Origin of the sequence: Oceanimonas aquatica (assembly GCF_030732065.1) — a bacterium.
GTDB lineage: Bacteria > Pseudomonadota > Gammaproteobacteria > Enterobacterales > Aeromonadaceae > Oceanimonas.
The window spans coordinates 1-52,940 of record NZ_JAVBHX010000015.1 but is presented as its reverse complement, the minus strand read 5'-3'; the positions used below and the strand labels follow the sequence as shown (position 1 = coordinate 52,940).

Here is a 52,940-nt window from a genome sequence, read left to right as displayed (position 1 = left end):
ATATTTACAACCTGGAGCGGCCTCATCACGCATTGAAATACAGAACGCCGGATGCGGTGCATCGGGCGTTCTGAGTGGCGAAAAGCTAGCTGAAAATGTGTAAACCTATTTCAGGACTAGACACCGCTATTCGCCGGATCGCACCATAGCATGGTCGCTCAGTAATGCGGCGGCGGGGTTTCTTCCGCCTGGCTGGCGACCTGGCCGGGCTGTATTTCCTTGAACTTCTTGCTTAACAGGCTGAGCTGCTGTTTGAGGCGAGCGATTTCACCGCCCTGGGCGGCGATCTCCTGGTTGAGCTGCTCTATGGTGTCGTCCTGAAAGGCCAGCCGGGTTTCCATCTGCTCCAGCCGGTGCAGCAGTTCATCATTCATCATGTTCGTCTCTGTTGGTAAGCGCCCAGGTCTCGCCCAGGCCGGCGGAGCTGGTGCTGTAAAGCCGGTGCGCGCCGTCAAAAGCGACACTATACACCATGGCGCTGGCCGGCCTCAGCTGTGTGTGCAGGCCCACTTGCCAGTGGTGAAGGTGAGTGCCGTCGCTGAGTCGCCATAAATCCAGCCGGCGGGCGGTGCCGCCGGTGGCAAGCAGATCCTGATCCACATTCAGCCGGGCGCTGATAAAGGTCTGGCCCCGGGCGGGCACCTCCAGCCGGGCCTGCACCTCGCCATCGGGCAGGCGGTGAACTTCCCCGTTGCCCTGAGCATCGGCGCTGAAGGCATAGCGGCCGCCCTGATCCAGCCGCACCAGGCTCACACTGTGTTCGTGGCGCCAGCGTGCCACTATGGCAGCATCGTCGGTTTGCCAGAGCATTACCTCGCCGTCGTGGCTGGCGCTCAGGGCATAGCGGCCGTTGGCGGAGATATCCAGGCTGTTGATGCGGTCCTGATGGCCGAGAAACTGCAGCCGGCGGCCGCTGGCAAGGTTCACGTATTCCACTTCACCATTCTGGTAGCCCAGCAGCAGCGCCCGGCCGTTGCTGGCCAGCGCCAGGGCACGCAGCGGTTGCTCCACACGGTAAAAGCCCAGATTTTGACCGCTTTCCAGTGACCAGAGTGCCACTGTCCGCTCGGTGGCGGTGGCGGCGGCCTTGCCGTCGGGGCCGCTGGCCAGCAGCACCACGGGATCGGTTTCCTGCCCCTGATACCACTGATACAGGGGAGCGGCGTCGCCAGCCATCCATACCTGTACCGGGCCCTTGCCGCTGGACACCAGGGTAAAGCGACCGTCGTCGGTGGACGCTGCCGCCAGTATGCTGCCCTCGGCCAGGACCTGCCGGGCGAGGGGAGGCTCGCTTTGATCACAGCCGGCCAGCAGCAGGCCAAGGGCCAGTAGCGGGCCGGCAAGAAGGCGGGAAAACGGGGAGGGGCGTGCTGTCATGAAGGCAAGTTGGCCGAATGTGAAATGGTGGTGCCTAGCTTCGCATGTTTCAGCGGGATTTTCCTCCGTCGCGTGGCCGTGTGAGACCCGGAAGGCGGGCCGGTGCGCACTATACTTCAAGGCGGGGGAGCGCATTATCCATTCCTCAACCGGAGGTTGGTTCTATGAAAACATCAATGTTGATCTTTACCCTGGCGCTCTGCGGCCTGGGCGGTCAGGCGCTGGCCGCGCCCACCGACGAGCAGAAACAGGCCATGCTGGTCGATGCCCTCAATGCGGCGCCCCCCACCCTGCGTGACAGCGTGACCGTGGTGGACTGGGAGCAGAACGTGCTGCAGCAGGGCAGCGGTGACTACACCTGTTTTCCCACTCCGCCCCAGCTGGAGGGCACGGCACCCATGTGCATGGACGGTCCCTGGATGGAATGGGCCCAGGCCTGGATGGAGAAAAAACCGTTTCAGGCCAAGGCCATGGGGATCTCCTACATGCTCGCCGGTGACGGCGGTGCCAGTAATATCGACCCTTACGCCGAAGGCCCCACGGATGATAACCAGTGGATTGTGGAAGGGCCGCACCTGATGATCATAGTGCCCGACAACAGTCTGCTTGACTCCCTGCCGACCGACCCCAGCCTGGGCGGGCCCTATGTGATGTGGAAAGACACCCCTTATGCTCACATCATGATTCCAGTTGGAGCCAGAGAATAGCCCTGGTGGTAACGAAGCCCGCCGGGCTTCGCTACCCCGGCTGACGAGCCGAGCCCCATACCAGGAACGACAGCGCAAGACGCGCCGGCACGGGATAATTTTTTTTGGCAAGTTGCAACCTGCCTGCAAATCCTCGAGTATAAACCTCTCATTTTTCAAGGTGTCTGTGCACCCGACTCGGAGTTGATAATGAAAAAACTGTTACAGGTCAGCTTGCTGGCTACCGCCGTGATGGCGGGGTTGAGTGGTTGTAACGATGAGCAGGCGGCTGAAAAGGCAAGCGCTCCGGCTGCGGAAACTAGCGCGGCTCCGTCAGCCGACGGCGCGGCGGAATTCAACAGTTTCGAGGACAAGTCCGCGTACGCCATCGGTCTGTCCATGGGCCGTTACATCGGCTCCACTCTGGAAAAGCAACAGGAGCTGGGCGTCAGCCTGAGCAATGAGGTGATCCTGCAGGGGGTGAAGGACGGCTTCACCACCGATGGTAAAATGACCGACGAGGAAGTGCAGCAGGCGCTGATGGCCTATGACACGCACATTAACGAGTTGATCGAAGCCAAGACCAAGGAAGAAGCCGCTGCCACCCTGAAGGAAGGCGAGGATTTTCTGAAGGAAAACGCCCAGCGTGAGGGCGTGCAGGTGACCGAGTCCGGCTTGCAGTACGAAGTGCTGAGCGCCGGTGAGGGCGACAAGCCGGCAGCGGAAGACGTGGTGACCGTGCATTACACCGGTACTCTGGTGGACGGCACCCAGTTCGACAGCTCGGTTGAGCGCGGCGAGCCGGCGAGCTTCCCTCTCAATCAGGTGATTCCGGGCTGGACCGAAGGGGTTCAGCTGATGCCGATGGGCGCCAAGTACAAGTTCTACATTCCGTCCAGCCTGGCCTACGGCGAGACCGGCGCCGGCTCCATTCCCGGCAATGCCGTGCTGATCTTTGAAGTGGAACTGCTGGACATTGAAAAGGCCGCCGATGCCGAAGAGGCCGTGGCCGCCGCAGTGGAAGAGGACGCTCAGCAGTAACACCTCGTCAGTCAGTCATAACCAGAGGCCCGGCATTTGCCGGGTCTTCGTTTTTCAGGAGCCATTGCCGCCAGCTTTCGGGCCGGCTCAGCAATTGCTCCTTTTGCTTTCTGGGCAGCCGTTTCAGCCGGTATTCCAGTTTCAGCGCCGTGGACTTGTCGCCCACCGCCTGCTGCCACACCAGAACGGCGGGGCGGCGCGACCAGACGTAACGGGAAGCGCGCGCTTTTAACTCGTTGTGCTCGCGACAGCGGCGCTCGGGCTCGAGGGTAATGCCGCCGTACAGGCTGTCATCCCGGCAGCGCAGCAGATAGAGATGCCACTGGCTCATGGCAACACCAGTTCAACCCGCTGGGGCGGGTAGCACAGGCCGGTGGTGCAGCCCTGGTAGTCCAGCATGACCCGAGCGTCGGGGCCGGCATGGCGCAGCGGCAGCCGAAGTTCCACCTGGTTGCGGTATACCTGGCTTTTGCCGAAATACTCGTCTTCGTGAGCTTCGCCCTCGGGAGGCTGCCAGGCGTTCAGCTCGACGTGATGGCCCTCGGCAGCGAGTTTGTGCCGGTAGAGGTAGGCTTCGGGGGCAATAGTGATATTAACCGTCAGGATATCGCCGTCGCGCCTGTGGTCGATCACAAATGCCTGCTCCACCGGCAGTACCCGGTTGCCAGGTGGTGACGATGAGCCAAACTGTTCCAGTACAAGGGGGGTAAGCATCAGCAGCAGGCCGGCCAGAGCCGCTGTCAGCAAGGCGGGTTTCATTCTTCTCTCCCTGGACACGGTGCGCACATCGGCATTTGAAAATGCCGGCGGGCGTCCCCATTTCATCAATTTGACCCCATTGTAAGCCGTTAACGGCAAAAAGAGGTGATTGTGGGCAGGATCCTGTTGTTTTTCATTGGTGCCGGTTTGCTGGAGATCTTTGTGTTCATCGAGGTGGGCTCGGCCATCGGCGCCTGGAGCACCATAGCGCTGATCATGCTGACCGCCATTATCGGCATCAGTCTGGTGCGTATTCAGGGCCTGCAGACCCTGATGGACGCCCAGGAAAAAATAAACCGGGGCGAAACCCCGGCCCGGGAAATGGTCTCGGGCATGATGCTGGCGCTGAGCGGCGTGCTGCTGCTGCTGCCGGGCTTTGTCACCGACTTTGCCGGCGTGTTGCTGCTGTTGCCGCCGGTGCGCACCGCTCTGGCCGAGCGCTTTCTCAGCCGGGCCCATGTGCGCGGCGACAAGGGCCATACCTTTACCGCCGAGTACTACTATCACAGCGAAACCCGGGTGAACGACGAGAATGACAAAAAGGGCGTTACCTTTGAGGGCGAAGCCGAGCGCAAGGATGATAAGTAAGCGCTTTAGGAAGCCGAAAACGCTACAACCCTGTTCGTCATGCCGGCCTTGAGCCGGCATCTTTTTCAGGGCGCTCCAGCATACCGCGATGGACTCCGGCTCAAGGCCGGAGTGACAATTCTTTCAGTCCCTGTTCCCATCAGCTCAGCGGGTGGCGAATTCGCCACGGAAAGCGCCGCCAGGCATACAGGCAGGCGATCAGCCCGGCCAGCAGGTTGGCCAGCAAAATACCGGTAAAAATCCCTTCGGCGCCGGCCAGACCGGCGCCCAGCCAGGCCAGTGGCAGCAAGAGTCCAAACAGCCGAAGGCCATTCAGCAGCAGTGAAATCACCGACACCCGCAGGCCGTTCAGGGCCGCGCCCAGCAACATGAAACAGCCTTGCAGCCCATAGCTCAGTGGCACCAGCTGCAGATATTGTTGCAGCAGCCGCCTCACCTCGGCACTGTCGGTAAACAGCCCCGCCAGCCAGGGCGCCAGCCACCACAGCAATATAAACACGCCCAGCTGAAACAGCAGCGCAAAGCGCATGGCCAGCAACAGGCCGTGACGGCTGCGCTCATGCAGGCCGGCGCCGGTATTCTGGGAAATAAAGGGCGCCAGCACCGAGCTCAGCGCCATCATCACGATCAGCACCAGTGCCTCAATGCGTGAAGCCGCGCCGTAAGCCGCCACGGTTTCGGTGCCGAAATCGGCCAGCAGCAGCATCAGCAGGGCGGTGGCCACCGGGTTGAGCACACTGGTAAAGGACGCCGGAATGGCCACGTGCAGCAGCTGGCGCCAGTGGCGCAGCAAGGGGGCCAGGGCCGGCGGGTGCCAGCTCAGCAGGCGTTCTCTGTGCTGCAGCAGGGTCAGCGCCACTCCCATGGCCATCAGCCATGAGCAGGCGCTGGCAATGGCGGCGCCGCGAATACCGAGTGCCGGAAAGGGACCCAGGCCAAAGATCAGCAGTGGGTCGAGTACGCCGTTGACCAGCCCGGCCACCAGCATCACCAGCCCGGGGGTGCGGGTATCACCGGTGGCGCGAATGGCGGCATTACACACCATGGGGATCACCAGCATGGGAGAAGCCGCGTACCAGATGATCATGTAGTCGTGGATCAGCGGCATCAGCGCCGTTTCGGCCCCCAGCAGGGAAAACAGCGAATCCAGGCTGGCCAGCCCCAGTCCTGCCAGCACCAGTACCAGCACCAGTGACAGCAACAGGCTGTCGCTGGTAAAGCGGGCCGCCTGCTCATGGCAGCCGGCACCCAGGGCCTGGCCCAGACAGGCCGACAGCCCGGCACCCAGCCCCATGGCCAGGGAGGTGACCACAAAGGTCACCGGAAAGGTAAAGGTCACCGCCGCCAGTGGTGCCGTGCCCAGCAGCCCGATAAAAAAGGTATCCACCAGGTTGAACGCCAGGATCGCCACTATACCCAGTGCCATGGGGCCGGTCATGCGCGCCAGTTGCGGGCCGATGGGGGCGGTGAGCAGTGAATTGGAGTGGGGCACGAAAAAACCTTGATGTTGCGGGCGTGAGCGTAATACGGCGGTCATGATAACGCCGGTGAGCCCGTGATTTTAAAAAATTTTTGCACTCGGCTCTTGAAGGCCGCAAATGCGTTCCCATATAGGAAGGCAACGGAACAAGTTTGCGGCCGATGGCCGTTTATCTAACAAGGTAACAACACTCAGCAGGAGAGTTATCGATGAACATTCGTCCATTGCACGATCGCGTCATTATCAAGCGTATTGAAGCCGAGGCCAAGTCGGCCGGTGGCATCGTTCTGACCGGCTCCGCCGCCGAGAAATCCACTCGCGGCGAAGTGCTGGCAGTGGGTAATGGCCGCACACTGGACAACGGTGAAGTTAAGCCTCTGTCCGTGAAGGTCGGTGACAAGGTGATCTTCAACGAAGGTTTTGGCGTCAAAACCGAGAAGCTGGACGGTCAGGAAGTGCTGATCCTGTCCGAGGGCGATATTCTCGCCATCGTCGAAGAATAATCCGGTTCATCCACTTTTAAGGAAGATAAACAATGGCAGCTAAAGACGTAAAATTTGGTAACGATGCCCGCGTAAAAATGCTCAAGGGTGTCAACATTCTGGCCGACGCCGTTAAGGTGACCCTGGGCCCGAAAGGCCGCAACGTGGTACTGGACAAGTCCTTTGGTGCTCCCAACATCACCAAGGATGGCGTGTCCGTGGCCAAGGAAATCGAACTGGAAGACAAGTTCGAGAACATGGGTGCCCAGATGGTGAAGGAAGTAGCGTCCAAGGCCAACGACGAAGCCGGTGACGGCACCACCACCGCCACCGTACTGGCTCAGTCCATCGTTAACGAAGGCCTGAAGGCCGTGGCCGCCGGCATGAACCCCATGGATCTGAAGCGCGGCATCGACAAGGCCGTGGCTCAGGCCGTTGCCGAGCTTAAAGAGCTGTCTGTGCCCTGCAAGGACACCAAGGCCATCGCTCAGGTAGGTACCATCTCTGCCAACTCCGATGAGAAGGTCGGCACCCTGATCGCCGAAGCCATGGAAAAAGTAGGCACCGACGGTGTCATCACCGTGGAAGAAGGCCAGGGCCTGTATGACGAGCTGGACGTGGTAGAAGGCATGCAGTTCGACCGTGGCTACCTGTCTCCCTACTTCATCAACAAGCAGGAAACCGGCACCGTTGAGCTGGAAGACCCCTTCATTCTGCTGGTTGACAAGAAAGTCTCCAACATTCGCGAGCTGCTGCCGGTACTGGAAGGCGTGGCCAAGCAGAACAAGCCGCTGCTGCTGGTAGCGGAAGACGTGGAAGGCGAAGCCCTGGCCACCCTGGTGGTGAACAACATGCGCGGCATCGTGAAAGTGGCCGGCGTCAAGGCCCCGGGCTTTGGTGACCGTCGCAAGGCCATGCTGCAGGACATCGCCATTCTGACCGGCGGTACCGTGATCTCCGAAGAAGTGGGTCTGGAGCTGGAAAAAGCCACCCTGGAAGATCTGGGCCGTGCCAAGCGCGTGGTGATCAGCAAGGACAACACCACCATCATCGATGGTGTGGGCGAGGCCGATGCCATCAACGCCCGTGTGGCACAGATTCGCCAGCAGATCGAAGAATCTTCTTCCGATTACGATCGCGAGAAGCTGCAGGAACGTGTGGCCAAGCTGGCCGGCGGTGTGGCCGTGATCAAGGTGGGTGCTGCCACCGAAGTGGAAATGAAAGAGAAGAAGGCCCGTGTCGACGACGCCCTGCACGCGACCCGAGCTGCCGTGGAAGAAGGCGTGGTACCCGGTGGCGGTGTGGCCCTGGTACGTGCCGCGTCCAAGCTGGTTGAGCTGACCGGCGACAACGAAGATCAGAACGTGGGTATCAAGGTTGCCCTGCGCGCCATGGAAGCCCCGCTGCGTCAGATCGTTACCAACGCTGGCGAAGAAGCCTCGGTAGTGGTATCCAAGGTCAAGGCCAGCGAAGGCAACCAGGGTTACAATGCCGGCAACGACACCTACGGCGACATGCTGGAAATGGGTATCCTGGATCCGACCAAGGTCACCCGCTCTGCCCTGCAGTTCGCCGCTTCCGTGGCCGGTCTGATGATCACCACCGAAGCCATGGTGACCGACCTGCCGAAGGACGAAGCCCCGGCCATGCCTGACATGGGCGGCATGGGCGGCATGGGCGGCATGGGCGGCATGATGTGATCTGAATCACATTATATTCTGCCGGGAGCCACTCCCTGCTCAGTAAAAACCGGACCGAAAGGTCCGGTTTTTTTTTGAAAACTGCTCACCGGCGCCCTGAACGCCTAAATTACACTTCAGTTGCATCAAATGTTTTCGGTATGATGGCAGCCCTGTCTTGATGGAACTTTTGAGTCCATGTTGTTTTCAGACTGCTGCTCCAAAGGCCGGGCCCAGGCCTCCCTTGCGAGTTGAGGAGAAGAAAAATGAAGCTGCTCGGCGCTATCATGCTGTGGCTGGTGTCATGGGGCACCCTGGCCGGGGAGCCGGTGATCCTCACCATCTCCGGCAATATCGAGCTGCAAGGCCGCTCCCATGAACAGGTGGACTATACCCTGACTCAGTTACAGGCATTGCCTCAGGGGGAGATCACCACGGCTCATCCGTGGTCGGAACAGCCCCGCACCTACCGCGGCCTGGATCTGCGCGTGCTGCTTGAAGACCTGTTTGGCCACGCCCGCATCCAGACCATTTATCTGGAGGCGTTAAACGGCTTCAGCGTGGCGGTGGACTGGCAGGAAGTGGCCCCCTACGATCCGCTGCTGGCGTGGAGTGAAAACGGCCGCCTGATGAGCCGGCGCGACAAGGGCCCGCTGTGGCTGATATTGCCCTACGACAAGGCCCCCGAGCTGCAGCAGGCGGAATTTTTGCATTACATGGCCTGGCAACTCAGGCACATAAAGGTACGAACGGAACCCCAGTGAGGCGATTGTTTATTCCCCTTCCCGGCACCGAACATCAGGGTGCCGGGCACGTTTTCAAGCGGGCCGGCATTTTGTTGCTGTTGTTGTGCATGCTGTTGTTTGGCATCGGCGCCGCCCACTCCCTGCTGAATATTCGCCAGCACAATACCCTGCTGGAGCAGCGTAACTATGAAGTGCCCTGGTCGATGATGCAGCTCAAACTGGAAATGAGCCGTTTTCTCGATGCAGTGCGGCTGTTGCACGCCGGCGCCATCGATCACGACGAGCTGATGCTGCGCTACGACATTTTGTGGAGCCGCACGCCGGTGCTGCTCAGCAATCAGCTCAAGGACACCCTCAGCGACCGCCCCGATCTGTGGCAGCTGATCCAGCAGATTGAAAACCGGGTCAGGGCCATGGAGCCCATGGTCAAGGCCATTCGTCCCGGCTCGCCCGACTATCAGCTGTTGCTGGCCGAGCTCAGCCCCTATACCGAGCCGCTGGCCCGCACCATGACCGCCACCATGCACAGCAATGTGCTGTTTTATGCGGAATATGACCAGGCCTACCGGGAGCTGGGGCGGGAGCTGTATATCAGCATACTGGGGCTGGCCCTCAGTGGTGTGCTGCTGTTGCTGTTGCTGGGAAGCGAGCTGCTCGGTTACCGCCGCCGGCTGTTGCGGGATCCCCTGACCGGGCTGCCCAACCGTTTTGCCCTGCAACACCGGCTGCAGCAGCAGGTAAACCGCCAGCAGCCATTCAGCCTGACCCTGCTGGCGCTGAAGGATTACTCCCGGTGCTACCAGCAGTTTGGTTTTGAAGTGGCGGACGCGCTGCAGCAGGCTTTTGCCCGGCGTCTTGAAGCCTGTTTGCTGCCCGAGGAAGGCATTGCCCTGCTGGGCCGGGAAAGCCTGGCGGTGGTAGCCAACGGTGTGCTGGAGCTGTCCGATGTGCGGGTGCAGTTGTCGCGCATTCGTCAGGCTCTGAGCGCGCCGGAGTCCATTGCCCAGCACGACTTTCATCTGACGCCGGAGATAGGCGTGGTGTTGTATCCGGCAGATGCCGACAATGTGGTGGATTTGCTGGCCCGGGGCGAGCTGGCGCTTGAGCTGTGCCGGCATGAGCAGTTGCCCTATGTCATCTTTGAGCCGTCCATGCTCAAGGAAATTGAGCGCCGCCAGCAACTGGCCGCCGATCTGCCGGCGGCGCTTGAAAGCGACAGCCTGACCCTGCGTTTCTATCCGCTGGCCACCCCATCCGGTCAGTGCGCCGGGTTGCGCTTGTCGCTGCAATGGCGGCATCCCCGCTATGGTGATATCGGCGACAGCGAGCTGGTGCGGGTAACCGAGCAGTACCAGTTGTCGGAGCGACTATTGCTGTGGACACTGAGCCGGGTGGGTGAGCTGCTGCCCGGCTGGCGCCGGGTTCAGCCGACGCTGTTCGTCAGCCTGGCGCTGTCGCCCTCGGTGTTTCGCTTTTCCCTGGGTGGTCAGCTGGAAACCCTGTTGGCCGGCTATGGCCTTGAAGGCAACGCCCTGACGCTGGAGGTGGGTGAGCCCACGGTGATGGAGGCGCCCCATCAGGCCCAGAGCATACTGGCCGAGCTGCGCCGGCCGGGTGTGCGCATCATGCTGGCGGAATTTGGCACCGGCTGCTCCCGCTGGGGGCCGCTGGCGCGGTTACCCCTGGACTGGCTGCAGCTGGATGCGTCCTGCTGCAGCGGCATCGAGCAGAGCGAGGAGGCGAGAAGTCAGCTCGCCACCCTGTTTGGTCTGGCCCGGCTTCTGGGGGTGCCGCCGGTGTGTTGTGGTGTGAGCAGTGCCGCCGAGCGCGGAGTGATCGTGGCGCTCGGTGGCGAGCCCCTGCTGCAGGGGCCCTTTGTCAGCCCGTCGCTGGCCGCCATGGAGGTCAAAACCTGGCTGGAAAGCCTGGCGCCGGCGCGGCTGACCGACTTCGACGTCAGTCAAGGCGCATGAACTGCCCCAGAGTGGTGGCCAGCAGCTGAATTTTGTGCACCATGCGCGCCAGCAGTGCCTGATATTCGTCTTCCGAGCTGGATGACAGCATTTCCAGCTCGTCCGCCAGCTCCGCCACGTAGGGCATAAAGTGGTCGGCGCGGGTGATGAACTGGCTGTCTTCGCGCAGTACCGCATTGAACTTGGCCTGGCCCTTGGCGCGCAGGGCGGCCAGTTTCTTGTCGGCGTCAATGGCCTGATGGTAGAGCTCTTTCAGGGTGTCGTTCAGCCTGTCGATTACCGAATCATGCATGGTGTGTCCTTAACGGGTTCCAGGTTTAAATCGAGTGGGGTTTTGCTGACCTCGCCGCCGATCTCGCGCACCAGCCGGGGTACCAGAAACCCCGGCAGCCGTTCCAGCAGCCGGGCCATCAGGGCCCGGGCGTGATCATCGCTGACGGCAAAGTGGGCGGCACCGGCAACCTTGTCGAGCTGGTGCACGTAATAGGGCAGTACGCCGGCTTCAAACAACCGCTCCGACAGCGCTTCCAGGGCGTCGGCATCGTCGTTGACGCCGGCCAGCAGCACGCTCTGGTTTAGCAGGGTAATGCCGGCGCGCTGCCATTGTTGCAGCCTGCCCGCCAGATCCTGATCTATCTCGTTGGCGTGATTCACATGCACTACCAGCACCGGGCGCAGCCGGCTTTGGCTCAGGCGCTCTCGCAGGGTGCCGGTGAGGCGGGTGGGAATGACCACCGGCAGGCGGCTGTGAATGCGCAGCCGCTTAAGGTGCGGAATGCATTCGAGCTCGCTCAGCAGCGCGGCAATATGCTCGTCCTTGGCCATCAGCGGATCGCCGCCGGAGAGGATCACCTCGTTGATTTCGGCGTGCGCGGCAATATAGTCCACCGCCGGCTGCCAGCCGCCTTGCCCCGGGCTGTTGTCGGCATAGGGAAAATGGCGGCGAAAGCAGTAGCGGCAGTTCACCGCACAACCGCCGCGCAGCACCAGCAATACCCGCGAGCGATACTTGTGCAGCAGGCCGGGCAGGGCGCTGTCGTGTTCGTCTAGGGGATCGGTGACAAAGCCCGGCACCTCGGTAAATTCTCCGGCCAGGGGCAATACCTGGCGCAGCAGGGGGTCTGCCGGGTCACCGGGGTGCATTTTGTCGGCAAAGGGCTTGGGCACCCGCATCGGGAACAGCCGGCGGGCGGCAAAGCCTTCCAGCCAGGGCCCGTGATCGAGCCCCAGATAGTCCAGCAGCTGCTCGGGAGTGGTAAAGGCGCGGGCAAGCTCTTTTTGCCAGGGAATATGTAAATCGCCCCCGTTTAGGGGTATCATTGCCGGCATTTTCTGCAACTCTGTCAATCTACGAGGGTAAAATGGCCTCTTATAGTACCAATGAATTCAAATCTGGTCTCAAGATTATGCTGGACGGCGAGCCTTGTGCCATTATCGAAAACGAATTCGTTAAGCCCGGCAAAGGTCAGGCCTTCAACCGTGTAAAAATTCGCCGTCTGCTCAATGGCAAGGTGCTGGAAAAGACCTTCAAGTCCGGCGACAGCGTGGAAGCGGCCGACGTGATGGACGTGGAGCTGGCCTATCTGTACAACGATGGCGAGTTCTACCACTTCATGAACAACGACACCTTTGAACAGATCGCCGCCGACGAGAAAGCGGTAGGCGACACCAAGCTGTGGCTGAAGGAACAGGACGTGTGCGTGCTGACCCTGTGGAACGGCGCCGCCATCTCCGTGACCCCGCCCAACTTCGTTGAGCTGGAAGTGGTTGAGACCGATCCGGGCCTGAAGGGTGACACTGCCGGTACCGGCGGCAAGCCTGCCACCCTGAGCACCGGCGCCGTGGTTCGCGTGCCGCTGTTTATTCAGATTGGCGAAGTACTGCGCGTTGACACCCGCTCCGGCGAATACGTGTCCCGCGTAAAATAAGCGATTTACGAATACAAAAACGGCGCCTTTCGGCGCCGTTTTTTTTCGTCTTACTCTTTACCGTAGACGTTGTTTTCCTGCTCGCGGACACGAATGAAGGTGGTGCGCTTGGTCAGCTCCTTCAGACGCTGGGCACCCACATAGGTACAGGTGGAGCGTACGCCGCCGAGCACGTCCTGCACGGTGTTTTCCACCGGACCACGGAAGGCCAGCTCAACGGTCTTGCCTTCGGCCGCCCGGTACTTGGCCACGCCGCCGGCGTGTTTGCCCATGGCGCTGGCGGAGCTCATGCCGTAGAACTTCATGAACTGCTTGCCGTCACGCTCGATCAGCTCGCCACCACATTCTTCGTGGGCCGCCAGCATGCCGCCCAGCATTACGAAGTCGGCGCCGCCGCCAAAGGCCTTGGACACGTCACCGGGGCAGGTGCAGCCGCCGTCGCCGATGATCTGACCACCCAGGCCGTGGGCCGCATCGGCACACTCGATAATGGCGGACAGCTGGGGGTAACCAACGCCGGTCTTGACGCGAGTGGTACATACGGAGCCCGGGCCTATGCCCACCTTGACGATGTCGGCACCGCACAGGATCAGCTCTTCCACCATTTCACCGGTGACCACGTTGCCGGCAATGATGGTGTGGGTGGGGCACTGCTCGCGCACACGAGACACGAAAGAGGCGAAGTGCTCGCTGTAGCCGTTGGCCACGTCGATGCAGATAAAGCCCAGCTCGTCAGACAGGGCCAGGATCTGCTGCAGTTTTTCAAAGTCACGCTCGGAGGTGCCGGTGGACACGATCACGTGCTTGAGCACATCGCTGCCGGCATCGGTGACAAATGCCTGCCATTGGTCAACCGAGTAGTGTTTGTGAACCGCGGTCAGCATCTCGTGACGAGCCAGCGCACGGGCCATTTCAAAGGTGGCAACAGTGTCCATGTTGGCGGCGATGACCGGTACCCCGGACCAGCGGCGACCCGAATGCTTAAAGGTGAACTCACGGTTCAGTTCGACCTGAGCGCGGCTGTTGAGGGTGGAGCGCTTGGGGCGAAACAGCACATCCCTAAAGCCCAGTTTCAAGTCTTCTTCGATACGCATTGGTATTACCTCAGTAAATGACAGGCATAAAAAAACCGGGGGTTTTTTAGGCCCCCGGTTTTCAGCATTCTAGCCACGGCGAACTTTTTTGCAACCATTCCTGACTACAAGTTCAGAAATATTATTCATGGTGGTCACGCGGGCGTCAGCAGGCGGTTTGCGGCGTTGCTGACGATCTGCTCGCTTCGGCCGGCAGCGGCTTTTATTTTGCTCAAAATTGCGCCATTATTGGCTCAACCAAGGGGCGAGGGGCGATGTCATGTTCAGGGTGATGGGACTGGATCATCTGGTGCTGCGGGTGCGCAACCCCCAGCGAATGCTGGACTTTTACTGCAAGGTGCTGGGCTGTTGCCTGGAGCGCGAGAAAGCCGAGATTGGGCTGTATCAGTTGCGCGCCGGGGATCAGCTGATCGATTTGGTGGATATTCGCGGCCCGCTGGGCGGTGACGGCGAGGCCGCCGATCAGTGCAAGGCCAACATGGATCATTTTTGTCTTCGGATCGATCCGTTTGATCCCGATGCGCTGCTCAATTATCTCAGCCTGTCGGGAGTGGTCTGCGAGCCACCGGTCATGCGCTACGGGGCTCAAGGGGAAGGGCCGTCGATCTACCTGTTTGATCCGGAAGGCAATCAGATCGAGCTGAAAGGCCATATCGACACTGCCAGTCGCGATTGATTCCAAGTACACTCGGCGCTTTTTGCAGAGTGCCTTTTCATGACGACTTCAACCTGGTCTCCCACCGCTGATGTTACCCGGCTGCGCCGGCGGGCCGAACTGCTGGCCCGCATTCGTGGCTTTTTTGCCGAGCGTGGCGTGCTGGAGGTCGACACACCCACCCTGGCGGCGGCCGGGGTCACCGATCTGCATCTGGAAAACTTTGTTACCCGCTTTACCGGCCCCGGCATGGCCGGTGGCCAGGATCTTTATCTGCAGACGTCCCCGGAATTTCACATGAAGCGGCTGTTGGCGGCCGGCAGCGGCCCCATCTATCAGATCTGCAAATCCTACCGCAACGAGGAGTCGGGCCGGCTGCACAACCCCGAGTTCACCATGCTGGAATGGTACCGCCCGGGCTTTGACCATCACCGGCTGATGGACGAAATGGCCGAGCTGCTGCAATGGGTGCTGGATTGCGGCGAGCCCGAGCGCATGAGTTATGCTGCCGCCTTTGAACGCACACTGGGAATTTGCCCGCTGACCGCATCCCTTGATGCGCTGCGAAGCGCTGGACGGGGCCTCGGTGCCGACGATCTGCTGGCCCGGGAAGATGACAGGGACACCCTGCTGCAACTGTTGTTTGCCCTGGGGGGGGAGCCTGTGATCGGCCAGCAAGTACCCTGTTTCGTGTATGACTTTCCCGCCAGCCAGGCGGCCCTGGCACGCATCAGCCGGGCCGACGCCCGTGTGGCCGAGCGCTTTGAGGTGTATTACCAGGGCATTGAGCTTGCCAACGGTTTTCACGAACTGAGCGACGCCACCGAGCAGCGCGCCCGTTTTGAGCAGGACAACAAACAGCGCCGGGCGCGGGGGCTGGCGGCCAAGCCGGTGGATGAATACCTGCTGGCGGCGCTGGCGGCGGGCTTGCCCGACTGCGCCGGCGTGGCGCTGGGTATCGACCGGTTGATCATGCTGGCCCTCGGTGCCGAGCGGCTGGAGCAGGTGATTGCCTTTCCCGTCACTCGGGCGTGAAAGCCGCCTGTCACTTGGGGGCAAGGTGAAGCACCAGCAGGGTTGCCTCCTTCGACACGCTTCAAGCCCTTCCGTGGGACGCTCGGCAAATGCCTTCCTTGGCATTTGACGGTCGAATCCGGCAATCCCTGCTGTTGCTTCGAGTAACATCAGCGCTGCCTGTTAGTGGTCAGTCAGCTCCGAGTGTTCATAGGAGGGCAAAGGGTTTCTGCTTCGCCGTGCCCTTCGCGTCAGGGATGGCGCGATGGAGCCTACAGGGAAGTATTCACGGCGTGCCGGCGAAGTAGTGCCCTGTGACCGACGGTGTGCGCCGGATCTGCAGGAATCAGGGCTTTGGCGGGTAATTTTCCAGCAGCTCTTCTACCTGCTGGCTGATCTTGTTGCTGCGGGCGGCACCGCGCACCCGTTCGCCGGGAAAGGCGTTGGGATGGCGGCTTTTCCACAGCACTCGCCCAGAGCCGGGCTGCTCCAGCCACAGTACCAGGTGCTGTTCACGGCGGGCGCCGTATACCCGCTCTTCATCCCAAAAGCCACTGCGGCCGAACATGCTGGGCATGGTGGTCAGCAACCTTACGTTTTCATCGAGCCGGTAGTTCAGCCACAGCGAAGCCTGCTTCGGTCCGGTGAGGGTAAGACCTCGAGTGGGCAGCAGGGTACGCACGGCATCGGCGATGCGGGCGCCGTCCAGTGAGCTGGTATCCATCTCTGGCGCCAGCGCCACCGTATCAAAGCGGCGAAAGTCGGTGTCTTCCGCGTAATCGTAGGGAGCGGTACAGCCGCTCAGCAGCAGAACAAGGGCAAGGATCCGTAACATGACCGCCTCCCGGTAGCTTGGGGCCAACAACCAAGTGTGGGCCGGCCGGTTGACCTGTGCAAGTCAGCCCGGCGTTACCCCTGGGGTTCTGCCGGGTTCAGAGACAGGCCCTGTTCGCCCACCAGCCGAATGTCCACCTGCTGGTGAGGAATGCGAATATCGTGGCGGCGCAGCCGCTCCAGCAACAGGTTGTGCAGCTCGTGAGTCATGGGCATGCGGTGGCCCATATCGTTCACATACACCCGCACCTCGTACACCAGAGCCGAGTCGGTCAGCTCCACCAGAAACGCCTCGGGCACCGGGTTGTCGAGGATCAGGCCGCACTCATTAATGGCTTCCTGCAGCAGTCGCTGCACCAGATCCACGTCGGCATCCAGCCGCACCCGCACATAAAGTTTGACCCGGGTTATGGCGTCCGACAGCGACCAGTTGACGAACTGCTCGGTGATAAAGGCCTTGTTGGGCACGATGATCTCGCGCCGGTCCCAGTCCACTATGGTGGTGGCCCGGGTCTTGATCTTGGAAATGGTGCCGGTGAGATCCCGAATGGTGACGGTATCGCCGATGCGAATGGGTTTTTCAAACAAAATGATCAGGCCCGACACAAAGTTGGCGAAGATTTCCTGCAGGCCAAAGCCCAGGCCGACCGACAGCGCCGCCACCAGCCATTGCAGTTTGGACCAGTCGATGCCCAGCATGGCAAAGGTGGCAAAGGCCCCGAACAGCAGTACCAGATACTTGGAAATGGTGGTGATGGCAAAGCCGGTACCGGGCGACAGATCCAGGTGCTGCAGCAGACTCAGTTCCATCAGCCCCGGCAGGTTGCGGGCGGTGATCAGCGTCAATACCACCAGGAACACGGCGATCACCAGATCCTTGAGCGAGATGGGCACCAGGGTGTCTTCGCCGGCGAGGGAGCTGGACACATGCCACACCTCAATGCTGTCGAGAAAACTGAAGGCGGTATTGATCTCCGACCACAGCAGCATCAGGGTCAGAATATAGCCCAGCATCAACACCGAGCGCAGCAACCCCAGCGACTGGGCGCTGATGGTTTCCAGATCCACTTCGGCCACGGCGGCGGCTTCGGCTTCCGGGCTGGGCGGTGTTTCGTGGGGCTCGTCCCGTTCCTTTTCCTTGCGCTGGGCCAGGATCTCGGCGCGCCGGGCCTTGGCTCGCTCAAAGGCCAGCCGCCGGCGTTGCAGCAGCATCCAGCGGCGTACCGAAAAGTACGCCATGACAAACCCCAGGCCTGCCAGTACCGAGATTTCCAGCTGGCGCAGCAGGGTGTGGGCGGTAAACAGGTAGCCCATCATGGCGGCGGCCAGGGCCAGCAAGGGGGCCGTGATCAGCAGGCCCCACAGCAGGTGGTTGGCCAGGGTCAGGTGCTCCTGGCGCGGCGTGGATACCAGCAGTGGCATGTCCTGGCGGTACAACCGCCAGGAAAACAGGCTCATTAGCACACAGGTATAGATAAACGCCAGCCGGCCCAGGGTGTCGTAGAGCGAAAACTCCTTGAACTCCCGGGAGGTGTAGAGCAACAGCAGCATGGGCAGCAGGCTCAGCATCAGGGTACGGAACTGGCGCCAGACCCGGCGCACCTGCTCGGCGGACAGGTTAAAGTGCATCACCAACAGCCCCTTGGGCAGGGTCAGGTTGCCCACCAGCAGCAGAATGAACACCGGCAGCATCAGCTCCCGCAGGCCTGCCGACAGCGATACTACTATGGGTGAGGCCAGGGGCGAGTCGATGGCATGGGACAGCAGGGACAGCAGCGCCGGCAGCGGCAGGGCAGTGAGCAGGCTGAGCAGCAAAGTATTGAAGGTGTAACCGTACTTGTCCTGGGTGACGTTGCCGATGCGGGGGCTGATGCGCGTCAGATAATCCCGCAGGCTGCGCCGGCTCAGCAGCCAGAGATAGAGCACCACCAGGGTGCTGATGCCATACAGGGTCAGGCTGGCGCCGCCCTGCTGCTGCAGTGCTCTGGGCAGGGCGGTCCAGGTGGCGGGCAGGGTCAGCCAGTCCAGGGTTTCCAGCAGGGCGGCGGGAAAACCGCTGCCAATGGGGCGCAGATCCGGCAGCCAGAACAGTCGTTCGTCGGTCAGGGCGCGAATCTCCTCCAGCTGACCATTTTGCCGGCTGTAGGCCACCTTGAGCCGGGTCTGCTCATGGATCTGGTTGTCGGTGGCGGCCTGCAACCGCTCCAGCAACCGGGCCCGGGTGGTGAGCAGTTCGTCGAGCAGCAGCAATTGCTCCTCGCTCAGATCCTGCTCCAGGGTCAGCAGCCGGTTGCGGTAACTGTTGTTGGCAATGTCGTCGAGATCTTCCTGGTAGCCGTAGCGATCCACCCGGCTCTGGACGATGCGGGCTTCGAGCTGGGAAAGCGGGTAGGGCGCCGGCAGCTCGCTCAGGCGGTTGCGCAGGTTTTCGCCAAAGCCCCGGCTTACCTCCAGCCACTCGAGCTGCTCCTTGAGGTTGTTCTTGAGGGTGGTGAGTTCGCTGACGGCGTTTTCCACCGCCTGGTTTTCCAGTTGCAGCGATTCGATGGTGCGGCTGCGCTCCACCAGGGTGGCCGACAGCTGCTGGTTGCGCTCCTGCTCACGGGCAAGTCCCGGTGAGTCGGTCTGCACCTCGTCCAGCAGGCGTTCGCTTTCGGCGATGGCGGCTTCGGTGGTGGCCCGGCGCAGCTCGTTCTGGCGGTTTTGCAAAGCGTCTATGTACTGGTCAAGATCGGTGAGCCGGTGTTGCAGTATCTCCAGGCGCAGCTTGTTGAGGGTGTCCCGGTTGCCGGACGACAGCTGCTCCAGCTCCAGCATCTGAATGCGCCGCTGCAGGGTCTGCTCCTTCACCATGGTCAGAATGCGGCTGGCGTTCTGCTGCCGGCTCTGGTTGTCGGCAAACTGCAGCTCGTCGAGGTTTTGCTGGGTCTGGCGCAACTGCTGGCGCAGCTCGTCGAGCTGGTTGTGCAGGCCGCTGTTGCTCAGTTCCTGCAGGTTAAAGGTGTTGGCCAGCTCTTCGCGCTGACGACGAAGCTCCAGTCGCCGGGCCTGGGCATCCACCAGCGCCTGATCGAGATCCGGGCCGTCGAGCAGGGCGATGCTTTCGGTGGTGGTGGTTTTAAGATTGGCCTTTTGCTGCTCCAGCTTTTTCAGCGCGTTCGGATAGTCGTCCATGAACTTGCGCAGGCTGTCGGTCTGGTTGCGGTAGCGTTCGCCTTCGCGCACCAGTTGCAGTGCCTGATTGTAGCTGTCGCGCAGTTTTTGCAGCTCGGGTTTGTCCCCTTCCGGAATTTCCTTCAGCAGGGCCTCGATATCGGCCACGCTCTGATCCGCCGGCACCGGGGCCGGCAGCAACAACAGCATGAAAAACAGCAGAATGGGGGCAAACACGGCGGCGTCTCTCAGTGGCGCATGATTACATTATGGTCGCACAAGACGGCCGAACTCGGTGCCCATGCGGGTGGGCGTACCGGGGGTAAGCGCCTCGTTCAGGGCCACCCGGTCCGGGCCGAACAGGCACACCACGGTACTGCCCAGCTTGAACCGGCCCATTTCCTCGCCTTTCGCCAGGCGCGGGGCGGTGTCGGCATCGTAGTCCCAGCGCTGCACCCGCTTGCCCGGGGGCGGGGTGATGGTACCGGCCCAGACGGTTTCAATACTGGCCACTATGGTGGCGCCCACCAGCACCATGGCCATGGGGCCGGCGGCGGTGTCAAAGATGCACACCACCCGCTCGTTGCGGGCAAACAGCTCGGGTACCCGCGAGGCGGTGAGCGGGTTGACCGAAAACAGCTCGCCGGGCACGTAGATCATGGTTCTCAGTACGCCGTCGAGGGGCATATGAATACGGTGATAGTCCCGGGGGGCCAGATAGATGGTGGCGAAGTCGCCGCCGATAAAGGGTGCCGCCAGGGCCTTGTCGCCACCCAGCAGGGCGCGGGCACTGTAATCGTGGCCCTTGGCCTGAATGATGCGACCCTGTGCAATGGGCGCCAGCTGGCTGATGGCGCCGTCCACCGGCATGGCCAGCACGTTTTCACCGTCCACCAGCGGGCGAACACCTTCTTTTAACGGGCGGGTAAAGAATTCGTTGAAGCTTTTGTAGTGGCCGGGCTCGGCGTGGGCGGCCTCGCTCATGTCGACCTTGTAGCGGTGAATAAACTTTTTAATCAGCCACTGGGTGAGGGCTCCGGCCTCGGCGGCGGCGAGTTTGCCCACCAGGCGGGACAGCAAATGCTTGGGCAACGAGTATTGCAGCAAAATCTTCAAATGATCTTTCATTCTGGGTTCACACAGTCAGGAATTGGGATGGTAGCGGTCGGGCTTGTCCGCCATGGCGTCCATGATGCGGTGGTAGCTGTCGAGCCGTTCTGAATGAATACGGCCGTCGGCGGCGGCTTCCTGCAGCAGGCAGCCGGGATCGGCGCCGTGCTTGCAGTCGCGAAAACGGCAGCCGCCCAGGTAGTCGCGAAACTCGCGAAAACACCAGGCTACCCGGGCGGGATCCAGGTGCCAGAGGGAAAACTCGCGAATGCCGGGGGAGTCGATTAACGAGCCGCCGGTGGCAAAATGATACAGCCGGGCGGTAGTGGTGGTGTGCTGGCCCAGGCCCGAGTTGTCGGACACGGCGCCGGTCAGGGCCTCGACATCGGGCATGATGGCGTTGACCAGGGACGACTTGCCCACCCCGGACTGGCCCACAAAGATGCTGGTGTGATCACTCAGCGCCTGTTGCAGCTCTTCCAGGCCTTCGCCGGTGTCGCAGCTCACCAGCAGCACCCGGTAGCCAATGTCGCGGTAGCGCTGCAAGTCGTGCTCGGCCTGACGGCGCTGCTCGTCGCTCAGTAGATCCACCTTGTTGAGCACCAGCATGGGGGGCATGTCCACGTCTTCGGCGGCCACCAGGTAGCGGTCGATAATATGGCAGCTCAGCTCGGGCAACACAGAGGACACCACCACGATTTGATCGATATTGGCGGCCACTGGCTTGATGCCGTCGTAATAGTCGGGGCGGGTGAGCACGGTGGCACGCGGGTGCACGGCTTCCACGACGCCGCTGATGCCCTGCAGTACCTCGGTGCCCGGACGCCACACCACCCGGTCGCCGGTCACCAGCGAGCCCAGGGTGCGACGCATATTACAGCGGTGGATCTCGCCCTCGCTGTCTTCAATGTCCGCGTGCTGACCAAAGCGGCTGATCACTACCCCTTCCTGGGGCGGGCCCAGCAGGGTGTCGTCGAACACCTCGGTGTGCTGTTTTTTCAGGCGGCGGCTTTGGTTGTCGCTTACGCGGCGTTTCTGGCCTTTGCTCAGGCGTCTCTTCTTGGTCACGCTGTCCTCGAACCTGTTTTCACTGCCGGCTATGATACACTTTCCCGTTCAACCTTGTCCTTATTTGCCAAGCCGCAGGAAAGCAACTTATGAGCCAAAGTGCCGAAAACCTGGTGTGGATCGATCTGGAAATGACCGGTCTGGAGCCCGACGAACACCGCATTATCGAAATTGCCAGCATCGTCACCGACAAGGAGCTGAACATTCTGGCGGAAGGCCCGGTGCTGGCCATTCACCAGAGCGAGGCCGAACTTGGCAAAATGGATGACTGGAACGTGCGTACTCACACCGGCTCCGGTCTGGTGGCCCGGGTGCAGGCCAGCACAGTGACCGAAGAGCAGGCGGTGGCCCAGACCCTGGCGTTTTTGCGCCAGTGGGTGCCGGAAGGCAGCTCGCCCCTGTGCGGCAACTCCATCGGCCAGGACCGGCGCTTTCTGGCCCGGCACATGCCGGTGCTGGAAGCCTTCTTTCACTATCGCAACGTGGACGTGAGCACCATCAAGGAGCTGGTGCGCCGCTGGCAACCGGCGTTGCTGGAGCAATTTACCAAAAAGGGCAGCCATCAGGCGCTGGACGATATTCGTGAGTCCATTGCCGAACTGCAGTTCTACCGCCAGCATGTGTTTACCATCTAAGCCGGAATCCGGCACTTTTTGTGCGTCTGGCGACATTTTCGGCAGTCGGCAATCACCGTCAAAAAAAGGCTTGCATTCGATCGGCGCGTGCTTATACTACGCCTCCCGTAGCCAAGGGGAAATGCGAAGCAAGCCACTGGTTGCGGTGAGTGCGGGAATAGCTCAGCTGGTAGAGCACAACCTTGCCAAGGTTGGGGTCGCGAGTTCGAATCTCGTTTCCCGCTCCAAATTGAAAAACATGGGTCACCAGGCCGGTGTTTGAAAGCAAGTTAAAATCTGCGGGAATAGCTCAGCTGGTAGAGCACAACCTTGCCAAGGTTGGGGTCGCGAGTTCGAATCTCGTTTCCCGCTCCAAATTGAAAAACATGGGTCACCAGGCCGGTGTTTGAAAGCAAGTTAAAATCTGCGGGAATAGCTCAGCTGGTAGAGCACAACCTTGCCAAGGTTGGGGTCGCGAGTTCGAATCTCGTTTCCCGCTCCAAATTAAAAAAGCCGACCTCAGGGTCGGCTTTTTGCTTTACGGAATTCGCACAAGGTCACGCACAAGCTTGCCGAGGTTTGAGTGATGCGCGTCGTCTCGCGAGTTCGAATCTTGTTTTCACGCTTCAACATTAAAAAGCCGACCCAGTGTCGGCTTCTTTGTGCCTGAACAAGGAGGACAAAGGGGAGTCTGCGGAGCGACCCTTTGCACCAGGGATGGCGTAAAGGAGCGTACAGGGAGGTATTCACAGCGTGTCGTGGAGCAGACTGCGTTTTGGCCGACGATATTGCACGGTCTGGCAGGCGGCGCCAGTGTGTGGCAGTCAAACTTCAGCGCGCATGGGCTGGCATGCCCTTGTCCACGGCGCGGATCAGCCGGGCGGTTTTGCGATCCTGGCGTTCCAGCTTTTGTTGCTGTTGTGCCAGCGCCCAGTCGATGTGCTCCCGTACCATGTCATCCACCTTATTGCGTTTTTGCTCCAGGGCAAACACTACCGTCGGGCTGGCCGGCGCGTTGCCCAGGGCCACGGCGAGGTTACGCAGCCAGCGGCGGTGGCCAATGCGGCGAATGGGGCTGCCCTCGGTCATTTTCAGAAAATGGGCCTCGCTCCAGTCAAACAGCTCAAGCAGTTGCGGTGCATGCAACTGCTCCCGGGGGGCAAAGTCCGGCTCTTTACTGGCATTGGCAAAGCGGTTCCAGGGACAGATGAGCTGGCAGTCATCACAACCGTAAATGCGGTTGCCCATCAGTGGGCGGAATTCTTCCGGAATGGGGCCGTCCAGCTCAATGGTGAGGTAGGAAATGCAGCGGCGGGCATCCACCACATAGGGCTCAACAATGGCCTGAGTGGGGCAGATGGTCAGGCAGGCCACGCAGTGGCCGCAGCCTTCTTCCTGCTCCGGCACATCCACCGGCAGTGGCAGGTTGACCAGCAGCTCCCCCAGAAAAAAGAAGGAGCCCTGCTCGCGGTTAATCACCAGGGAGTGCTTGCCGGTCCAGCCCAGACCGGCATTGGTCGCCAGCGGGCGCTCCAGCACCGGCGCCGAGTCCACAAAGGGGCGAGCCACGAGACCATCGGCCCGCTCGGCAATTTTGTCCGCCAGTTTCTTCAGCCGGTTGCGCAGCACCTTGTGGTAATCCCGCCCAAGGGCATAGCGGCTGATATAGCCTTTTTCCGGATCACTCAGCACATGGGCGATGGCGGCATGTTCTGGCAGGTAATTCATGCGCACCGAAATCACCCTGAGCGTGCCCGGTAGCAGCTCATGGGGGCGGGCACGCATCATGCCATGGCGGGCCATGTAGTCCATCTCGCCGTGGTAGCCTTTCGCCAGCCAGTCGGCCAGTTGGGGCTCGTGTGCGGACAGATCGGTACCGGTAATGCCGGCCTGGTCAAAGCCTAGCTCTGCCGCCCAGAGCTTGATATCGTGAGCCAATGCATCGAAATCGGGAGTGGTCATGAGCATTACCGGTCTGGAAAAGCCCCATATTCTAACACAAGGGCTCTGGCTGCTGGAGCAGATCAAGCTGGGTGAACGGCAGGCCGCCGCCGCCATGGGCATGGCCATGTTTGAGCTGATGTCCCGGGCCGGCCTGGCGGCCTTTGAACTGGCCCGGCGGCAATGGCCCGATGCCCGCCACTGGTGGGTGTTTTGTGGCGGCGGTAATAACGGTGGCGACGGCTATGTGGTGGCGCGGTTGGCCCGGGCGGCCGGTATTCGCGTGCAGCTGGTGCAGATGGGGGACGCCGAGGCCCTGACCGGGGACGCCGCTACCGCCCGGGATCACTACCGGGCCGACGGTGGCGCTATTGAGACCCTGGGAGCCCTGCAGGGCCAGCCGGATCTGGTGATCGATGCCCTGCTCGGCACCGGTCTCAGCGGCGAGCCCAGAGAGCCGGCCAGGCAGCATATTGCCGCCATCAACCGGCTGGGCGTGCCGGTGCTGGCGGTGGATCTGCCGTCCGGCCTGTGTGCCGACACTGGCTGCATTCCCGCCGAGGCGGTGGCGGCGGAGACCACCATCAGCTTTGTCGGCCTCAAGACCGGCCTGCTGACCGGCCGGGGACCCGACGTATGCGGCCGGGTGTGGCTGGCGGATCTCGGCATTCAGCACCGGCTGGAACAGACACCGGCCATGCAACTGCTGCACTGGCAATCACAGCGGGCGTTTCTGCCCGGGCGCCGGCGCGGTGCTCACAAGGGAGAAACGGGCCGGCTGCTGGTGGCCGGCGGCCATGCCGGCATGAGCGGCGCCATTCGTCTGGCGGGGGAAGCGGCCTTGCGTTGCGGTACCGGACTGGTGCGGCTGGTAAGCCACCCCGAGCATGTGCAGTTACTCAACCTGACCCGGCCCGAGCTGATGACCGCCGTCTTTCCGGGATTTGACCAGTGGGATTGGGCCGATGCCCTGGTGCTGGGCCCGGGCCTGGGCCGGGACGACTGGAGCCACACGTTGCTGGCGGCGGCGATGCATGCCGGCAAACCCATGGTGATCGACGCCGATGCCCTGCACCTGCTGAAGGGCAAGGCGCCTGCCCGGGCCGTGATTACGCCCCATTCGGGGGAAGCGGCGGCCCTGCTGGGTTGCTCCGTCGCCGAGGTTGAAAGCAACCGGCTGGATGCGGTGCGGCAATTGCGGGAACAAACCGGCGCCGTTGTGGTCCTCAAGGGCGCCGGCAGTCTGATTGCCGGTGATGATGGCCTGGCCCTGTGCCCTCACGGCAATCCGGGCATGGCGTCGGGAGGCATGGGCGATTTGTTATCTGGTATAATCGGCGCCTTTCTGGCCCAGGGCCTGGCCCCTGAAGCCGCGGCCCGGCTGGGGGTATGCCTGCATGCCCGGGCCGGTGATGTCGCCGCCGGCTTTGGCATGGTCGGCATGCTGGCATCGGACTTGCTTACACCCATTAGAAGCCTTATTAATCGAACGGATGAACATGACAACAACAAGCCTGACCCTGACTCTGGCCGATGAAGCGGCCACCCTGGCGCTGGGTGGAGCCCTGGCCCGCAGCGGCAACGATGCCTGTGTCATTTTTTTGCACGGTGAGCTGGGCGCGGGCAAAACCACCTTCAGCCGCGGCGTGATTCAAGGCCTTGGTCACCAGGGCAAGGTGAAAAGCCCTACCTACACCCTGGTGGAGCCCTACCAGTTTGGCGATCGCGCCATTTATCATTTTGATCTTTACCGCCTGGCGGATCCGGAAGAGCTGGAATACATGGGTATTCGCGATTATTTCACCGACCACAGCCTGTGCCTGGTGGAGTGGCCGGAGCGGGGAGCAGGCATGCTGCCAAGCCCGGATCTGGACATTACCCTGAGCTACGATGGCGAGGCCCGCCGGGCTTTGCTGGAGGCCCACACCGACACCGGCCGGAAACTCTTGCAGGCGGTGCAAGCATGAGAGTCCTGCTGACCCTGTTTTGTCTGTTGTGCTCCGTCAGTGCCTGGGCCAACCAGCTGGAAGGCATTCGCATCTGGCCGTCGCCCGACAATACTCGCATCGTGCTCGACATGCAGGCCTCGCCCCGTTTTGATCATTTCATGCTGAGCGGCCCGCACCGGCTGGTGGTGGATCTGGAGCAGACTCAAAACCGGGTCAATTTTGCCGCCATCAAGAACAGCAGTGAACTGATCACCCGCATTCGCGACAGCAAACCGCCGCGGGCCGGTAGCACCCGGCTGGTGTTTGAGCTCAAGGCGTCTGCCAGTCCCGTGGTCTTTCCGCTGGCACCGGCCGGCAATTACGGTCACCGGCTGGTGATCGATCTGCCCTATCAGGATCAGAGCCGCAAGCCCGCACCCGCCGAGCGCAAGCTGGCGCCGGCGGGGCTGCGTGAGCTGGTGGTGGCGGTGGACGCCGGTCACGGCGGTGAGGACCCGGGGGCCATCGGGCCGAAAAAGAACCGGGAAAAGCACGTGACCCTGGCCATCTCCCGCAAGCTGGCTGATCTCATTAACAAGGAGCCGGGTATGCGCGCCGTGCTGACCCGCACCGGCGACTATTACGTTAACCTCAACAAGCGCTCGGAAATCGCCCGCAAGGCCAGGGCCGATCTGCTGCTGTCCATTCACGCCGACAGTGTGGCCAATCAGGGCCCGCGGGGCGCCTCGGTATGGCTGTTGTCGTCCAACCGGGCCAACCGGGAAATGGCCGGCTGGCTGGAGAAGCAGGAGCGTCAGTCGGAGCTGCTGGGCGGTGTGGGCGAAGTGATCTCCCAGACCGACGGCAACCCCTACCTCACCCGTACTTTCCTCGACCTGTCGATGGACAAGTCCCGGGCCGACAGTTATGCCATCAGCGAGCATATTTTATCGGAAATGGCCAAGGTCGTGCGGATGCACAAGCGCAAGCCCGAGCACGCCAGTCTGGCGGTGCTCAAGTCCCCGGATATTCCCTCGCTGCTGATCGAGGCGGGCTTTATTTCCAACCCCCACGAGGAGCGCCTGCTGAACAGTGCCGCTCACCAGCAAAAAATTGCCCGGGCACTGTTTAACGGGGTCAAGTCCTATTACCGCCAGAATCCGCCCAACGGCACCATGATGGCGGCCAGCGCCGCCCCTGGCAAAGCCATTCGCCACACGGTGAAAAGCGGAGAAAGCCTGTCGGTGATCGCCCGGCGCTACGGCGTGTCGGTGCGGCGCATCAAGGGCCACAACGATCTGAGGTCGGACGTGGTGCGCGTGGGGCAGGTGCTGAACATACCGGGAAGCTGACATGGCGATACAAATTCTGCCGGCCCGGCTGGCCAACCAGATTGCCGCCGGCGAAGTGGTGGAGCGACCTGCTTCTGTGGTGAAAGAGCTGGTGGAAAACAGCCTGGACGCGGGGGCCACCCGTATCGAGGTGGACATTGAAAAGGGCGGCGCCAAGCTGATCCGCATTCGTGACAACGGCAGCGGCATCGGCAAGGACGAACTGACTCTGGCGTTGTCCCGTCATGCCACCTCCAAGGTCAGCACGCTGGAAGATCTGGAGGCGATACTGAGCCTCGGTTTTCGCGGTGAGGCGCTGGCCTCCATCAGCTCGGTATCTCGGCTGGTGCTGACCTCCCGCACCGCCGAACAGGAGCAGGCCTGGCAGGCCATGGCCGAGGGCCGGGACATGGCGGTGCAGTTGCAGCCGGCGTCCCACCCGGTGGGCACCACCCTGGAGGTCAGCGATCTGTTCTTCAATACGCCGGCCCGGCGGCGCTTTCTGCGCACCGAAAAAACCGAGTTTGGCCATATCGATGAAGTATTGCGTCGCATCGCTCTCAGCCGCTTTGATGTCAACATTACCCTGCGCCACAACGGCAAGCCGGTGCGCCAGTACCGTGCCGGCAAGCTGCCGTCCCAGCAGGACAAGCGGCTGGCGGCGGTATGCGGCCCGGCTTTTGTGAACTCGGCACTCAAGTTCGACAGCGAGCACCACGGCCTGCGGCTGTGGGGCTGGCTGGCGCCGCCTTCGGCGGCCCGGGCCCAGCCCGATCTGCAATACACCTACGTTAACGGCCGCATGATGCGTGACAAGCTGCTCAATCATGCGGTGCGTCAGGCCTATAGCGAGGGGCTGCCGGCCGAAGGCCACGGCGCCTTTGTGCTGTACCTTGAACTGGATGCGCGGGAAGTGGATGTGAACGTGCACCCGGCCAAGCATGAAGTGCGCTTTCATCAGGCCCGGCTGGTACACGACTTTATCTACCAGGTGCTGCACCAGACTCTGGCCCATGAACACAGCGCCCCGCCGGCCTCGGCCGGCGAGCCGGATGCCGGCTACGAGGCCGAAGCCTGTGAGCCAGCTTCCCCGACATCTGCTCCCCGTTACGCGCCCGCCGGCCACGGCTATGGCCGCGGATCAGAACGGACTCGCGACAGCGGTATCAGTCAGCGGCAATGGCAAGGGCTCGACCGCCTGATGACCACATTGCCCGGCACCGAGGACCCGAAACCACCGGTTGCCATGCCGGCGGCAACGCCGGCCGAAGAGGCGCCTGCCGATGGTCCGCTGCTGCTGCAGCGGGAGCGGGTGCTGGTGGTGCTGTATCAAGAGCGGCTGTGGCTGTGCGAGCTCAACCGGGCCCGGGCCTGGCTCAATGGCCGCGAACTGCTGGCGGCCTGGCAGCAGGGGCTGACGCCCCAGCCCTTGCTGTTGCCCATCCGGTTGTCCTTGCCGGCAGAGCAGGGTGAACTGCTGAATACCCATGGCCCCCTGCTGCAAAAGCTGGGCATTGAGTTGAAAACCGGTCCCGGCGACACCATTATTCTGACCCGGGTGCCTCAGCCACTGCGGCATGCGGATCTGGCCCGGTTGTTTCCCGAGCTGCTGGCGCGGCTGGAGCGGGAGGACGCCCGCCGGCCCGAGGCCCTTTGTCAGTGGCTGACGCAGCAGGCCGTCCCGAACGAGGACTGGAGCTGGCGCCTGGCCGTGGCGCTGTGGCAGCAAATAGCACTCGAACTGAATGACACTCCACCGGACTTTATGTGTCCGGTGGATCTGGAACCACAACTGAACAGGTGGACACATGGGGACTGAACCCCTGGCGATATTCCTGATGGGGCCGACCGCCTCGGGCAAGACCGGCCTGGCCATGGAGCTGTGCCGCGCACTGCCCTGCGACATTATCAGCGTCGACTCGGCACTGGTGTACCGGGGCATGAACATCGGCACCGCCAAGCCCACCGCCGAGGAGCTGGCGGCCACGCCGCACCGGCTGATCGATCTGATCGATCCGGCCGAGGCCTACTCCGCCGCCGACTTTCGTCACGGTGCCCTGGCCGCTATGGCGGAGATCACCGCCGCCGGCCGCATTCCGCTGCTGGTGGGGGGCACCATGTTGTATTTCAAGGCGTTGCTGGAAGGGCTGTCGCCGCTGCCGCCGGCGGATCAGCAGGTGCGTGCCGGCATTGAACGCGAGGCCGCCGAGCGCGGCTGGCAGGCCCTGCACGATGAGCTGGCTGGCCTCGACCCGGTGGCAGCGGCGCGCATTCACCCCAACGATCCTCAGCGCCTTTCCCGGGCGCTGGAAGTTTTTCGCATTTCCGGTAAAACGCTCACAGAATTGACGGAAAGCAAGGGTGATCCCTTGCCTTACAAAGTGTTACAGTTTGCGATTGCGCCCGCCGAGCGTGCCGGGCTGCATCAGCGTATTGCCGAGCGCTTTCATATCATGCTGGAGCAGGGCTTTGAGCGGGAAGTCGAAGCGCTTTACCGACGCGGCAATCTGCACCCGGATCTGCCGTCCATTCGCTGTGTGGGCTACCGGCAAATGTGGGATTACCTGGCCGGCAATGTTGGCTATGATGAAATGGTGCAGCGAGGCATTGCGGCCACCCGCCAGCTGGCCAAACGGCAACTGACCTGGTTAAGAGGCTGGCCCGGTCTGACCTGGCTCGATACCGACGACAAGGACGCGGGGCGGCAACTGGTTGAGCGTGTTCAGCAGGCTCGCCAGACAAAAAAATAATAACTTTTCACTATTACAAAAGATAAGGACAACAAAAATGGCTAAGGGGCAATCATTGCAGGATCCGTTTCTGAACGCGCTGCGTCGCGAGCGGGTTCCCGTCTCCATCTATCTGGTGAACGGCATTAAACTGCAGGGGCAGATCGAGTCTTTCGATCAGTTCGTTATTCTGCTGAAAAACACCGTCAGCCAGATGGTTTACAAGCACGCCATTTCCACCGTGGTCCCGGCCCGTCCGGTGCATCACCTGACGCCGTCAAGTGGTGGCCAGGAGCAGGCCGACAGCGAGCAGGGGCAAGGTTGAGCCTGATTTCATCTCGTCAACATCGCGGCCATGCCGTGACCATGCCGGCCACACTACGGAGGACACACCTTGTTTGAGCGTTATCAGGGTGGCGAGTCCGCCATTTTGGTTCATATCAATTTTACCGACGACAGCGAACGGGAAGATCTCGAAGAGCTGGAACTGCTGGCGGATTCCGCCGGCGTGACCACCTGTGCGGTGGTGACCTCCAGTCGGGCGGCGCCCCAGTCCAAGTTCTTTATCGGCACCGGCAAGGTGGACGAGCTGGCGTCGCTGGTGCAGATGCATCAGGCCGATGTGGTGATCTTCAACCACAGTCTGTCTCCGGCTCAGGAACGTAACCTGGAGCGGGAGGTCAAGTGCCGGGTACTCGACCGCACTGGCCTGATCCTCGACATCTTCGCCCAGCGCGCCCGTACTCACGAGGGCAAGCTGCAGGTAGAGCTGGCGCAGCTGCGTCACCTGTCCACCCGGCTGGTGCGGGGCTGGACCCACCTCGAGCGGCAAAAGGGCGGTATCGGCCTGCGCGGCCCGGGTGAAACCCAGCTGGAAACCGACCGCCGTCTGCTGCGCGAGCGCATCAAGTACATTCAGAAGCGTCTTGAAAAGGTCTCCCGTCAGCGGGAGCAGGGGCGACGGGCACGCCAGCGCAACGAGATCCCCACCTTGTCACTGGTGGGCTACACCAACGCCGGCAAGTCGACCCTGTTCAACCGCTTGACCGAGTCCGATGTGTACGCGGCGGATCAGCTGTTCGCAACCCTGGATCCCACCCTGCGCAAGATTGAGCTGCCCGATGCCGGCCCTGCCATTCTGGCCGACACAGTGGGCTTTATTCGTCATCTGCCTCACGATCTGGTGGCAGCCTTCAAGGCGACCCTGCAGGAAACCCGGGACGCGGATCTGCTGCTGCATGTGGTGGACTGCGCCGACGAACAGATGCGGGACAACATCGATGAGGTTAACTCGGTACTCGAGCAGATCGAGGCTGACGAAATTCCGGTATTGATGGTGTTCAACAAGATCGACAAGCTCGACCCGCCTGCGCCCCGTATTGAGCGGGACGACGAAGGCAGACCCAGATCAGTATGGGTGTCGGCGCAACAAGGACTCGGAATCGACGGTCTGCTGGATGCACTGAACGAATTGCTGGCCGGTACTCTGGTTGAGCACCGTTTGACCCTGCCGCCCTCGGCGTCACGGTTGCGCAGCCGGCTTTATGCGCTCAATGGCATCGTCGCCGAGTCTTTTGGAGAGCAGGGCGAGTTTGTGGTGGATATACGTTTGCAGCAGGCCGACTGGCATCGTCTGCTCAAACAGGAAGGTGAGCAACTGGAAGGCTTTATAAGCGATTGATTGCCTGAATGATCAATTGCTTGATAGAGTTAATCCCATAAACCAGAAAGACGGAGATACAAATGGCTTGGAATGAGCCTGGAAATGGTGGCAAAGACCGTGATCCCTGGGGGAATGACGGCAAGCATCAGGGCCCGCCGGATCTGGACAAGGTGATTCGCAACCTGAGCGGAAAACTGGGTGGACTGCTGGGTAACCGCGGCTCCGGCAGCGGCGGTGGTCTCGGTTCGTTCGGGATCACGGTGGCGCTGGTCATCGCTCTGGCGGTGTGGGTGGTGAGTGGTTTCTACACCATCGGCGAAGCCCAGCGCGGCGTGGTATTGCGCTTTGGCAAGTTCTACCAGACGGTAGAGCCCGGCCTGAGCTGGAAAGCCACCTTCATCGACCGGGTGTATCCGGTTGACGTGGAAACCGTGCGTTCCCTGCCGGCGTCCGGCTTTATGCTGACCCGGGACGAAAACCTGGTGCGGGTGGAAATGGACGTGCAGTACCGGGTGATCGAGCCCCGTGACTACCTGTTCAACGTCACCAATGCCGACGACAGTCTGCATCAGGCCCTCGACAGCGCCCTGCGTTACGTGGTGGGTCACAGCACCATGGACGACGTGCTGACCGTGGGGCGTGAGCGAGTGCGTCAGGAAACCCGTGAGCTGCTGGAGCAAATTATCGAGCCCTACCAGCTGGGCCTGATGATTCTGGATCTCAACTTCCTGCCGGCCCGTCCGCCGGAAGAGGTGAAGGACGCCTTTGATGATGCCATCGCCGCTCAGGAAGATGAACAGCGCTTTATTCGTGAAGCCGAAGCCTATGCCCGGGAAATTGAACCCAAGGCCCGTGGTCAGGCTCAGCGTCTGCTGCAGGAAGCCGAGGCCTACAAGCAGCAGGTGGCCCTGCGTGCCGAGGGTGAGGTGGCCCGCTTCCGCGAGCTGCTGCCCCAGTATGAGCTGCAGCCCGGCCTGACTCGCCAGCGTATCTATCTGGAGACCATGGAAGAGATATACAGCAAGGTGAACAAGGTGGTGGTGGACACCCCCGAGGGCAATAACAGCCTGATGTATCTGCCGCTCGACAAGCTCATGGAGCAGCAGGCTCGTCGTGAGGCCAAGGTGGATCCCAACGTGATCACGTCTGACTATCTGAACAACAATAATGTGCCTTCCGGTCAGGACAGCGGCCAGCTTCGGCCCGGCTCCGACAGAGGCAACATTCGTCCGACGTCAGGGAGAAACTAAGCGATGAAAAGAGTATTACTCGTGGTGCTGGCCCTGCTGGCGATACTGTTGTTTTCCTCGGTGTTTGTAGTGGCCGAGGGCGAGCGCGGCATCGTGCTGCAGTTCGGCAAGGTCAAGCGTGAGCAGGACTCCGAGCTGCCCACCGTGTACCAGCCCGGCCTGCACTTCAAGGTGCCGATGATCGATCAGGTGCGCAAACTTGATGCCCGCATTCAGACCCTGGATGATCAGGTGGATCGCTTTGTGACCTCCGAGAAAAAGGATTTGATCATCGACTCCTACGTGAAGTGGCGCATCGACAACTTCGCAGCCTACTATCTGGCCACCGGCGGCGGTAACCGGCTGCAGGCCGAAAGCCTGCTGCGCCGGCGGATCAACAACAGTCTGCGTTCGGAAATCGGTAGCCGTACCATTCGCGATATCGTGTCCGGAGAGCGGGGTGACGTGATGGAAAGTGCGCTCAAGGGGCTGCTGGAGTCGTCGTCCGAGCTGGGTATCAAGGTGCTGGATGTGCGTATCAAGCAGATCAACCTGCCCACCGAGGTGTCCAACTCCATCTACCAGCGCATGCGCGCCGAGCGGACCGCCGTGGCCCGGGAGCATCGCTCCGAAGGCCGTGAACAGGCTGAAATCATCAAGGCCGAAGCGGACCGCCGGGTGACCATCATGATAGCCGATGCCCAGCGCAACTCCCGTACCCTGCGTGGTGAAGGGGATGCCGAGGCGGCGAAAATTTACGCCGAGGCCTACTCCGCCGATCCGGAGTTCTTCAGCTTCATCCGCAGCCTTGAAGCCTACCGCAAGAGCTTCGAGCAGGGAGGCGACATGATGATCCTCAAACCGGAAGGGGATTTCTTCCGCTTCCTCAAGGATCCCGCCGGATCCAACTGATAAAAAAGCCCGGGCAACCGGGCTTTTTATTGCCTGGCAATATTTTCAGCAATCCGGCCGTCTGGCAGTTCCGGCCTTGGTCAAAATTTGTTAGACTCCATTTTTAACAACTCGACAGTTAGTGAAAATGGGACAAAACGTTGTTGTACTTGGCACCCAGTGGGGTGACGAAGGCAAGGGCAAAGTTGTCGATCTGCTGACCGACAAGGCTCGTTATGTTGTACGTTATCAGGGCGGCCACAATGCCGGACATACCCTGGTCATCGACGGCAAGAAGACCGTCCTCCATCTCATCCCCTCCGGTATCCTGCGCGACAATTGCACCTGTATCATCGCCAACGGCGTGGTGCTGTCTCCCGACGCGCTGCTGAAGGAAATGGCCGGCCTGGAAGAAAGCGGTGTACCGGTACGCGAACGCCTCAAGCTGAGCGAAGCCTGTCCGCTGATCCTGCCTTACCATGTTGCCATGGATCAGGCCCGTGAAAAGGCCCGTGGCGCCAAGGCCATCGGTACTACCGGTCGTGGTATCGGCCCCGCCTATGAAGACAAGGTAGCCCGTCGCGGTCTGCGTGTGGGTGATTTGTTCGACATGGCAACCTTTGCCGACAAGCTGAAGGAAATTGTGGCCTACTACAACTTCCAGCTGAAGGGCTTTTACGGCGAAGAAGAAGTCTCCTACGACGCCGTACTGGAGCAGGCCAAGGGCTATGCCGAGCTGCTTACCAGCATGGTGGTTGATGTGACCGACATGCTCGACAAGGCGCGTCGCAACGGTGACCGCATCATGTTCGAAGGCGCCCAGGGCACCCTGCTCGACATCGATCACGGCACCTACCCCTACGTGACCTCTTCCAACACCACCGCTGGCGGCGTGGCCACCGGCTCCGGTTTTGGCCCCTGCTATGTGGACTATGTGCTGGGCATCATCAAGGCCTACACCACCCGCGTGGGCTCCGGTCCCTTCCCCACCGAGCTGTTTGATGACGTAGGTCAGCACCTGGGTGTGAAAGGGCACGAATTCGGCGCCACCACCGGCCGCAAGCGTCGCACCGGCTGGCTCGACATCGTGGCCATGAAGCGCGCCATTCAGGTCAACTCCATCACTGGTTTCTGCCTGACCAAGCTCGATGTGCTCGACGGCCTGGAAGAGGTGAAGATCTGCACCGGTTATCAAATGCCCGACGGCTCGGTGCAGGACGTACCGCCCATGGCTGCCGAAGGTTACGAGACCGTCACGCCGGTATACGAGTCCATGCCCGGCTGGAGCGACAATACCGTTGGTGTGACCACGGTTGAAGGTCTGCCCCAGGCGGCGCGCGATTACATCAAGCGCATCGAGGAGCTGACCGGCATACCGGTAGACATCATCTCCACCGGTCCGGATCGTGCCGAAACCATGATCCTGCGTCATCCGTTCGAGGGTTAATACCCTGACGGCACGCAGAAAAAACGCCGGCTCATTGAGCCGGCGTTTTTGTTTGTGGTGAGGAGAGAGGTGTCAGGGGAGAGGTGAGACGTTTTGCTTCTCAACCCTCACGAAATCAGCGGCTGCGCTCTACCGCCATATGGGCCAGATCCACCAGGGCTGCCTTGTGCTCCGAGTCGGGCAGCACGGCCAGGGCGTCAATGGCTTTCTGCGCTTCTTCCCGGGCGCGCTGGCGACTGTATTCCAGCGCCTCGGTCTGCTCGAGAATGGTCATGATCTCGTCCAGGTGCTCCATGCCGGTACGGTTGGCGATGGCATCGCGAATGCGTTCACGCTGGGCATCGGTGCCCTTTTCCATGGCCCGCAGCAGGGGCAGGGTAGGCTTGCCCTCGGCCAGATCGTCGCCCACGTTCTTGCCCATATCGCTGGCGTCCGAGCAATAGTCCATGACATCGTCCATTAGCTGAAAGGCGGTGCCCAGGTACTTGCCGTAGTCGAGCATGGCCTGCTCGGTCACCTCGGGCTGGTGGGTCAGCACCGCCGCCAGACGCGTGGCGGCTTCAAACAGCTTGGCGGTTTTGCAGTAGATCACCTGCATGTAACTGGCTTCGGTGGTATCGGGATCGTTGCAGTTCATCAGCTGCAGCACTTCCCCTTCGGCGATGATGTTGGTGGCGTCGCTCAGTATGTGCATGATGCGCATGTTGTCGAGCTCGGTCATCATCTGAAAGGCGCGGGTGTAGAGAAAATCCCCCACCAGCACACTGGCGGCGTTGCCGAACAGGGCGTTGGCGGTATCCCGGCCCCGGCGCAGATCAGACTCGTCCACCACGTCGTCGTGCAGCAGGGTGGCGGTGTGAATGAATTCGATGATGGCGGCCAGCTTCTGGTGAGCATCGCCCTCATAGCCCAGGGCTCGGGCCGCCAGCACGGTCAGCATGGGGCGCATGCGCTTGCCGCCGGCACTGACGATGTAAAAGCCCAGCTGGTTAATAAGGCTCACGTCCGATTGCAGACGGGTCATGATAAGCTCGTTGACCGCTTGCATGTCCTGCTCGGTCAGTTGTTTGATCCTGTTGATATCTACCATAAAGTTATAAGCCGGACGATGCAGTGTGAATTCATTGATGATAGGATTTTACACGATTCGTCAAAGGGATAAACCTGTCCGGGCAGGCATGGTCTGCAATGCGGACGGGCATCATTTTTTTGCGCTCTCTCCCCTTGTCTCGGGGGATCAATTTGCGTACAATGCGCGACCATTGTAAAACAGTTTTAGTGCACGGCCCCCAGGGGTGAAAGTGCCATATTCGGAGTTAAAATCATGTACGCGGTAATCCAAAGCGGCGGAAAACAGCACCGTGTAGCCGAAGGCCAGGTAGTTCGTCTGGAAAAGCTGGACGTAGAAACCGGCGCTGCTGTCGAATTCGACAAAGTGCTGATGGTGGCCCAAGGTGAAGACGTTAAAGTAGGTGTACCCTACGTTGATGGTGGCAAGGTAACTGCTGAAGTAGTTACTCACGGTCGTGGCAAAAAGGTCAAGATCGTTAAATTCCGTCGTCGTAAGCACTCTCGCAAACAGCAGGGTCACCGTCAGTGGTTCACTGAAGTGAAAATCACTGGTATCAGCGCCTAAGAGAGGAGTTAAGTTCCATGGCACACAAAAAAGCAGGCGGCTCTACTCGTAACGGTCGCGACTCAGAAAGCAAACGTCTTGGTGTAAAGCGTTACGGTGGTGAATCTGTCCTGGCGGGCAACATCATCGTTCGTCAGCGCGGCACCAAATTCCACGCCGGCGACAACGTTGGCCTGGGCAAGGACCACACTCTGTTCGCCAAAGCCAATGGCAAGGTGAAGTTTGAAGTTAAAGGTCCTCAGAACCGCAAGTTCGTCAGCATTGTAGCCGAGTAAGTTACGATCAGAACTTTTAAAAAGCCCCGCCAACCGGCGGGGCTTTTTGCTTTAGTAAAGGCACGTTCGGCACGAGCCGGATAAACAGGCTCAGAAAACGAATGGGAGAGCAGCGAAATGAAATTTGTCGATGAAGCGGAGATCCGCATCGAGGCGGGCGACGGCGGTAACGGTTGTGTAAGCTTTCGCCGGGAGAAATACATTCCCAAAGGCGGCCCCGATGGTGGTGACGGTGGTGATGGCGGCGATGTGTATATGCTGGCCGACGAGAACCTCAACACCCTGATCGACTATCACTTTGAGCGCTTCCACCGGGCCGAACGGGGCGAAAACGGCCGGGGTGGCAACTGCACCGGCAAGCGCGGCAAGGATCTGGTGCTGACGGTGCCGGTGGGTACCCGCGCCAAGGACGAGATGACCGGCGAGATCCTTGGGGATCTGACCCGTCATGGCCAGAAACTGCTGGTGGCCAAGGGCGGCTTTCACGGGCTGGGCAACACCCGTTTCAAGAGCTCGGTCAACCGGGCGCCGCGGCAAAAGACCAACGGCACCCCGGGCGAGATCCGCAATGTCTTGCTGGAGCTGCTGTTGCTGGCGGACGTGGGCCTGCTGGGCCTGCCGAATGCCGGCAAGTCCACCTTTATTCGCTCGGTATCGGCGGCCAAACCCAAGGTGGCAGACTACCCCTTTACCACCCTGGTACCCAACCTGGGCGTGGTGCGCTGTGACGGCCAGAAGAGCTTTGTGGTGGCGGACATTCCCGGCCTGATCGAAGGTGCCGCCGACGGTGCCGGCCTGGGCATTCGCTTTCTCAAGCACCTGGAGCGCTGTCGCGTGCTGCTGCACATGATTGATGTGCTGCCCGTCGATGGATCCGATCCTGCCGATAACGCCGATATTATTGTGAACGAGCTGAACCAGTACAGCGAAGAGCTGGCCAACAAGCCGCGCTGGCTGGTGTTCAACAAGCTGGATCTGGTGGATGACGAGCAGGCCGAAGAAATTATTGCCCGGGTCACCGAGCTGCTCGACTGGCAGGGCCCGGTACACCGCATGACTGCCATCAGCAAGGATGGTACCCGTGAGCTGACTCAGGCGCTGATGGCGTTCCTGGAAGAGCATCCGCGCAGCCAGGAAGAGCTGGAAGCGGCCCGGGAGCCGGTCAGCTTCAAGTGGGATGAGTACCACCAGGCCGCGCTGAACGAAGCGGACGAGGATGACGATGACTGGGACGATGAAGAAGACGACGGCCATGTCATTTACACCAAGGAATAACGTAGCAGCATGATGTTATCCATGATTGTGGCCATGACTCAAAATGGCGTTATCGGCAAGGATAACGCCATGCCCTGGCACCTGCCGGCGGATCTGGCCTATTTCAAGCAAACTACCCTGGGCAAGCCGGTGGTGATGGGGCGCAATACCCATGAGTCCATTGGCCGGCCGCTGCCGGGGCGGCGCAATGTGATTGTGAGTCGTTCCCTGAGCGAGGCACCGGCGGGCACCGAGCTGGTGCCGTCCCCCGAGGCGGCGCTGGCGCTGCTGGCGGACAGTGAGGAAGTGATGGTGATGGGCGGTGGCCAGCTCTATGCGGCCTTGCTGCCGCAGGCCGAGCGGCTTTACATTACCCGCATCGATGCCCACATTGACGGCGACACTTACTTTCCGGCCATCGCCGAGCAAGAGTGGAAGCTGGTAAGGGAAGAGCTCCGCCCTGCCGACGAGCGCAACGAATACGACTGCCGCTTTCAGGTACTGGAGCGGATTTAATAAAAAGCCCGGCAAATGCCGGGCTTTTTATTAAAGGCTGTCATGCCGGTACTGAATCAGGTTCAGCATGACGGGCCCGGTATCTTTCTGCAAACGGTTGAGTAAATCGCTCAAGACTCCGGCTCAAGGCCGGAGTGACATCAGCAAGTTATTTCCTTAGGCATGCACCGGGCAGGGGGTGCTGATGCGCTCATGGGTGTCCCAGCACAGCAGGGTCAGGCTGCCACCCCAGACACAGCCGGTATCCAGGGCATGAATGCCGGGCCGGTCGCAGTGACCTTCCAGTGCCGCCCAGTGGCCAAACACCAGCGGCGGATCCTGATGATCCCCCCGCAGATCAAACCAGGGCTGAAGGTCCGCGGGCGCGTTTTTGAGGCCTTCCTTGTAATCAAAGTCCAGCCGGCCATCGGCATGGCACAGGCGCATGCGGGTAAAGGCGTTGATGGTAAAGCGCAGCCGGTCCAAATTGTTGAGATCGTCACGCCAGGCCGTGGGCTCGTTGCCATACATGTCACGCAGCCGGTCAAGGTAGTGGGCCGAGTGCAGCTCGGCTTCGGCTTCCCGGGCGGCTTCCCGGGCCTGCTCTACCGTCCACTGAGGCGGAATACCGGCGTGGGTCATTACAAAACCGTGCTCGGGATGTTCGGCCAGCAACGGCTGCTGCCGCAGCCAGTACAATAAATCGGCCTGGTCGGCGGCGTGCAAAATGTCGTGAATTTTGTCGGCTTTCTTCGGGGTGCGCAGGCCAGACGCCACCGCCAGCAGGTGCAGATCGTGATTGCCCAGTACCGTGGTGGCGGCATCGCCCAGAGCCATGATCCGGCGCAGACACCCGAGGGAGTCGGGCCCCCGGGCCACCAGATCACCGGTAAGCCAGAGCTGGTCCCGGGACGGAGTAAAGCCCACCTCGGCCAGCAGCCGGTTCAGCTCGCTCAGGCAACCCTGCAGATCGCCGACAATATAGGTGGCCATCAGTTGATCAGGTTGGGCAGGGCCAGCCGAAAGGCGGGGATGGGGGCTTCAAACTCGCTGCCGTCGTCCCGGCGCAGAGTGTAAAAGCCTTCCATCACGCCCACCGGGGTTTCCAGGCTGACGCCGCTGGTATAGGTGTAGTCGTCTCCCGCGGCAATGGCGGGCTGCTCGCCCACCACGCCGCTGCCTTCCACTTCCACCCGTTTGCCATTGGCATCGGTGATCAGCCAGCGACGGCTGATCAGGGTGACCCGCTCATCGCCCTGGTTGGCGATGGTGATGGTGTAGGCGAACACATAGTGATCGTCTTCCGGCGACGAGCGCTCGGCCAGATAGCGGGGAACCGGGGAAATATGAATGGCAGCGGCAGACATCAGGATTCCTTTTTACGGGACAGGGCGTTGGCGAGGGTGGCGTACTGGGCCAGGGTCAGCTGCTCCGGACGGGCAGACGCATCCAGCCCCAGGGCCGAAATTTCGTCGGCGCTGAACAGGTGGCTCAGGCTGTTTCGAATGGTCTTTCGGCGCTGGCCAAAGGCGTCGGCGGTGACCCGGGACAGATCCTTGAGGTGCTTCACCGGGTGCGGCGGGGTTTCAAAGGGCAGCAACCGCACTACGGCCGAGTCGACCTTGGGGGCGGGCCTGAAGGCTTCCGGACCCACTTCCAGCACGGGCACCACTTCGCAGTAGTACTGGGCCATGACGCTCAGCCGGCCATAGGCCTTGCTGCCGGGGCCGGCGGCGAGGCGGTTGACCACTTCCTTTTGCAGCATAAAGTGCATGTCGGCCACCAGCGCGGAGAACTCAAACAGGTGAAACATCAGCTGGGTGGAGATGTTGTAGGGCAGGTTGCCGAAGATTTTCAGCTTCTTGCCCGGCTCTTTCAGGCTGGCGAAGTCGAACTTCATGGCGTCGGCCTGGTGAATGTTGAGCTTGTCTTTCAGAAACGGGTGAGTTTCCAGCCGCGCAGCCAGATCCCGGTCCAGCTCCACCACATTAAGGCGCTGAATGCGGTCACACACCGGGCCGGTAAGCGCGCCCAGGCCCGGGCCGATTTCCACCATGGTGTAATCGTCGGACGGATGAATGGCGTTGACTATCTGATCGATGGTGTAGTCATCGTGCAGAAAGTTCTGGCCGAAACGTTTGCGGGCCTTGTGCCCCTGGTGGACCTTGCTATTCATCGCGTTTTTCTATCATCTCAATGGCTTGGTTAAGGGCGCAGAGCATGCTGCCTGCGTCAATCTGATCGGTGCCGGCCAGCTCCAGAGCGGTGCCGTGATCCACCGAGGTACGAATAAAGGGCAACCCAAGAGTAATGTTTACCGCCTTGCTGAAACCGATGTACTTCAGTACCGGCAGGCCCTGGTCGTGATACATGGCCAGGAAGGCATCGGCGTCCTTCATGTATCTTTCGTTGAACATGGTATCGGCCGAGAGCGGACCCACCAGATCCATGCCTTCCTCGCGCAGTTCGTTAAGGGTGGGAATGATCACGTCGATCTCCTCCCGCCCCAGGTGGCCGTCTTCCCCGGCATGGGGGTTCAGGCCGCACACATAGATGCGCGGATTGGCAATGCCGAACTTGCTTTTCAGCTCGGTATGGAGAATTCGGGTGATCTTGGTCAGCCGGTCCGGAGTGATGGCCCGGGACACATAGGCCAGGGGAATGTGAGTGGTCACCTGAGCCACGCGCAGGCCGGGGGTGGCCAGCAGCATCACCACATCGGGCACATTGGCCTGCTGGGCAAAAAACTCGGTGTGCCCGCTGAATGAGACGCCGGCCTTGTTGATGATGCCCTTGTTGACCGGGCCGGTGACGACGGCGTCGAACTCGCCGCTCATGTTGCCGTCTGAGGCGCGCTTGAGGGTTTCCAGCACGTAGAGGCCATTGGCTTCGTCCAGCACGCCGGGCGTGGCGGGCCGGGCCAGTTTGACCGGCTCTATGGTCAGAGTACCGGCTTTTTGCGGCACGGGCTCGGCCTGCTGCCGGTAGGGCAGCAGGGTAATGTCACGTCCCAGGGCCTGAGCCCGGGACTGAATCAGCTCCGGGTCGGCGATCACTACCAGCTCGGCCGGCCAGTCGAGATCGGCCAGCGCCAGCATCAGTTCGGGGCCAACGCCGGCGGGCTCGCCCGGGGTTATGGCTATGCGTTTACAACTCACGAATCACCATCGAATAATTGAGTGTCAACAATACGGATATAGGCCTGATCCTTGAGCTCGTCGAGCCAGGTCTGCACTTCTTCGGTAAAGCGACGATTGAAAATCAGTTGATAGGCCCGCTGCTCGGTGGCCTGCTCGGTGGCATCCTGCAGCCGCTTGTCTTCCAGCCGCACCAGGTGCCAGCCATGCTCGGAGCGGAACGGTTCACTCAGTTCGCCCGGCTGCAGCCGGCTGACGGTGTCACGAAAACTGCTGACATACAGCTCGGGTGAAGCCCAGCCCAAATCACCGCCATTGACGGCAGAGCCGGCATCATCGGAAAACTGCTCGGCCAGTTGCGCCATGGTGGCGTCACCGTTGCGAATGGAGCGGGCAAAGCCTTCCAGCATGGCCCTGGCCTTGTCTTCACTCAGAATGACGGAAGGCTTGATCAGAATATGCCGGGCCCGGACTTCCAGCGCCTGTACGGTCTGGGATTGACTGCCTTCCATGTCGAGGATGGTCAGAATATGCAGGCCGGCACCGGAGCGAATGGGGCCGATAATATCACCTTTTGCCTGATTTCTCACCGCCTCACTGAACAGGGACGGCATTTCGCCCATGGCCAGCATGCCCCAGTCGCCCCCTTCCAGGGCCTTGGGACCGGCACTGTGGGCGATGGCCAGCTTGCGGAAGTCGGCACCGTTTTTCAGCTCGGCCAGCAATTGCTCGGCCTGACGGTTGGCCTGGCGCAGCTGTTCGCCGCTGGGGTTGGCGGGCAGGGGCAACAGAATGTTGCCGACCCGGTAGCGGGCGCTGCTTTGGCCCTGCTCGCGAATCATCTGCACCACCTGCTTCACTTCCTGATCGGAAATGCTGATGCGCCGGCGCACCTGATTGCGGGCCAGTTCGCTCATCAGGATCTCGTTGCGCACCTGCTCGCGGAAACCGGCCCAGCTCTGGCCGTTGGCGGTGGCACCGGCACGCAGTTGCTCTAGGGTTTTGCCTTCACCGCGGGCGATATTGGCCAGCGCCTGTTCCAGCTGGGTATCGGTAATGCGCAGGCCCAGCCGCTCGGCCAGCTGCAGTTGCAGGCTTTCCAGGATCAGCCGCTCCAGCGCCTGTTTGCGCAGGCGCTGATCGTCGGGCAGGGGCTGGCCGGCGGCCTGAGCGCTTTGGCGCACCTGATTGACCAGGGCGTCGAGCTGGCTTTCCAGCACCACGTCGTTGTTGACCTGGGCAACGGTTCTGTCCAGCAGCTCGGCGGCCTGGCCGGTCACCGACAGCAGGCCCAGTCCGGCGGCCATCAGCAGTTGTTTACATCTCTTGTTCATGACAAATCCTGTGCGCAATAAAAATCAGTTATTGAGGTTGAACGGGCGATAGTAGGGCAGCAGTTGGGTGCCGGGTTTGAACTCGCCGCTGCCGGTGCCCAGGGAGCTGAACCCTTTCAGCTCGAAGCGCAGCCCGATGCTGGTTTCCTGAATGGTGCTGGTGGGATTGAACAGCTTGTCTTCCTTCTGCCATTGCTCCCACACCAGGCTCACCGCCCAGCAGCAGGAGTCGTAGCGCAGTCCTATCAGAGTATCGATATTGCGATGTAGTTCAATATCCCGGTAATGGCCGCCGATCAGGCCCCACTGGGGCGCCAGCGGCCAGAAGGCGGTGCCGCCCACCTGGTTGAGATCGTCCGCCAGACTGTCGCCAAAATAATTCCGGTTCAGGTGACGAAAACCAATCTGGGCAAGGCGGCCCTGCTCGTTGTATTCCAGGGTGAGGTTGCCCGCCGCCAGTCGGTGGTTACGGGTGTCCTGCTGGGCCTCGCCATGGACAAACCAGTTGTTGTCGAGGTTGAGATCCCCTTCAAAGGTGAGGAAGGAGCGCTTGGTGTCGTCCAGCTGTTCGCCGGGGTAGAGCTTGACCCGCGGCGCCGTGAAGTTAAAGGTCTGGGCCAGGGCCAGACGCAGCCGCTCGGTGCCGGTGTCGTCGTAAATTCGGCTGGTAAAGCCGGCGGTCAGCTGGTTGGCGTCGCTGATGCGGTCCAGGCCGGCGAAACGGCGGTCGCTGAACAGGCTGTAGTAGTCCTGGCGCATGCTGGTGCTGTCGTACAGGCCGATGTTGTCCTGGTTTTTGTAGGGCACATACAGGTACTGCAGCTGGGGCTCCAGGGTCTGGGTAAAGTCCTGTTCAAACCAGCGGGCCTGGCGGTCAAACACCAGACCGCCGTTAATGCGCAGCCGGGGCAGCACCCGGTCCACGCTGGTATCCAGGGTGTCGGTGTCAAAGCCCCAGGTGTTCTGGTAAAAAGACGACAGGGTGGTGGGAATATCCTGTTCGTAATGGGTGTAATAGGCCCCCACATCGGCTTTCAGTTGCAGGCCGGGCTGGTCGATGAGGGAATAAATCAGCCGGGGCTCGGCATGAAACCGGGTAGCCTGATAGGTGCTTTCATTGTCGTTTTCAAAGCGGGTCAGCTCCGAGTCCAGGGCCAGATCAAAGTCGCCCAGGCCCCGGTAGCTGTTCAGTACCAGCGCCGGCATCAGCTGGAATGGCTGAGTGTCCAAGTCCGGGCGCAGTATCTGGTAGTCGCGCACCTCGGTGGTGAGCTGCCAGTGGCGGTCGTAATAGCCACCGCGAAATGACTGCAGCAACTGGTTGTCGACCAGAGAGCCCACCGGCGGGTTAAAGTCATCAATATAGGCATAGTCCCAGCTTGCCACCTGGGTGTAGTTGACGTTACCGCGCCAGTGACCGTCGGCATCGAAGCGGGCGTTGTGGCGCCAGCTGAACAGCCAGCGGGCATCGTCCCGCCATTCTTCATCAATCAGATCCGGGTTGTCGGCCAGGCTGTCATCCTGAGACAGATATTCGCCGTAGAGCACGCCACTCTGGCCTTCCACAGGCAGGTAGCGAAACTCCAGCTGGGCCATGGTGCCGCGCTTTTCCATGTAGCGGGGGGTAATGGTGGCATCGTAGTTGGGCGCGATGTTCCAGTAATAGGGCAGGCGAATGTCGGTGCCGTTACTGTTGCTGATATCAAAGGACGGGTACAAAAAGCCGCTCTGGCGCTCATTTTTCACCGGAAACTTGATGTAGGGAAAATAGAACACCGGCATATCACCCAGCCACAGCACGGCGTTCCAGGCTTCGCCAAAGACTTCGTCCTGCTCCACTGCCACCGTGCTGGCCTTCAGTTGCCATACTTCCTCGCCCGGTGGACAGGTGGTGTAGCTGGCGCCCTTGAGATCCACTTCGCCGCGTTCACCGGCCAGCTGCACCCGGCGGGCTTCGCCCCGGCCCGGCTCGCCGTGAAACTGGTAGCGAGCCTGGTCCAATTGTGTGTCTTTGGTGGTCAGGTTGCCGGAAAGGGTGGTGTCGCTTTCCACGGTAATGGTGCCGTCGCTCAGGTGAATATTGCCTTCGGCCAGCACGTCACGGCTTTGCTGCTCTAGCTCCAGATAATCGGTGCTGAAGCGGCGTTCCCCCTGAATCACCTCCACATCGCCCCGGTAAAGAATTTTGCCGTCACGGGTGGCGTTGAGCACGTCGGCGGTGACCGTGATGGGGGCACTGGGATCCTTCTCGCCTTCCACCCGCAAGGGCACATGGCTGAAACAGCGGCTGAAGGGTAGCGGGTCGGCGTTGACGGCCGGCTCGTCGAGCAGCTCGGTGCCATCGTACTGGGCCTGGACCAGGCCGGAAGCGAACAACAGGGGAAGGCCGATAATCCGTATTCTCATGGGGTGATGCTCTCATTCCTGGTGTTGGCGACACCGCCCGGCGTCCTGCGGGCTGGTTGAGCTTTTGGTGTCATTCTTTTATGGTAGCGAGCTATGATAAAGCATTCTCGCTGCCAGCTCTACGCCGGGGCTCGGCCCGACCGGATCCACCCTTGATAATCGACTCAATATGACATCACGCCCATTGTCCCTGCTTCACTTGCCTGCCGGCTTCGCTTTTCTATCTGCTGAACGGGGAGGGCGCTGAATGCCGGCACACATCAAGGGTAAAATCATCGGTTTTCTGTTTGGCCTGCTGATCGGCAATATTCCCGGTGCCCTGCTCGGACTCTGGCTGGGACACCTGGTGGACAAAAAGCTGGCCGGCGCCTGGGGATTTGTAAAGGATGCCCAGCAGGAATTTCTGTACGCCACCTTTGCCACCATGGGGCACCTGGCCAAGTCCAGCGGCCGCGTTACTTCGGAAGAGATTCAGCTGGCGGAGCAACTGATGGTGCAAATGCGGCTGCAGCCCGGGCAAAAGGCCGAGGCCCAGCAGGCATTCCGCGACGGCAAGGAAAGTGACTTTCCATTGACCGAGACCCTGCGCCGGTTTCGCTCGCGCACCCGTGACAGCCGCAACCTGTTGCGCTTTTTTATGGAAGTGCAGCTGCAACTGGTGTTTGCCGACGGCGAATTGCATCCGGCCGAGCGCCGCTTGCTGCATACCATTGCCGCCGAGCTGGGCTTTTCCGAGCAGGAGCTGGAGCAATTGCTGGCCTTTGCCGAAGCGCAGCTGCACATGTACCGTCAGGGCCGTGCCGGTGGCCAGGGGGGCTTTACCACCCCGCCGAAGGATCGGCTGCGCGATGCCTACCGTATTCTGGAGGTGGAGGAAGGGGCCGATGATGCGACCGTGAAGCGGGCCTATCGCCGGCAGATGTCCAAGCACCATCCCGACAAGCTGGTGGCTCAGGGGCTGCCCAAGGAGATGATGGACATGGCCAAGGAAAAGGCACAGGACATTCAGCAGGCCTGGGAAACCATCAAGGCCGCCCGCAACCTCCGCTGACCAGCCGGGACTGGAGATTTGGGAACAGGGACTGGCAGGCTGTGTCGTTCCCATGTTATGCCTGGGAACGCATACCCTTACTGACCGAAATCACTCTCTACACTCCCACGCCGGAGCGTGGGAGTGAGTGCAGAGCCTGTCACTCCGGGCCTGCCCCGGAGTCTATGGCGCAATGCACCTCACCCTGCAGCATGGACTCCGGCCTTCGCCGGAGTGACATTTTCTTCTAGCTTCTAGCTTCTAGCTTCTAGCTTCTAGCTTCCAGCTTCTGGCTATCTTTTATACCAGCCGGTTCTGCTCCCGCCCGGCAACAAACGCCTCGATATTGTCGATGAGCTGATCCGCCAGTCGCTGCATCGAGGCTTGGCTGGCCCAGGCAATGTGCGGGGTCAGAATAAAGTTGGGGTACTGCAAAGCCTGCATCAGCGGATGATCGGCCGGCGGCGGCTCGGCGCTGACCACATCAAAGCCGGCGCCGCCGATACGTTGTTCCTTCAGGGCATTCAGCAGGGCCTGCTCATCCACCAGCCCCCCTCGGCCAACATTGATCAGCAGGGCGTTCGGTTTCATCATGGCCAGCTCCCGTTCGCTGATCAGGTGACGAGTGGCTTCGGTCAGCGGGCAGTGCAGGCTGAGCACATCGGCTTCGGCCAATACTTGCTCAAAGGGCAGGCGTCCCTGCTCTGCGGCCTGGCCCTTGCGGGCAGCCACGATCACGTGCATGCCCAGTGCTTTTGCCAGTCGCTCCAGATCCCGCGCTATGGTGCCATAGCCAATCAGCCCCAGAGTCTGGCCTTTCAGATCCCGTACCGGGTAGTCGAAATAACAGAACTGGCCCGCTTGTTGCCAGCGGCCATCGGTTACCGAACGCCGGTAGGCATGAAGATTGCGGCTGAGCGCCATTATCAGTGACAGGGCGTGTTCGGGTACCGTGCTTTCCGAGTAATTACGAATATTGCACACCGCCACGCCGGCGGCGCGGCAGGCGTCGAGATCCACATTGTCGCTGCCGGTGGCGGCCAGGGCGATGAGTTTCAACCCGGGCAGTTGTGCCAGCTCGCCGGCGCCGATGTTCACCTTGTTGACGATGGCGACCTCGGCCTGTTGCAGCCGTGCCACCACCTGCTCCGGGGCCGTTTCTGCATGTTCCTGCCAGTCATGATCAAAGGCCGGCCGGCGCAGGTTAACGCTCGGGGCCAGGGTCTGCCGGTCGAGAAATACCAGTTTCATGGGCGTGTTTTCCTTTCAGGTAGTCGGGCGCGCCGGGGGGCAGGGGCATCCAGCCCCGGCGCACCAGCCAGGCCGCAATGTGGCGCTCGGGCCGGGACGGATCAGCCAGCTGCTCGGCGGTATAATCCGCAGCCTGGCGAGTGGCGCTGTGCTGGCGCTGCGCCTGGTTGATTGTCGAGGTGTTATTCTGCTTGCTGAACAGATCCAGCACTGGCCAATTCGACCGGGACAGGCTCACGGCCAGCATACGTTGCTGTTCGGGCTGTGAGGGAGTGGCATCCACCACCACCAGACCGGCAGGCGGCGGCAACTGACCGGTTTCCACCAGCTGCTGATACCAGAGAGTGGCGCTGCCCTGGGTCAGCACCAGCTGTGTTGCATTCGGATTATCGTTTGGCAGCTCGCTCAGCCGGCTGGCCAGCTGTGCCAGCCATTGTTGCCGGGCGTCGGACGGTTGCTCGTTAGTTGGGTCAAACTGGTGCTGTTGTGCATCGGGCAGCAGCAGTACAAGATTCCAGCCGCGCTGTTGCCACCAGGGTGCCATGGCAAGCCAGTGATGGGCCTGTTGTTGCTCGGGCCACACCACCAGCGTGCCCAGCGCCTCGGGGCGTGTGGCGTCAAAACGCAGTTGCCCGGCTTCGGCACTGTATTGCCGGTAGGCGGTCCAGTCGGTCTGGGCGCCGGCCGTTGCCACGGACAACCAGCCCAGCATCAGCACACACGCCCGCCGCATCAGTTTACCTCAAAGGGGGCCGGAGCATTGAATTCCAGCCAGTTTTTGGCCAGCGGATGGCGAAAGGCCAGCCGGGCGGCGTGCAGTTGCAGGTGGGGCGCCATGGTCAGCGCCTCACCCTCGGCGTAGAGGTTATCGCCCAGTATCGGATGATCCAGGCTCAGCATGTGCACGCGCAGCTGGTGAGAGCGTCCGGTAATGGGAGTGAGCTCGATCAGGCTGCGCTGTTGCTCACGACGCAGGCAGCGCCAGTGGGTCAGGGCCTGCTTGCCGTGCTCATGACTGACCATGTGCCGTGGCCGGTTGGGCCAGTCACAGCACAGGGGTAGATCGATGCTGCCTTCATCCTGAACCGGCTGGCCGTATATCCAGGCGAAGTAGCGCTTTTCGGTTTCCCGCTCGCGAAACTGTCGACTGAGCTCCCGGTGCGCCTTGGGGTGCAGGGCCATGACAATGACCCCCGAGGTGGCCATGTCCAGCCGGTGTACCACCAGTGCCGACGGAAATACCCTCGCCACTCGCAGCGACAGGCTGTCGCGGTGACAGAGCTCACGCCCGGGCACACTGAGCAGGCCGCTGGGCTTGTTCAGCACTATGATGCTGTCATCCCGATACAATATCTCGAACTGGGGACTCACTGGCGGATCGTAACGCAGCAATACCATGGCTTGGCTCTTCTTTACTGATGGCTGACCACAATAAACCGGATTGCGTCCAGTTTTAAGCGGGTATGACTAAGCAGGCTGTCGAGCTCGGTTTTCAGGTCCTGCACATGGTCAATTTCGCTCTGGCGCACATTGGGGTTGACCTTGGCCAGCTGCTGCAGCCGGCTCAGCTCCTGATCCATCGCCAGGTGCATGCGTTCACGGGCGTCGGCGACCAGTTGTTCCATTTGCTGCTCGGCCAGCGGCAGGGCCGTTTGCAGTTGCTGGTGGATCAGAGACTGAGACGCGTTCACCAGCTTGCTGCCCAGATGGCGGTTAACCGGGCTGAGCTGCTTGTCAAAGGCTTCAAAGCTGACCTTGTCGGCCAGGTTGTTGCCGTTCTTGTCGAGCAGCAGCCGAATGGGCGCCGGCGGCAGAAAACGGTACAGCTGGGCGTGGTGGGCGGATTCGGCCACGAAAATGGGTTCTACAAACTGAGTGCCCACCGGCAGCGCCTTGTTTTTGAGAATGGCCACCGAGGTGGTGCCGATTTCCGAGCCCAGCACCAAATCGATACCGCCGCGGATCATGGGATGATCCCAGCTCAAAAACTGCAGATCGTCCCGGCTCAGGGTGGTGTTGCGATTAAAGGTGATGCTGGCGCCGTCTTCGGGCAGGCCCGGAAAATTCGGCACCAGCATTTGCTCGGTGGGGCGCAGCACTATGGCGTTTTCGCCCTTGTCGTCCTGATGCACGCCCACTTCATCAAACAGCTTGATGGCAAAAATGGCCAGAGTCGGGTCTTCGTCGGTTTCGGCCAGTTGCTCGGCCAGGTTGTGATGGTGCAGGGCACCGCTGGAATTGAGCTCCAACAGGCGATCCCGGCCCAGCTCCATCTGGCTGGTGAGGGTATCGGTGAGGGCGCGAGTATCGGCAATCAGTTGTTCCAGGGCTTCTTCATCCTGGCCGTGGCCGGCGAGCAGCTCCAGCAGCCGGTCGGCCATTTGCTGGTAGACCGGCTGGCCCACGGCATTGGGCTTGCCAAAGGCATCCATGCCCTGCTGATACCACAGCGTCAGGGCGCGCTGGGCGGTGCCTTCGAGGTAGGGCACATGAATGTCGATATCGTGTTGCTGGCCGATGCGATCCAGGCGACCGATGCGTTGCTCCAGCAGATCCGGGTTGAGCGGCAGATCAAACAACACCAGCTGGTGAGAAAACTGGAAGTTACGGCCTTCAGAGCCGATTTCGGAGCAGATCATCACCTGGGCACCGCCTTCCTGCTGGGCAAAGTAGGCGGCGGCCTTGTCCCGCTCCAGCAGCGACATGCCCTCATGGAACACGGTGCCGCGAATACCTTCCCGGGTGCGCAGCACTTCTTCCAGTGCCAGTGCCACCCCGGCTTTGGCGGTAATGATCAGGATCTTGTTGTTGCGGTGCTCCTTGAGAAAACCCAGCAGCCAGTCGACCCGGCTGTCGAACTGGGTCCAGCTGCTGTCGCCGCCTTCAAACTGGCGGTAGATCTCTTCCGGATACAAGGCCTGCAGCGCCTGGGCCGCGGTATCCTGATGCGAGCCCATCATGCCGGCTACGCGAATGGCGGTCTGGTACTGGCTGGGCAGAGGCAGCGGGTGCAGGTGCAATTGCCGTGACGGAAAGCCCTTGATGGACTGACGGGTGTTGCGGAACAACAGGCGGCCGGTGCCGTGGTGATCCAGCAGCCGCGCCAGCAGCGCCCGACGCTGCTCGGGGGTATCCAGGCTGGCGGAGGTCTCACCGTCCATAAAGGGGGCCAGTCGCTCGAGGGCGGCGGCATCAAGCGGCGCGTCACTCAGCAGGGCCTCGGCGGCCTCGGCCAGGGGCTGGTATTCCTCTTCTTCGGCCAGAAAGGCGTCGTAATCGTAGAAACGCTCCGGGTCGAGCAGGCGCAGCCGGGCAAAGTGGCTTTCATGGCCCTGTTGATCCGGGGTGGCGGTCAGCAGCAGCACGCCCGGAACTTCCTCGGCGAGGGCCTCCACCACTTCGTAGGCCCGGCTTGGACGCTCGGCATCCCATACCAGGTGATGGGCTTCGTCCACCACCAGCAGATCCCAGTCGCTGTCGGCCAGCTGTTCAAAGCGCTTGCGCTTCTTGGTGATGAAGTCGAGGCTGCACAGCACCAGCTGCTCGGTATCAAAGGGGTTGGCGGAGTCGGCAAAGGCCTCCACGCAGCGCTCCTCGTCGAAGAGCGCAAAGTGCAGGTTGAAACGACGCAGCATTTCCACCAGCCACTGGTGGATCAGCGCATCGGGCACCAGGATCAGAATGCGGGCGGCCCGGCCCGACAGCCACTGCTGCTGAATGATCATGCCGGCTTCTATGGTCTTGCCCAGGCCCACTTCGTCGGCCAGCAACACCCGGGGGGCATGACGGTTACCCACTTCGTGGGCAATGTGCAGCTGGTGCGGAATCAGACCAATGCGGCCGCTGCCCAGGCCGCGCAGAGGCGAGCGGCGCTGATTGAACTGGTGCATCAGCGCCTGGTAGCGCAGATTGAAACGACCAATCTTGTCGATCTGGCCCGCAAACAGCCGTTCCTGAGGTTTGTTCAGCTTGATGAAGTGATTGAGGAAGGTTTCCTTCAGGCTGGTTTCTTCCTCGGTATCCAGGCGTTTACCGTGATAGACCAGCAGACCGTCTTGCTCGGACACCGATTCCACCTCCAGCTCCCAGTCTTCATGACTGCTGATGACGTCACCGGGGTTGAACATGACACGGGTAACGGGAGCATCGCTGATGGCATACATGCGGTTTTCACCACAGGCGGGAAACAACATGGTGACCATGCGCACGTCAATGGCGACCACGGTTCCCAGTCCCAGATCGGTTTCGGTATCGCTGATCCAACGCTGGCCGAGGGAAAAAGGCATTCAATTCTCCAAGCTGAAGGGGCTACAAAAAAAGGGGCGCTATCTTACCTCAAAGCCCCTGATGGCTGCATCCGGATTGGGCTCGAACATTCAGTATAAGTAGAGGCATATAAAGAAGGAAAACAGGGTGCAGGTGGAAAACTAACCAAACGATTCGGGGGAAGCGATTTTTCCTGAAAAAGCCCTTGCGCAAAAATCGCGGCTCCCTATAATGCGCTTCCACTGACACGGGGCAACACGCCAACGGTCACAAGGGTTTGAAGCGAACCAAATAAAGTTCAAATCAACGCTTGACGAACACCAAGGATTGCGTAGAATACGCAGCCCTGACCAGCGAAAGCGGTCAACGCTCTTTAACAATTTATCAAGCAAACTGTGTGGGCACTCGCAGTCGAT

Annotated in this window: 50 protein-coding genes and 3 tRNA genes; 29 read left to right on the top strand and 24 right to left on the bottom strand. The window is 61.1% G+C overall.

The features are described from left to right. Positions 1-158: 158 nt before the first annotated feature. Positions 159-374, bottom strand: a complete 216-nt coding sequence (locus Q9290_RS16010) for a SlyX family protein (protein WP_306080644.1) — start codon at positions 372-374, stop codon at positions 159-161. Then, positions 367-1,377, bottom strand: coding sequence for a WD40 repeat domain-containing protein (locus tag Q9290_RS16005; protein ID WP_306080641.1), 1,011 nt, complete (start codon positions 1,375-1,377; stop codon positions 367-369). The genes Q9290_RS16010 and Q9290_RS16005 overlap by 8 nt, the downstream gene beginning before the upstream one ends. Positions 1,378-1,541: 164 nt before the next feature. Between Q9290_RS16005 and Q9290_RS16000 the strand changes: the two genes are divergently transcribed. Beyond that, a complete protein-coding gene (locus tag Q9290_RS16000; RefSeq protein WP_306080640.1) occupies positions 1,542-2,084 on the top strand; it encodes a hypothetical protein in 543 nt (180 codons plus the stop codon). Positions 2,085-2,273: 189 nt separating this feature from the next. Then, positions 2,274-3,104 (top strand): FKBP-type peptidyl-prolyl cis-trans isomerase, encoded by an 831-nt coding sequence (gene fkpA, locus Q9290_RS15995; protein ID WP_306080639.1) that lies wholly within the window; start codon positions 2,274-2,276, stop codon positions 3,102-3,104. A 7-nt stretch (positions 3,105-3,111) separates the two neighbouring features. On the opposite strand, the gene Q9290_RS15990 is transcribed toward fkpA, so the two are convergent. Together Q9290_RS15990 and Q9290_RS15985 are read right to left on the bottom strand one after the other, a co-directional pair. Continuing rightward, entirely contained in the window at positions 3,112-3,435 is a 324-nt protein-coding gene (locus Q9290_RS15990) for a GIY-YIG nuclease family protein (protein WP_306080638.1), read from the bottom strand. Next, complete coding sequence (locus tag Q9290_RS15985; protein WP_306080637.1) at positions 3,432-3,863, bottom strand: protein-disulfide reductase DsbD domain-containing protein; 432 nt, start codon at positions 3,861-3,863, stop codon at positions 3,432-3,434. The genes Q9290_RS15990 and Q9290_RS15985 overlap by 4 nt, the downstream gene beginning before the upstream one ends. 111 nt (positions 3,864-3,974) lie before the next feature. On the opposite strand from Q9290_RS15985, the gene Q9290_RS15980 reads away from it, so the two are divergent. Beyond that, positions 3,975-4,451 (top strand): FxsA family protein, encoded by a 477-nt coding sequence (locus tag Q9290_RS15980; RefSeq protein ID WP_306080636.1) that lies wholly within the window; start codon positions 3,975-3,977, stop codon positions 4,449-4,451. 139 nt (positions 4,452-4,590) lie between these two features. On the opposite strand, the gene Q9290_RS15975 is transcribed toward Q9290_RS15980, so the two are convergent. Then, positions 4,591-5,988, bottom strand: a complete 1,398-nt coding sequence (locus tag Q9290_RS15975) for an MATE family efflux transporter (RefSeq protein ID WP_306080635.1) — start codon at positions 5,986-5,988, stop codon at positions 4,591-4,593. A gap of 152 nt (positions 5,989-6,140) precedes the next feature. Here Q9290_RS15975 and Q9290_RS15970 point away from each other — a divergent pair, with 152 nt between their 5' ends. The 4 genes from Q9290_RS15970 (at position 6,141) to Q9290_RS15955 (ending at position 10,811) form a co-directional block, all read left to right on the top strand. Then, positions 6,141-6,434 (top strand): co-chaperone GroES, encoded by a 294-nt coding sequence (locus Q9290_RS15970; RefSeq protein ID WP_306080634.1) that lies wholly within the window; start codon positions 6,141-6,143, stop codon positions 6,432-6,434. Positions 6,435-6,466: 32 nt separating this feature from the next. Next, complete coding sequence (groL, locus tag Q9290_RS15965; RefSeq protein ID WP_306080633.1) at positions 6,467-8,113, top strand: chaperonin GroEL; 1,647 nt, start codon at positions 6,467-6,469, stop codon at positions 8,111-8,113. 245 nt (positions 8,114-8,358) lie between these two features. Then, on the top strand, positions 8,359-8,856 hold the full coding sequence (locus Q9290_RS15960; RefSeq protein ID WP_306080632.1) for a putative pterin-binding protein: 498 nt from the start codon (positions 8,359-8,361) through the stop codon (positions 8,854-8,856). Next, positions 8,853-10,811: an EAL domain-containing protein gene (locus Q9290_RS15955; RefSeq protein WP_306080631.1), complete on the top strand. Its 1,959-nt coding sequence runs from the start codon at positions 8,853-8,855 to the stop codon at positions 10,809-10,811. The genes Q9290_RS15960 and Q9290_RS15955 overlap by 4 nt, the downstream gene beginning before the upstream one ends. On the opposite strand, the gene Q9290_RS15950 is transcribed toward Q9290_RS15955, so the two are convergent. Continuing rightward, positions 10,795-11,103 carry a hypothetical protein gene (locus Q9290_RS15950; protein WP_306080630.1) on the bottom strand — a complete coding sequence of 103 codons (309 nt, stop codon included), beginning with the start codon at positions 11,101-11,103 and terminating at the stop codon, positions 10,795-10,797. The genes Q9290_RS15955 and Q9290_RS15950 overlap by 17 nt on opposite strands. After that, positions 11,088-12,131, bottom strand: a complete 1,044-nt coding sequence (gene epmB, locus Q9290_RS15945) for an EF-P beta-lysylation protein EpmB (RefSeq protein ID WP_306080629.1) — start codon at positions 12,129-12,131, stop codon at positions 11,088-11,090. Before epmB ends, Q9290_RS15950 begins: the two co-directional genes overlap by 16 nt. 41 nt (positions 12,132-12,172) lie before the next feature. Between epmB and efp the strand changes: the two genes are divergently transcribed. Continuing rightward, positions 12,173-12,739 carry an elongation factor P gene (gene efp / locus Q9290_RS15940; RefSeq protein WP_306080628.1) on the top strand — a complete coding sequence of 189 codons (567 nt, stop codon included), beginning with the start codon at positions 12,173-12,175 and terminating at the stop codon, positions 12,737-12,739. A 50-nt stretch (positions 12,740-12,789) separates the two neighbouring features. Here efp and Q9290_RS15935 read toward each other — a convergent pair whose 3' ends face one another. Beyond that, positions 12,790-13,833: a GMP reductase gene (locus Q9290_RS15935; protein WP_306080627.1), complete on the bottom strand. Its 1,044-nt coding sequence runs from the start codon at positions 13,831-13,833 to the stop codon at positions 12,790-12,792. Between the two features lie 259 nt (positions 13,834-14,092). Between Q9290_RS15935 and Q9290_RS15930 the strand changes: the two genes are divergently transcribed. Next, the gene (locus tag Q9290_RS15930; RefSeq protein ID WP_306080626.1) at positions 14,093-14,509 is read left to right on the top strand and encodes a VOC family protein; all 417 of its coding nucleotides are present in this window, start codon (positions 14,093-14,095) and stop codon (positions 14,507-14,509) included. Between the two features lie 39 nt (positions 14,510-14,548). Beyond that, positions 14,549-15,523, top strand: a complete 975-nt coding sequence (gene epmA, locus Q9290_RS15925) for an elongation factor P--(R)-beta-lysine ligase (protein ID WP_306080625.1) — start codon at positions 14,549-14,551, stop codon at positions 15,521-15,523. Positions 15,524-15,848: 325 nt separating this feature from the next. Here the strand turns inward: epmA and Q9290_RS15920 are convergent, their stop codons facing one another. The 4 genes from Q9290_RS15920 to rsgA form a co-directional block, all read right to left on the bottom strand. Continuing rightward, on the bottom strand, positions 15,849-16,337 hold the full coding sequence (locus tag Q9290_RS15920; RefSeq protein WP_306080624.1) for a DUF4136 domain-containing protein: 489 nt from the start codon (positions 16,335-16,337) through the stop codon (positions 15,849-15,851). A 74-nt stretch (positions 16,338-16,411) separates the two neighbouring features. Beyond that, positions 16,412-19,726, bottom strand: coding sequence for a miniconductance mechanosensitive channel MscM (mscM, locus tag Q9290_RS15915; RefSeq protein WP_306080623.1), 3,315 nt, complete (start codon positions 19,724-19,726; stop codon positions 16,412-16,414). 30 nt (positions 19,727-19,756) lie between these two features. Further along, complete coding sequence (asd, locus tag Q9290_RS15910; protein WP_306080622.1) at positions 19,757-20,617, bottom strand: archaetidylserine decarboxylase; 861 nt, start codon at positions 20,615-20,617, stop codon at positions 19,757-19,759. A 15-nt stretch (positions 20,618-20,632) separates the two neighbouring features. Beyond that, the gene (gene rsgA, locus Q9290_RS15905; protein ID WP_306080621.1) at positions 20,633-21,667 is read right to left on the bottom strand and encodes a small ribosomal subunit biogenesis GTPase RsgA; all 1,035 of its coding nucleotides are present in this window, start codon (positions 21,665-21,667) and stop codon (positions 20,633-20,635) included. Positions 21,668-21,756: 89 nt separating this feature from the next. Here rsgA and orn point away from each other — a divergent pair, with 89 nt between their 5' ends. From orn to Q9290_RS15885, 4 genes are all read left to right on the top strand, one after another. Beyond that, on the top strand, positions 21,757-22,302 hold the full coding sequence (orn, locus tag Q9290_RS15900) for an oligoribonuclease (RefSeq protein WP_306080620.1): 546 nt from the start codon (positions 21,757-21,759) through the stop codon (positions 22,300-22,302). 151 nt (positions 22,303-22,453) lie between these two features. Continuing rightward, a tRNA-Gly gene (locus Q9290_RS15895) sits at positions 22,454-22,529 on the top strand. A 51-nt stretch (positions 22,530-22,580) separates the two neighbouring features. After that, a tRNA-Gly gene (locus Q9290_RS15890) sits at positions 22,581-22,656 on the top strand. A 51-nt stretch (positions 22,657-22,707) separates the two neighbouring features. Then, a tRNA-Gly gene (locus Q9290_RS15885) sits at positions 22,708-22,783 on the top strand. Between the two features lie 329 nt (positions 22,784-23,112). Here Q9290_RS15885 and queG read toward each other — a convergent pair. Next, positions 23,113-24,243, bottom strand: coding sequence for a tRNA epoxyqueuosine(34) reductase QueG (gene queG / locus Q9290_RS15880; protein ID WP_306080619.1), 1,131 nt, complete (start codon positions 24,241-24,243; stop codon positions 23,113-23,115). On the opposite strand from queG, the gene Q9290_RS15875 reads away from it, so the two are divergent. The 10 genes from Q9290_RS15875 to Q9290_RS15830 all read left to right on the top strand — a co-directional run bounded on the left by Q9290_RS15875 (position 24,242) and on the right by Q9290_RS15830 (position 35,440). Then, complete coding sequence (locus Q9290_RS15875) at positions 24,242-25,759, top strand: NAD(P)H-hydrate dehydratase (protein WP_306080618.1); 1,518 nt, start codon at positions 24,242-24,244, stop codon at positions 25,757-25,759. The two genes, queG and Q9290_RS15875, sit on opposite strands and share 2 nt — an antisense overlap. Beyond that, positions 25,722-26,189: a tRNA (adenosine(37)-N6)-threonylcarbamoyltransferase complex ATPase subunit type 1 TsaE gene (gene tsaE / locus Q9290_RS15870; protein ID WP_306080617.1), complete on the top strand. Its 468-nt coding sequence runs from the start codon at positions 25,722-25,724 to the stop codon at positions 26,187-26,189. Before Q9290_RS15875 ends, tsaE begins: the two co-directional genes overlap by 38 nt. Then, positions 26,186-27,502, top strand: coding sequence for an N-acetylmuramoyl-L-alanine amidase (locus tag Q9290_RS15865; RefSeq protein WP_306080616.1), 1,317 nt, complete (start codon positions 26,186-26,188; stop codon positions 27,500-27,502). The genes tsaE and Q9290_RS15865 overlap by 4 nt, the downstream gene beginning before the upstream one ends. Before the next feature lies 1 nt (position 27,503). Beyond that, on the top strand, positions 27,504-29,300 hold the full coding sequence (mutL, locus tag Q9290_RS15860) for a DNA mismatch repair endonuclease MutL (protein ID WP_306080615.1): 1,797 nt from the start codon (positions 27,504-27,506) through the stop codon (positions 29,298-29,300). Beyond that, positions 29,290-30,231, top strand: coding sequence for a tRNA (adenosine(37)-N6)-dimethylallyltransferase MiaA (gene miaA, locus Q9290_RS15855; RefSeq protein ID WP_306080614.1), 942 nt, complete (start codon positions 29,290-29,292; stop codon positions 30,229-30,231). The genes mutL and miaA overlap by 11 nt, the downstream gene beginning before the upstream one ends. Before the next feature lie 37 nt (positions 30,232-30,268). Next, entirely contained in the window at positions 30,269-30,535 is a 267-nt protein-coding gene (hfq, locus tag Q9290_RS15850; RefSeq protein WP_306080613.1) for an RNA chaperone Hfq, read from the top strand. 69 nt (positions 30,536-30,604) lie between these two features. Further along, positions 30,605-31,891, top strand: a complete 1,287-nt coding sequence (gene hflX / locus Q9290_RS15845; RefSeq protein ID WP_306080612.1) for a ribosome rescue GTPase HflX — start codon at positions 30,605-30,607, stop codon at positions 31,889-31,891. A 62-nt stretch (positions 31,892-31,953) separates the two neighbouring features. After that, the gene (gene hflK, locus Q9290_RS15840) at positions 31,954-33,123 is read left to right on the top strand and encodes an FtsH protease activity modulator HflK (protein ID WP_306080611.1); all 1,170 of its coding nucleotides are present in this window, start codon (positions 31,954-31,956) and stop codon (positions 33,121-33,123) included. Positions 33,124-33,126: 3 nt separating this feature from the next. Further along, positions 33,127-34,014, top strand: coding sequence for a protease modulator HflC (gene hflC / locus Q9290_RS15835; protein ID WP_306080610.1), 888 nt, complete (start codon positions 33,127-33,129; stop codon positions 34,012-34,014). Between the two features lie 127 nt (positions 34,015-34,141). Next, positions 34,142-35,440 (top strand): adenylosuccinate synthase, encoded by a 1,299-nt coding sequence (locus Q9290_RS15830; RefSeq protein WP_371930932.1) that lies wholly within the window; start codon positions 34,142-34,144, stop codon positions 35,438-35,440. Positions 35,441-35,555: 115 nt separating this feature from the next. Here the strand turns inward: Q9290_RS15830 and ispB are convergent, their stop codons facing one another. Beyond that, a complete protein-coding gene (gene ispB / locus Q9290_RS15825; RefSeq protein WP_306080608.1) occupies positions 35,556-36,530 on the bottom strand; it encodes an octaprenyl diphosphate synthase in 975 nt (324 codons plus the stop codon). Positions 36,531-36,764: 234 nt separating this feature from the next. On the opposite strand from ispB, the gene rplU reads away from it, so the two are divergent. The 4 genes from rplU to folA all read left to right on the top strand — a co-directional run bounded on the left by rplU (position 36,765) and on the right by folA (position 39,121). After that, positions 36,765-37,076 (top strand): 50S ribosomal protein L21, encoded by a 312-nt coding sequence (rplU, locus tag Q9290_RS15820; protein ID WP_306080607.1) that lies wholly within the window; start codon positions 36,765-36,767, stop codon positions 37,074-37,076. A 17-nt stretch (positions 37,077-37,093) separates the two neighbouring features. Then, a complete protein-coding gene (rpmA, locus tag Q9290_RS15815; protein ID WP_306080606.1) occupies positions 37,094-37,351 on the top strand; it encodes a 50S ribosomal protein L27 in 258 nt (85 codons plus the stop codon). Between the two features lie 117 nt (positions 37,352-37,468). Continuing rightward, positions 37,469-38,626 carry an Obg family GTPase CgtA gene (cgtA, locus tag Q9290_RS15810; protein WP_306080605.1) on the top strand — a complete coding sequence of 386 codons (1,158 nt, stop codon included), beginning with the start codon at positions 37,469-37,471 and terminating at the stop codon, positions 38,624-38,626. 9 nt (positions 38,627-38,635) lie between these two features. Further along, positions 38,636-39,121, top strand: coding sequence for a type 3 dihydrofolate reductase (folA, locus tag Q9290_RS15805; RefSeq protein WP_306080604.1), 486 nt, complete (start codon positions 38,636-38,638; stop codon positions 39,119-39,121). 156 nt (positions 39,122-39,277) lie between these two features. On the opposite strand, the gene Q9290_RS15800 is transcribed toward folA, so the two are convergent. From Q9290_RS15800 to lptD, 6 genes are read right to left on the bottom strand one after another with little or no spacing between them, the layout of a single operon-like run. Further along, positions 39,278-40,093 (bottom strand): symmetrical bis(5'-nucleosyl)-tetraphosphatase, encoded by an 816-nt coding sequence (locus Q9290_RS15800; RefSeq protein ID WP_306080603.1) that lies wholly within the window; start codon positions 40,091-40,093, stop codon positions 39,278-39,280. Then, entirely contained in the window at positions 40,093-40,467 is a 375-nt protein-coding gene (gene apaG / locus Q9290_RS15795) for a Co2+/Mg2+ efflux protein ApaG (RefSeq protein ID WP_306080602.1), read from the bottom strand. Before apaG ends, Q9290_RS15800 begins: the two co-directional genes overlap by 1 nt. Further along, the gene (rsmA, locus tag Q9290_RS15790) at positions 40,467-41,276 is read right to left on the bottom strand and encodes a 16S rRNA (adenine(1518)-N(6)/adenine(1519)-N(6))-dimethyltransferase RsmA (protein WP_306080601.1); all 810 of its coding nucleotides are present in this window, start codon (positions 41,274-41,276) and stop codon (positions 40,467-40,469) included. Before rsmA ends, apaG begins: the two co-directional genes overlap by 1 nt. Further along, complete coding sequence (gene pdxA, locus Q9290_RS15785) at positions 41,269-42,258, bottom strand: 4-hydroxythreonine-4-phosphate dehydrogenase PdxA (RefSeq protein WP_306080600.1); 990 nt, start codon at positions 42,256-42,258, stop codon at positions 41,269-41,271. Before pdxA ends, rsmA begins: the two co-directional genes overlap by 8 nt. After that, a complete protein-coding gene (surA, locus tag Q9290_RS15780) occupies positions 42,255-43,571 on the bottom strand; it encodes a peptidylprolyl isomerase SurA (RefSeq protein ID WP_371930931.1) in 1,317 nt (438 codons plus the stop codon). The genes pdxA and surA overlap by 4 nt, the downstream gene beginning before the upstream one ends. 24 nt (positions 43,572-43,595) lie before the next feature. Further along, positions 43,596-45,977, bottom strand: a complete 2,382-nt coding sequence (gene lptD / locus Q9290_RS15775) for an LPS assembly protein LptD (protein ID WP_306080599.1) — start codon at positions 45,975-45,977, stop codon at positions 43,596-43,598. A gap of 247 nt (positions 45,978-46,224) precedes the next feature. Between lptD and djlA the strand changes: the two genes are divergently transcribed. Further along, a complete protein-coding gene (djlA, locus tag Q9290_RS15770) occupies positions 46,225-47,028 on the top strand; it encodes a co-chaperone DjlA (RefSeq protein ID WP_306080598.1) in 804 nt (267 codons plus the stop codon). Positions 47,029-47,307: 279 nt separating this feature from the next. Here the strand turns inward: djlA and Q9290_RS15765 are convergent, their stop codons facing one another. The 4 genes from Q9290_RS15765 to rapA are packed head-to-tail and all read right to left on the bottom strand — an operon-like array spanning position 47,308 to position 52,544. Beyond that, positions 47,308-48,258, bottom strand: coding sequence for a D-2-hydroxyacid dehydrogenase (locus Q9290_RS15765; protein WP_306080597.1), 951 nt, complete (start codon positions 48,256-48,258; stop codon positions 47,308-47,310). After that, complete coding sequence (locus tag Q9290_RS15760) at positions 48,212-48,991, bottom strand: DUF3530 family protein (RefSeq protein ID WP_306080596.1); 780 nt, start codon at positions 48,989-48,991, stop codon at positions 48,212-48,214. Before Q9290_RS15760 ends, Q9290_RS15765 begins: the two co-directional genes overlap by 47 nt. Continuing rightward, entirely contained in the window at positions 48,991-49,650 is a 660-nt protein-coding gene (locus Q9290_RS15755; RefSeq protein WP_306080642.1) for an RluA family pseudouridine synthase, read from the bottom strand. The genes Q9290_RS15760 and Q9290_RS15755 overlap by 1 nt, the downstream gene beginning before the upstream one ends. Before the next feature lie 20 nt (positions 49,651-49,670). Continuing rightward, positions 49,671-52,544, bottom strand: a complete 2,874-nt coding sequence (gene rapA / locus Q9290_RS15750) for an RNA polymerase-associated protein RapA (protein ID WP_306080595.1) — start codon at positions 52,542-52,544, stop codon at positions 49,671-49,673. Between the last annotated feature and the right edge of the window lie 396 nt (positions 52,545-52,940).

Bases quoted from the DNA above. Each gene is read 5' to 3' on its own strand.
- Q9290_RS16010 (WP_306080644.1), bottom strand. From the start codon at position 374: ATGAATGATGAACTGCTGCACCGGCTGGAGCAGATGGAAACCCGGCTG.
- Q9290_RS16005 (WP_306080641.1), bottom strand. From the start codon at position 1,377: ATGACAGCACGCCCCTCCCCGTTTTCCCGCCTTCTTGCCGGCCCGCTA.
- Q9290_RS16000 (WP_306080640.1), top strand. From the start codon at position 1,542: ATGAAAACATCAATGTTGATCTTTACCCTGGCGCTCTGCGGCCTGGGC.
- fkpA (WP_306080639.1), top strand. From the start codon at position 2,274: ATGAAAAAACTGTTACAGGTCAGCTTGCTGGCTACCGCCGTGATGGCG.
- Q9290_RS15990 (WP_306080638.1), bottom strand. From the start codon at position 3,435: ATGAGCCAGTGGCATCTCTATCTGCTGCGCTGCCGGGATGACAGCCTG.
- Q9290_RS15985 (WP_306080637.1), bottom strand. From the start codon at position 3,863: ATGAAACCCGCCTTGCTGACAGCGGCTCTGGCCGGCCTGCTGCTGATG.
- Q9290_RS15975 (WP_306080635.1), bottom strand. From the start codon at position 5,988: ATGACCGCCGTATTACGCTCACGCCCGCAACATCAAGGTTTTTTCGTG.
- Q9290_RS15970 (WP_306080634.1), top strand. From the start codon at position 6,141: ATGAACATTCGTCCATTGCACGATCGCGTCATTATCAAGCGTATTGAA.
- groL (WP_306080633.1), top strand. From the start codon at position 6,467: ATGGCAGCTAAAGACGTAAAATTTGGTAACGATGCCCGCGTAAAAATG.
- Q9290_RS15960 (WP_306080632.1), top strand. From the start codon at position 8,359: ATGAAGCTGCTCGGCGCTATCATGCTGTGGCTGGTGTCATGGGGCACC.
- Q9290_RS15950 (WP_306080630.1), bottom strand. From the start codon at position 11,103: ATGCATGATTCGGTAATCGACAGGCTGAACGACACCCTGAAAGAGCTC.
- epmB (WP_306080629.1), bottom strand. From the start codon at position 12,131: ATGATACCCCTAAACGGGGGCGATTTACATATTCCCTGGCAAAAAGAG.
- efp (WP_306080628.1), top strand. From the start codon at position 12,173: ATGGCCTCTTATAGTACCAATGAATTCAAATCTGGTCTCAAGATTATG.
- Q9290_RS15935 (WP_306080627.1), bottom strand. From the start codon at position 13,833: ATGCGTATCGAAGAAGACTTGAAACTGGGCTTTAGGGATGTGCTGTTT.
- Q9290_RS15930 (WP_306080626.1), top strand. From the start codon at position 14,093: ATGTTCAGGGTGATGGGACTGGATCATCTGGTGCTGCGGGTGCGCAAC.
- epmA (WP_306080625.1), top strand. From the start codon at position 14,549: ATGACGACTTCAACCTGGTCTCCCACCGCTGATGTTACCCGGCTGCGC.
- Q9290_RS15920 (WP_306080624.1), bottom strand. From the start codon at position 16,337: ATGTTACGGATCCTTGCCCTTGTTCTGCTGCTGAGCGGCTGTACCGCT.
- asd (WP_306080622.1), bottom strand. From the start codon at position 20,617: ATGAAAGATCATTTGAAGATTTTGCTGCAATACTCGTTGCCCAAGCAT.
- orn (WP_306080620.1), top strand. From the start codon at position 21,757: ATGAGCCAAAGTGCCGAAAACCTGGTGTGGATCGATCTGGAAATGACC.
- Q9290_RS15875 (WP_306080618.1), top strand. From the start codon at position 24,242: ATGAGCATTACCGGTCTGGAAAAGCCCCATATTCTAACACAAGGGCTC.
- queG (WP_306080619.1), bottom strand. From the start codon at position 24,243: ATGACCACTCCCGATTTCGATGCATTGGCTCACGATATCAAGCTCTGG.
- tsaE (WP_306080617.1), top strand. From the start codon at position 25,722: ATGACAACAACAAGCCTGACCCTGACTCTGGCCGATGAAGCGGCCACC.
- Q9290_RS15865 (WP_306080616.1), top strand. From the start codon at position 26,186: ATGAGAGTCCTGCTGACCCTGTTTTGTCTGTTGTGCTCCGTCAGTGCC.
- mutL (WP_306080615.1), top strand. From the start codon at position 27,504: ATGGCGATACAAATTCTGCCGGCCCGGCTGGCCAACCAGATTGCCGCC.
- miaA (WP_306080614.1), top strand. From the start codon at position 29,290: ATGGGGACTGAACCCCTGGCGATATTCCTGATGGGGCCGACCGCCTCG.
- hfq (WP_306080613.1), top strand. From the start codon at position 30,269: ATGGCTAAGGGGCAATCATTGCAGGATCCGTTTCTGAACGCGCTGCGT.
- hflK (WP_306080611.1), top strand. From the start codon at position 31,954: ATGGCTTGGAATGAGCCTGGAAATGGTGGCAAAGACCGTGATCCCTGG.
- hflC (WP_306080610.1), top strand. From the start codon at position 33,127: ATGAAAAGAGTATTACTCGTGGTGCTGGCCCTGCTGGCGATACTGTTG.
- Q9290_RS15830 (WP_371930932.1), top strand. From the start codon at position 34,142: ATGGGACAAAACGTTGTTGTACTTGGCACCCAGTGGGGTGACGAAGGC.
- ispB (WP_306080608.1), bottom strand. From the start codon at position 36,530: ATGGTAGATATCAACAGGATCAAACAACTGACCGAGCAGGACATGCAA.
- rplU (WP_306080607.1), top strand. From the start codon at position 36,765: ATGTACGCGGTAATCCAAAGCGGCGGAAAACAGCACCGTGTAGCCGAA.
- rpmA (WP_306080606.1), top strand. From the start codon at position 37,094: ATGGCACACAAAAAAGCAGGCGGCTCTACTCGTAACGGTCGCGACTCA.
- cgtA (WP_306080605.1), top strand. From the start codon at position 37,469: ATGAAATTTGTCGATGAAGCGGAGATCCGCATCGAGGCGGGCGACGGC.
- folA (WP_306080604.1), top strand. From the start codon at position 38,636: ATGATGTTATCCATGATTGTGGCCATGACTCAAAATGGCGTTATCGGC.
- Q9290_RS15800 (WP_306080603.1), bottom strand. From the start codon at position 40,093: ATGGCCACCTATATTGTCGGCGATCTGCAGGGTTGCCTGAGCGAGCTG.
- apaG (WP_306080602.1), bottom strand. From the start codon at position 40,467: ATGTCTGCCGCTGCCATTCATATTTCCCCGGTTCCCCGCTATCTGGCC.
- rsmA (WP_306080601.1), bottom strand. From the start codon at position 41,276: ATGAATAGCAAGGTCCACCAGGGGCACAAGGCCCGCAAACGTTTCGGC.
- surA (WP_371930931.1), bottom strand. From the start codon at position 43,571: ATGAACAAGAGATGTAAACAACTGCTGATGGCCGCCGGACTGGGCCTG.
- lptD (WP_306080599.1), bottom strand. From the start codon at position 45,977: ATGAGAATACGGATTATCGGCCTTCCCCTGTTGTTCGCTTCCGGCCTG.
- djlA (WP_306080598.1), top strand. From the start codon at position 46,225: ATGCCGGCACACATCAAGGGTAAAATCATCGGTTTTCTGTTTGGCCTG.
- Q9290_RS15765 (WP_306080597.1), bottom strand. From the start codon at position 48,258: ATGAAACTGGTATTTCTCGACCGGCAGACCCTGGCCCCGAGCGTTAAC.
- Q9290_RS15760 (WP_306080596.1), bottom strand. From the start codon at position 48,991: ATGCGGCGGGCGTGTGTGCTGATGCTGGGCTGGTTGTCCGTGGCAACG.
- rapA (WP_306080595.1), bottom strand. From the start codon at position 52,544: ATGCCTTTTTCCCTCGGCCAGCGTTGGATCAGCGATACCGAAACCGAT.